50 protein-coding genes and 4 tRNA genes (1 of these 54 running past the window's edge) are annotated in these 57671 nt (G+C 52.5%); 13 read left to right on the top strand and 41 right to left on the bottom strand.

Going from position 1 to position 57671, the window contains the following annotated elements; genetic code table 11:
* The 4 genes in view from hemC to hemY are tightly spaced (at most 23 nt apart) and all read left to right on the top strand, a layout consistent with a single transcriptional unit that may run on beyond the window.
* Nucleotides 1–199, top strand: the 3' end of a protein-coding gene (gene hemC, locus H0248_RS19025) for a hydroxymethylbilane synthase (RefSeq protein ID WP_180787093.1). The gene continues 743 nt to the left of window position 1, outside the view; only the last 199 of its 942 coding nucleotides appear in the window; its start codon lies off the left edge, out of view; the stop codon is at nt 197–199.
* On the top strand, nt 196–936 hold the full coding sequence (gene hemD, locus H0248_RS19020; protein ID WP_180787091.1) for a uroporphyrinogen-III synthase: 741 nt from the start codon (nt 196–198) through the stop codon (nt 934–936). Before hemC ends, hemD begins: the two co-directional genes overlap by 4 nt.
* 23 nt (nt 937–959) lie before the next feature.
* Complete coding sequence (gene hemX, locus H0248_RS19015) at nt 960–2084, top strand: uroporphyrinogen-III C-methyltransferase (protein ID WP_180787089.1); 1125 nt, start codon at nt 960–962, stop codon at nt 2082–2084.
* A 2-nt stretch (nt 2085–2086) separates the two neighbouring features.
* Entirely contained in the window at nt 2087–3280 is a 1194-nt protein-coding gene (hemY, locus tag H0248_RS19010) for a protoheme IX biogenesis protein HemY (protein WP_180787087.1), read from the top strand.
* Nucleotides 3281–3962: 682 nt separating this feature from the next.
* Here the strand turns inward: hemY and H0248_RS19005 are convergent.
* From H0248_RS19005 to purB, 6 genes are all read right to left on the bottom strand, one after another.
* Complete coding sequence (locus H0248_RS19005) at nt 3963–5120, bottom strand: M20 peptidase aminoacylase family protein (protein ID WP_180787085.1); 1158 nt, start codon at nt 5118–5120, stop codon at nt 3963–3965.
* A gap of 77 nt (nt 5121–5197) precedes the next feature.
* Nucleotides 5198–5959, bottom strand: a complete 762-nt coding sequence (locus tag H0248_RS19000; RefSeq protein WP_010284939.1) for an amino acid ABC transporter ATP-binding protein — start codon at nt 5957–5959, stop codon at nt 5198–5200.
* A 9-nt stretch (nt 5960–5968) separates the two neighbouring features.
* Nucleotides 5969–6640: an amino acid ABC transporter permease gene (locus H0248_RS18995; RefSeq protein WP_011095665.1), complete on the bottom strand. Its 672-nt coding sequence runs from the start codon at nt 6638–6640 to the stop codon at nt 5969–5971.
* A gap of 158 nt (nt 6641–6798) precedes the next feature.
* Nucleotides 6799–7590: an amino acid ABC transporter substrate-binding protein gene (locus H0248_RS18990; protein ID WP_180787084.1), complete on the bottom strand. Its 792-nt coding sequence runs from the start codon at nt 7588–7590 to the stop codon at nt 6799–6801.
* A complete protein-coding gene (locus tag H0248_RS18985; RefSeq protein ID WP_180787082.1) occupies nt 7587–8129 on the bottom strand; it encodes a GNAT family N-acetyltransferase in 543 nt (180 codons plus the stop codon). The genes H0248_RS18990 and H0248_RS18985 overlap by 4 nt, the downstream gene beginning before the upstream one ends.
* 9 nt (nt 8130–8138) lie before the next feature.
* A complete protein-coding gene (gene purB / locus H0248_RS18980) occupies nt 8139–9503 on the bottom strand; it encodes an adenylosuccinate lyase (protein ID WP_180787081.1) in 1365 nt (454 codons plus the stop codon).
* Nucleotides 9504–9750: 247 nt separating this feature from the next.
* On the opposite strand from purB, the gene H0248_RS18975 reads away from it, so the two are divergent.
* On the top strand, nt 9751–11058 hold the full coding sequence (locus tag H0248_RS18975) for a histidine-type phosphatase (RefSeq protein WP_180787079.1): 1308 nt from the start codon (nt 9751–9753) through the stop codon (nt 11056–11058).
* Between the two features lie 120 nt (nt 11059–11178).
* On the opposite strand, the gene H0248_RS18970 is transcribed toward H0248_RS18975, so the two are convergent.
* The 17 genes from H0248_RS18970 to trxA form a co-directional block, all read right to left on the bottom strand.
* Nucleotides 11179–11255, bottom strand: a tRNA-Pro gene (locus H0248_RS18970).
* Between the two features lie 43 nt (nt 11256–11298).
* Nucleotides 11299–11385, bottom strand: a tRNA-Leu gene (locus H0248_RS18965).
* Between the two features lie 42 nt (nt 11386–11427).
* Nucleotides 11428–11503: transfer RNA gene (locus tag H0248_RS18960), tRNA-His, on the bottom strand.
* A 122-nt stretch (nt 11504–11625) separates the two neighbouring features.
* Nucleotides 11626–11702, bottom strand: a tRNA-Arg gene (locus tag H0248_RS18955).
* 264 nt (nt 11703–11966) lie between these two features.
* Nucleotides 11967–12716 carry a lipopolysaccharide N-acetylmannosaminouronosyltransferase gene (gene wecG, locus H0248_RS18950; RefSeq protein ID WP_180787078.1) on the bottom strand — a complete coding sequence of 250 codons (750 nt, stop codon included), beginning with the start codon at nt 12714–12716 and terminating at the stop codon, nt 11967–11969.
* A complete protein-coding gene (gene wzyE, locus H0248_RS18945; protein ID WP_180787077.1) occupies nt 12713–14101 on the bottom strand; it encodes an ECA oligosaccharide polymerase in 1389 nt (462 codons plus the stop codon). The genes wecG and wzyE overlap by 4 nt, the downstream gene beginning before the upstream one ends.
* Entirely contained in the window at nt 14098–15183 is a 1086-nt protein-coding gene (locus H0248_RS18940) for a TDP-N-acetylfucosamine:lipid II N-acetylfucosaminyltransferase (RefSeq protein ID WP_180787076.1), read from the bottom strand. Before H0248_RS18940 ends, wzyE begins: the two co-directional genes overlap by 4 nt.
* Nucleotides 15180–16430: a lipid III flippase WzxE gene (gene wzxE / locus H0248_RS18935; protein WP_180787075.1), complete on the bottom strand. Its 1251-nt coding sequence runs from the start codon at nt 16428–16430 to the stop codon at nt 15180–15182. The genes H0248_RS18940 and wzxE overlap by 4 nt, the downstream gene beginning before the upstream one ends.
* A 1-nt stretch (nt 16431) precedes the next feature.
* Nucleotides 16432–17562 (bottom strand): dTDP-4-amino-4,6-dideoxygalactose transaminase, encoded by a 1131-nt coding sequence (gene rffA, locus H0248_RS18930; protein WP_110163398.1) that lies wholly within the window; start codon nt 17560–17562, stop codon nt 16432–16434.
* A 4-nt stretch (nt 17563–17566) separates the two neighbouring features.
* Complete coding sequence (gene wecD, locus H0248_RS18925) at nt 17567–18298, bottom strand: dTDP-4-amino-4,6-dideoxy-D-galactose acyltransferase (protein ID WP_110163399.1); 732 nt, start codon at nt 18296–18298, stop codon at nt 17567–17569.
* 37 nt (nt 18299–18335) lie between these two features.
* The gene (gene rffG, locus H0248_RS18920; protein WP_180787073.1) at nt 18336–19409 is read right to left on the bottom strand and encodes a dTDP-glucose 4,6-dehydratase; all 1074 of its coding nucleotides are present in this window, start codon (nt 19407–19409) and stop codon (nt 18336–18338) included.
* The gene (gene wecC / locus H0248_RS18915; protein WP_180787072.1) at nt 19400–20662 is read right to left on the bottom strand and encodes a UDP-N-acetyl-D-mannosamine dehydrogenase; all 1263 of its coding nucleotides are present in this window, start codon (nt 20660–20662) and stop codon (nt 19400–19402) included. The genes rffG and wecC overlap by 10 nt, the downstream gene beginning before the upstream one ends.
* A 48-nt stretch (nt 20663–20710) precedes the next feature.
* Complete coding sequence (wecB, locus tag H0248_RS18910) at nt 20711–21841, bottom strand: non-hydrolyzing UDP-N-acetylglucosamine 2-epimerase (RefSeq protein ID WP_180787071.1); 1131 nt, start codon at nt 21839–21841, stop codon at nt 20711–20713.
* A 67-nt stretch (nt 21842–21908) separates the two neighbouring features.
* A complete protein-coding gene (gene wzzE, locus H0248_RS18905; protein ID WP_180787070.1) occupies nt 21909–22955 on the bottom strand; it encodes an ECA polysaccharide chain length modulation protein in 1047 nt (348 codons plus the stop codon).
* Nucleotides 22956–22976: 21 nt separating this feature from the next.
* Entirely contained in the window at nt 22977–24074 is a 1098-nt protein-coding gene (gene wecA / locus H0248_RS18900; RefSeq protein ID WP_180787126.1) for a UDP-N-acetylglucosamine--undecaprenyl-phosphate N-acetylglucosaminephosphotransferase, read from the bottom strand.
* A 205-nt stretch (nt 24075–24279) separates the two neighbouring features.
* Nucleotides 24280–25539, bottom strand: coding sequence for a transcription termination factor Rho (gene rho, locus H0248_RS18895; protein WP_010283881.1), 1260 nt, complete (start codon nt 25537–25539; stop codon nt 24280–24282).
* A 510-nt stretch (nt 25540–26049) separates the two neighbouring features.
* On the bottom strand, nt 26050–26376 hold the full coding sequence (gene trxA, locus H0248_RS18890; RefSeq protein WP_010283883.1) for a thioredoxin TrxA: 327 nt from the start codon (nt 26374–26376) through the stop codon (nt 26050–26052).
* 118 nt (nt 26377–26494) lie between these two features.
* Here trxA and rhlB point away from each other — a divergent pair, with 118 nt between their 5' ends.
* Both rhlB and ppx read left to right on the top strand, forming a co-directional pair.
* Nucleotides 26495–27790 (top strand): ATP-dependent RNA helicase RhlB, encoded by a 1296-nt coding sequence (gene rhlB / locus H0248_RS18885; protein WP_180787069.1) that lies wholly within the window; start codon nt 26495–26497, stop codon nt 27788–27790.
* A gap of 6 nt (nt 27791–27796) precedes the next feature.
* Nucleotides 27797–29293, top strand: coding sequence for an exopolyphosphatase (gene ppx, locus H0248_RS18880; protein ID WP_180787068.1), 1497 nt, complete (start codon nt 27797–27799; stop codon nt 29291–29293).
* Nucleotides 29294–29314: 21 nt separating this feature from the next.
* Here the strand turns inward: ppx and rep are convergent, their stop codons facing one another.
* Entirely contained in the window at nt 29315–31336 is a 2022-nt protein-coding gene (gene rep / locus H0248_RS18875) for a DNA helicase Rep (RefSeq protein WP_180787067.1), read from the bottom strand.
* 160 nt (nt 31337–31496) lie between these two features.
* Here rep and ppiC point away from each other — a divergent pair, with 160 nt between their 5' ends.
* Nucleotides 31497–31778 carry a peptidylprolyl isomerase PpiC gene (gene ppiC / locus H0248_RS18870; RefSeq protein WP_180787066.1) on the top strand — a complete coding sequence of 94 codons (282 nt, stop codon included), beginning with the start codon at nt 31497–31499 and terminating at the stop codon, nt 31776–31778.
* A 93-nt stretch (nt 31779–31871) separates the two neighbouring features.
* Here ppiC and putA read toward each other — a convergent pair whose 3' ends face one another.
* A complete protein-coding gene (gene putA / locus H0248_RS18865) occupies nt 31872–35816 on the bottom strand; it encodes a trifunctional transcriptional regulator/proline dehydrogenase/L-glutamate gamma-semialdehyde dehydrogenase (protein WP_180787065.1) in 3945 nt (1314 codons plus the stop codon).
* Between the two features lie 196 nt (nt 35817–36012).
* Here putA and putP point away from each other — a divergent pair, with 196 nt between their 5' ends.
* A complete protein-coding gene (gene putP / locus H0248_RS18860) occupies nt 36013–37497 on the top strand; it encodes a sodium/proline symporter PutP (protein ID WP_180787064.1) in 1485 nt (494 codons plus the stop codon).
* A 113-nt stretch (nt 37498–37610) separates the two neighbouring features.
* Here the strand turns inward: putP and ilvC are convergent, their stop codons facing one another.
* On the bottom strand, nt 37611–39089 hold the full coding sequence (gene ilvC, locus H0248_RS18855) for a ketol-acid reductoisomerase (protein WP_180787063.1): 1479 nt from the start codon (nt 39087–39089) through the stop codon (nt 37611–37613).
* Nucleotides 39090–39274: 185 nt separating this feature from the next.
* On the opposite strand from ilvC, the gene ilvY reads away from it, so the two are divergent.
* Both ilvY and H0248_RS18845 read left to right on the top strand, forming a co-directional pair.
* The gene (gene ilvY, locus H0248_RS18850; protein WP_014916961.1) at nt 39275–40165 is read left to right on the top strand and encodes an HTH-type transcriptional activator IlvY; all 891 of its coding nucleotides are present in this window, start codon (nt 39275–39277) and stop codon (nt 40163–40165) included.
* A complete protein-coding gene (locus H0248_RS18845; protein WP_180787062.1) occupies nt 40162–40962 on the top strand; it encodes a lysozyme inhibitor LprI family protein in 801 nt (266 codons plus the stop codon). The genes ilvY and H0248_RS18845 overlap by 4 nt, the downstream gene beginning before the upstream one ends.
* 12 nt (nt 40963–40974) lie before the next feature.
* Here the strand turns inward: H0248_RS18845 and H0248_RS18840 are convergent, their stop codons facing one another.
* The 11 genes from H0248_RS18840 to ilvL form a co-directional block, all read right to left on the bottom strand.
* The gene (locus tag H0248_RS18840) at nt 40975–41718 is read right to left on the bottom strand and encodes a DUF2461 domain-containing protein (protein WP_039550123.1); all 744 of its coding nucleotides are present in this window, start codon (nt 41716–41718) and stop codon (nt 40975–40977) included.
* A 100-nt stretch (nt 41719–41818) separates the two neighbouring features.
* Entirely contained in the window at nt 41819–42259 is a 441-nt protein-coding gene (locus H0248_RS18835; protein ID WP_039286270.1) for a lysozyme inhibitor LprI family protein, read from the bottom strand.
* Nucleotides 42260–42478: 219 nt separating this feature from the next.
* Entirely contained in the window at nt 42479–43030 is a 552-nt protein-coding gene (locus tag H0248_RS18830; RefSeq protein ID WP_240345918.1) for a calcium-binding protein, read from the bottom strand.
* 140 nt (nt 43031–43170) lie between these two features.
* The gene (locus H0248_RS18825; protein WP_110163409.1) at nt 43171–43650 is read right to left on the bottom strand and encodes an Hcp family type VI secretion system effector; all 480 of its coding nucleotides are present in this window, start codon (nt 43648–43650) and stop codon (nt 43171–43173) included.
* Nucleotides 43651–43678: 28 nt separating this feature from the next.
* Nucleotides 43679–43888, bottom strand: coding sequence for a hypothetical protein (locus H0248_RS18820; RefSeq protein WP_180787061.1), 210 nt, complete (start codon nt 43886–43888; stop codon nt 43679–43681).
* 310 nt (nt 43889–44198) lie between these two features.
* A complete protein-coding gene (ilvA, locus tag H0248_RS18815; RefSeq protein WP_010283910.1) occupies nt 44199–45743 on the bottom strand; it encodes a threonine ammonia-lyase, biosynthetic in 1545 nt (514 codons plus the stop codon).
* Nucleotides 45744–45748: 5 nt separating this feature from the next.
* A complete protein-coding gene (ilvD, locus tag H0248_RS18810; protein ID WP_039286277.1) occupies nt 45749–47599 on the bottom strand; it encodes a dihydroxy-acid dehydratase in 1851 nt (616 codons plus the stop codon).
* Between the two features lie 73 nt (nt 47600–47672).
* Nucleotides 47673–48599: a branched-chain amino acid transaminase gene (locus tag H0248_RS18805; RefSeq protein WP_180787060.1), complete on the bottom strand. Its 927-nt coding sequence runs from the start codon at nt 48597–48599 to the stop codon at nt 47673–47675.
* Nucleotides 48600–48624: 25 nt separating this feature from the next.
* On the bottom strand, nt 48625–48885 hold the full coding sequence (gene ilvM / locus H0248_RS18800; protein WP_010294673.1) for an acetolactate synthase 2 small subunit: 261 nt from the start codon (nt 48883–48885) through the stop codon (nt 48625–48627).
* Between the two features lie 57 nt (nt 48886–48942).
* Nucleotides 48943–50589: an acetolactate synthase 2 catalytic subunit gene (gene ilvG, locus H0248_RS18795; RefSeq protein WP_180787059.1), complete on the bottom strand. Its 1647-nt coding sequence runs from the start codon at nt 50587–50589 to the stop codon at nt 48943–48945.
* A 140-nt stretch (nt 50590–50729) separates the two neighbouring features.
* Entirely contained in the window at nt 50730–50828 is a 99-nt protein-coding gene (gene ilvL, locus H0248_RS18790; RefSeq protein ID WP_071531109.1) for an ilv operon leader peptide, read from the bottom strand.
* Between the two features lie 407 nt (nt 50829–51235).
* Here ilvL and H0248_RS18785 point away from each other — a divergent pair, with 407 nt between their 5' ends.
* Nucleotides 51236–52762, top strand: a complete 1527-nt coding sequence (locus H0248_RS18785; protein WP_180787058.1) for a YifB family Mg chelatase-like AAA ATPase — start codon at nt 51236–51238, stop codon at nt 52760–52762.
* Nucleotides 52763–52819: 57 nt separating this feature from the next.
* On the opposite strand, the gene H0248_RS18780 is transcribed toward H0248_RS18785, so the two are convergent.
* On the bottom strand, nt 52820–53158 hold the full coding sequence (locus H0248_RS18780; RefSeq protein WP_010283921.1) for a DUF413 domain-containing protein: 339 nt from the start codon (nt 53156–53158) through the stop codon (nt 52820–52822).
* A 120-nt stretch (nt 53159–53278) separates the two neighbouring features.
* On the opposite strand from H0248_RS18780, the gene hdfR reads away from it, so the two are divergent.
* The gene (gene hdfR / locus H0248_RS18775) at nt 53279–54106 is read left to right on the top strand and encodes an HTH-type transcriptional regulator HdfR (RefSeq protein ID WP_010294681.1); all 828 of its coding nucleotides are present in this window, start codon (nt 53279–53281) and stop codon (nt 54104–54106) included.
* Nucleotides 54107–54127: 21 nt separating this feature from the next.
* Here hdfR and yjfF read toward each other — a convergent pair whose 3' ends face one another.
* From yjfF to ytfR, 3 genes are read right to left on the bottom strand one after another with little or no spacing between them, the layout of a single operon-like run.
* Nucleotides 54128–55090, bottom strand: a complete 963-nt coding sequence (gene yjfF / locus H0248_RS18770) for a galactofuranose ABC transporter, permease protein YjfF (protein WP_180787057.1) — start codon at nt 55088–55090, stop codon at nt 54128–54130.
* On the bottom strand, nt 55090–56100 hold the full coding sequence (ytfT, locus tag H0248_RS18765) for a galactofuranose ABC transporter, ATP-binding protein YtfT (RefSeq protein WP_180787125.1): 1011 nt from the start codon (nt 56098–56100) through the stop codon (nt 55090–55092). Before ytfT ends, yjfF begins: the two co-directional genes overlap by 1 nt.
* A complete protein-coding gene (ytfR, locus tag H0248_RS18760; protein WP_180787056.1) occupies nt 56090–57607 on the bottom strand; it encodes a galactofuranose ABC transporter, ATP-binding protein YtfR in 1518 nt (505 codons plus the stop codon). The genes ytfT and ytfR overlap by 11 nt, the downstream gene beginning before the upstream one ends.
* Between the last annotated feature and the right edge of the window lie 64 nt (nt 57608–57671).

Raw genomic sequence — 57671 nt, 5'->3', positions numbered from 1 at the left:
CTACGCCGAATTGGAAGGCGATACGCTGTGGCTACGCGCGCTGGTTGGTGCACCGGACGGCAGCAAAATGATCGTCGGTGAACGCAAAGGAAACGTCTCCGATGCCGAACAACTCGGAATTGCACTGGCTGAAGAGCTGTTAGCCAAAGGAGCCAGCGCCATCCTTCAAGCCGTTTATCACGGATCAAGCCCATCATGACAATTCTGGTTACCCGTCCGTCACCAACTGGCGAACAACTGGTGACCCGTTTAAGAAAGCTCGGCTATAACGCCTGGCACAGCCCGCTGATCGAGTTTTCACCCGGACGAGAACTCGCCAGTCTGCCTGCCCTATTGCAGGCACTGAGCGCCGACGATTTGGTGTTTGCGCTCTCACAACACGCCATTCATTACGCCGATCCGATACTGGCACGCACGGGCATCAGTTGGCCTGCCCATCTCGCTTATTACGCCATCGGCCGTACCACCGCGCTGGCACTGCATAAAATCAGCGCGCACCCGGTAACCTATCCGCCTGAGCGCGAAACCAGCGAAACGCTCCTGCAACTTCCTGACCTGCAAGATGTTTCCGGTAAACGCGCATTATTGCTGCGCGGCAACGGCGGCAGGGAACTGCTGGGGGAAACGCTAACCGAACGCGGCGCACAGGTGACCTACTGTGAATGTTATCAGCGCAGAGACGTTCACTATGACGGGCTAGAGCAAAGCCGCCACTGGCAACAAATAGGCATCGACAAACTGGTGATCACCAGCGGAGAAATGCTACAACGGATCTATACTTTAGTACCTGATTACTATCGGGCTTCCTGGTTACTCGGCTGCCAGTTGATCGTCGTCAGCGAACGGCTGGCTGAACAAGCTCGTCAGCTTGGCTGGCGTGATATCCGAGTGGCTGATAATGCCGATAACGATGCGCTCGTGCGCGCACTACAATAAACCTGATCATGGGATGTACCATTATGACGGAACACAATACCCCCACAGCTCCATCCGACGAGGTTGCTGAACGGGTTGAACCCGCGCATCAGCAGCAGGATCCCGCACCGCGGCCCAAACGTAGCGGTGCCGTGCTGGGGGCGATCGCGATTGTGATTGCACTGGCCATAGGCGCAGGCTTGTATTACCACGGCCACCAGCAGGCGCAGAAAGAAACGGCCGCGCTTCAACGTCTGGAAGCGCAGTTCAACACATTGCAGCAACAGCATAAGCAAGAGCAGCAGCAGTGGCTGGACGCTCAACAGCAGCAAAGCAAAGCGCAGGAGACTGCCGCACAGCGTCTTGAGGCGCTAACGCGTCAGTCAGACGAGCTGCGCGATAAGCTGGCGGCGCTTTCCAGCCATGACACCAATACCTGGCTGATCGCTCAGGCAAATTTTCTGGTGAAACTGGCAGGACGCAAGCTGTGGAGCGACAAAGACGTCACCACCGCAGGCGCGTTGCTGAAAAGCGCGGACGCCAGCCTGGCGGAAATGAACGATCCCAGCCTGATAGAAATCCGCCGCGCGCTGACCAACGATATCGGAGCGCTGGCAGGCGTAAGTCAGGTCGATTTTGATGGCATCATCCTGAAAGTCAATCAGCTCACCGACCAGTTGGACAACTTGCAACTCGCCGACAACAACACCGATGAAGCGCCGATGGACGCCAACAGCACAGAGTTGTCCGCATCCTTGAGCGAGTGGCGACAAAATCTGAGCAAGAGCTGGCACAATTTCCTGGCTGATTTTATCACCATTCGCCGCCGCGACAGCGCTGCCGAACCGCTACTGGCACCGAATCAGGATGTGTATCTGCGCGAGAATATCCGTTCACGTCTGCTGGTTGCCGCACAGGCTATTCCTCGCCACCAGAATGAAGTGTACAAACAGTCGCTGGAAACGGCAGCAACCTGGGTTCGCGCCTACTTCGATACTACCGACCCCACGACGCAGGCCTTTTTAGATCAGCTCGATGCCTTAAACCAGCAGTCGGTTTCACTGGATGTCCCGATGGAGCTACAAAGTCAGGCGCTGTTGGAAAAACTGATGCAAACGCGCGTTCGTAATCTATTAGCTCAGGCGCCAGCCACACAGCAAGGGGAATGAGCATGCTAAAAGTCTTATTGCTGTTCCTGATCCTGATCGCCGGCGTTGTGATAGGCCCGATCGTCGCGGGTCACCAAGGCTACGTCCTGATCCAAACGGATAACTATGACATTCAAACCAGCGTGACCGGTCTGGTCATCATGCTGGTACTGTTCTTCCTCGCCTTTTTGGCGGTGGAATGGGTGCTCCGCCGGATCTTTCGTACCGGATCCCGCACACGCGGCTGGTTCCTCGGCCGCAAACGCACCCGCGCCAGAAAACAGACCAAAGCCGCGCTGCTCAAGCTGGCCGAGGGGGATTATTTACAGGTAGAGAAGCTACTGACGCGCAATGCCGACCATGCCGAGCAGCCCGTGGTTAACTACCTGCTGGCAGCCGAAGCCGCTCAGCAGCGCGGCGACGAATTCCGCACCAAGCAATATCTGGAGCGTGCCGCCGAGGTTGCAGATACCGATCAGCTTCCGGTGGATATTACGCGCGTGCGTATTCAGCTAGCGCGTAATGAAGATCATGCCGCACGTCACGGCGTCGACAAACTGCTGGAGGTTGCGCCCCGCCATCCTGAGGTACTGCGTTTAGCGGAGCAAGCTTTCCTGCGCACTCACGCCTATAGCGCGCTGCTGGATATTCTGCCTGCGATGCGCAAGATCAATCTGTACCCTGAAGAACGTCTACTGGATCTACAGCAGCAGGCCTATATCGGTCTGATGAATCAGGCAATGGCAGATGGCGGCAGCGAAGGGCTGAAATCATGGTGGAATAATCAGAGTCGCAAAGTACGCCATGAGATCCCGCTTCAGGTCGCGATGGCTGAGCATCTGATCGAGTGTGACGAGCATGATACCGCTCAGAAGATCATTCTCGACGGTCTCAAGCGCCAGTATGACGAACGTTTGATCCTGCTAATGCCACGCCTCAAAGCCGGAAACCCAGAACAACTGGAAAAATTACTGCGCCAGTACATCAAGCAGCAAGCCTCTACTGCGCTGCTGAGCAGCACGTTAGGCCAATTACTGATGAAACACGGCGAATGGCAGAAGGCCAGCGATGCTTTCCGCACCGCACTGGAATTACGACCGGACGCGTATGATTATGCTTGGCGCGCCGACGCACTCGACCGGTTGCGTCTGCCGGATGAAGCGGCGCAAATGCGGCGCGAAGGGCTACTGCTCACGCTACAGCAACCTGCCGACTAATCGCTACGCCACTCTTTCATAAGGCTCCTTTTGGAGCCTTTCTCTTTTTATGGGCGGTTTCATCTAGTCCGACAGAAGGCGGCTACCGAGCATTTTACTCAGACGAAAAAAAACGCTTACCGATAAACGGTAAGCGTTGAAAATATCAGGTCTGTCAGACAACAGAATGGTGCCTCACTCAACGTTATGTCCGGAAGGCCCGATGGAGATTTGCATCTTCATCTGGAGTTGGACGATAGGCACCTCAAATTGGCTCTGCGTCATTCCCAGGATTATGAAGCCGAAGCAAGCATAGAAGGTGGAATGAGCATCTACCCGCTTATTTAAGCATAAATTATGCCAATATGCATAACTTTATTATCACAGCCTCACAAAATAGAGTTAAGCATCTAATAATAAATACTATTTTTATTTATCCACAATGAGAGAAGCTAAGACACGATGGGCGGCAAAAACGAGATCGCGCTCACAAAACCTGTCGCCATTCAGAGACGATTTTGTCACGTAAAATATTAACCATTAATAATCAATTAATTAAATGTCTCTTTTTTGCGACAACATAACCCCCAGAGTGTCGTGTTTTTCCGACAGTCCTATCAAAGCTGCTGATTCAATTTAAAAAAAGGGGAAAATATCCGCGCCGGGAAACCGACGCGGACAGCGTTGACTTAATGAGAGGAGATTAGCGGGAGGACAACTGCTCTAAGCTCTGCTTCGCCACCTGATAAAGATAGTGCGCAGTCGGGAACAGCGCGCTGTCATCAACGCGGAATTTCGGGTGGTGCAGCGCATACGGTCCGCCGGAACCGACCATCATGAACGTACCCGGTAGTTTTTGTTGATAGAACGCGAAATCTTCACCAATCGGGCTGGCTTCCACGCGGCGCGCTTCAAACCCTTCGTCACTCGCCACATTCAGCGCAAACTCAACCCACTCTGGCGTGTTGATTACCGATGGCGGCCCTGCGTGCCACAGGAACTCAATTTCTGCGCCAAAGGTGCTAGCGATACCTGCAACAATCTGACGGAAACGCTGTTCAATCAAATCACGCGCGTCCTGATTGAACGTTCTGACCGTGCCTTCAACGTAGGCCGTGTCTGGGATAACGTTCCAGGTGCTGCCACTATGCACCTGCGTAATCGACACCACCGCGTTGTTGTCAGAAGACACCGTGCGGCTGATAATGGTCTGTACGGCAGAAATCAGCTGACCCAGAATGATAATCGGATCGTTACCTTCATGCGGCTTCGCGGCGTGACAGCCTTTCGCTGCGATCTTGATCTCAAAGCGGTCAACGCCCGCCGTCAATGCGCCGTCTTTCCCGCCGATAACGCCAACGGGCAGCGTCGGATCGTTGTGAATGCCGAAAATCGCTACCGCATTGTCCAACGCGCCAACGGCGATGACTTCCGGTGCGCCCAGCCCAGTCTCTTCAGCGGCCTGGAACAAAATTCGCACAGTGCCTTTCAGCTCCGGCTCGATTTTCTTCAGCAGAATCGCCGCGCCAAGTGCAGCGGAAGAGTGAAAATCATGACCGCAGGCGTGCATCACCCCTTTGTTGAGCGACGTAAATTCTACGCCAGACTCTTCTTCAATCGGCAGGGCGTCGATGTCCGAACGCACCACGACCAGCGGGCCATCCTGTAAGCCGCCAACTTCAGCAACCAGACCGGTTTTCAGCGGTAGGTCGAGGATACGAATCCCCTCTTTTTCCAATACTGCACGAATCTTCTTCGTGGTCTCAAACTCCTGATTCGACAACTCAGGATTGCGATGTAAATCGTGGCGAAATGCCTGAATAAACTGAGCCAGAGGCTCGTGCTGGGGTGCGGTTTGCATCAATTCTTACTCCACATTATCGTGCCCTATCTGGCAGGGCAGGCTTGTTCAGGCGTGCAGGTGTGTCTACGTATGCGTTAAATATCGTACTCAAGCGGCTCAGGCAGCTTGGTCAACTGACGCAGGAAACGCTGGGTTTGCGGGTTATCCGAGAAGCTAATAACCTGCTCCGCCGGACCTTCCTCAACGATATGACCATCCGCCATGAAGATCACTCGGTCAGCCACTTCTTTCGCAAACTGCATTTCGTGGGTGACGATCACCATCGTGGTGTCGTTTTTCGCCAGCTTCTGAATCACCTGAAGCACTTCGTGTACCCTTTCCGGGTCAAGTGCCGAGGTCGGTTCATCAAACAAAATCGCCTTCGGATCAACCGCCAGCGCACGTGCAATACTCACGCGCTGCTGCTGCCCGCCGGATAGCGTCACCGGATACTGTGCCGCCTGCGGCAGCAGACCAACCTGCTCCAGCAGTGCCAGACCGATTTCGTCCGCCTGCTTCTTCGGCATTTTTTTCACGACAATCAGCGCTTCCGTCACATTTTCCAGCGCCGTCTTGTTCTTAAACAGGTTGTAACTCTGGAATACCATCGCCGTCTGACGACGCAGCGCATAGGCCTCTTTAGAGGAATAACGACGCGTATCCAGCGTTTGGTCGCCAATTTCAATCGTGCCCGACTCTGGCGTTTCCAACAGGTTCAGACAGCGCAACAGCGTGGATTTACCCGAACCGGAGGGGCCGATAATCGCCACGACTTCGCCTTTGGCGATATCCAGACTAATGTTGTCCAACACCACCTGATCGCCAAAGCGTTTAGAAAGATTCTTTACACTGATCATGTCAGCCCCTTATCGCTGTAGCGAGTGATTCAGTTTCTTCTCAAGCTGTTTTTGCAGCCAGGCGTAAACCACAATCACCATCCAGTAAATCAGCCCCACAACTAGGAAGGTCTCGAAGAAACGCAGAGATTCAGCGGCAATCATCTTGCCTTCCGCGAACAGTTCGGAGACGCCCAGCGCAAAGGCCACCGAGGTATCTTTAATCAGGGAAATGAAGGTGTTACCCGTCGCGGGCAGCGCATTCAGCATGGCCTGAGGCAACACGATGCGGCGGTAGACCTGCGCTTTGCTCATACCAATGGATAAGCCTGCTTCCGTCTGGCCGAAATCCACCGAGGCCAAGCCCGCACGGAAAATCTCAGCCATGTAGGCGGACGTTTTCAGGCTAAAGCCAATAATCGCGGCCGTCATCGCATCCAGATTGGATAAGCCGGGGAATAGCTGCGGCAAGCCGAAGTAGATGATAAACAGCTGAACCAGCGACGGAATACCGCGAAACAGCGAGATATACAGCTCGACGATTTTTACTACCACGACAATCTTGCTTTCACGGACTAACGCCAGGATAAGGCCGAGAACCATAGCAAAAAACATCGAAACCACGGCGAGGAACAGCGTGGTTGGCAAATACATTAATACCTGGGGAAAGACCTTTAGCAGGTAGGCAAGATCGATATTCATGAGTAATACCATTAATGCTTCCACCGGCCATATTGCACCGGTGGAACAGGGTTATGACTATTTGCTATATAACGAACATCTGGCTACATAACAAGCCATCTGGCGACATAACGAATCATCAGGTTACGTAATGACTCGGCCGAGATAACAGTGTGAGGTTACTTAGCCGGTGATACCGTGATGTCTTCACCAAAATATTTTTCGGAGATCGCTTTCAAGCGCCCATCTGCACGCATTTTCGTTAACTCTGCATCGAACTGCTTACGCAGCGCATCACCTTTCTCGTCCTTATGGAACGGGAAGCTGACTTCTTCAATCACCAGCGGCTCGCCGACCAGTTTGAACGGCAGGTTACGCTTATTAATTTCTGCCAACAGAATCGGACGTGAATTCACGTAGCCTTCAACGCGCTTAGACAGCGCATCGTTCATCGCGCCATCACGTGTTTCATAGGTGCGAATATTCACGCTGCCGTCGGCAAACGCTTTTTTCAGGTTGTTAACATGGTTGGAACCCAGAACCCCAGCAACCGTCTTCCCTTTTAGGTCAGCCAGTGTATTAATGTCCGCGTTGTCTTTGTGCGTCACAATCTGGCTGCCATAGAAGCTATACGGTTGAGCGAAATTATATTTTTCCTGACGCGCTGGAGTAATGGCTACCACATTCGCCACGGTATCCAGCTTTTTCGCTTCCAACTGGCCCATCAGGCCACTGAAATCAGCGGTGACCCACTCAACTTTGTAGTTTAGATCTTTCGCGATGGCTTCCGTGACTTCAACGTCAAACCCGACCAGCTTGTTATCCTGCTTGAAGCCACTTGGATAACTTTGGCCTGTTGAACCCACTTTCAATACTTTTTCCTGCTCAGCGCCGCTCTTCCCAGAATCACAGCCAGCAACAAGAAAGGCGGTCGTCAGCGCCAGAACAGACAACGTTACTTTTTTCATCATTTTACTGCCTCTCTTTTTGATTTTTTATCTTTCCACTGGTCATACAATTGGCTATCAAGGATTTTTTCCATCCAGATTGTCAGGTGTCCTTTTCCCAGATTCGTCTGCCCGACTTCCTTGAAACCATAATTTCTGTACATCTCAATCAGCCACGGGTGGTTTTGCGCGGTGCCAAGCGACACGGCAGGCGCTTTGAGCTGCTTAATCAGAATTTCTTCCTCCAGCCAGCTCATCATTTGCTTACCCAGTCCCTGTTTTTTATAGCCAGGGTGCGTTGCAAACCAGCCCAGATGAGGTAGACCGAACGGGCCCGGCTCAGGCCCCCACGGATAGCGGATGGTAAATGACGACACCATCTCACCGTCTTTTTCCATCACATAAACGCCGTGTGAGGCAATATGCGTACGCACCATGTCGATATCCGCATGGGCGGCGGAAAAATTGATGCCTAACTGGCGAATCGGCTCAAATGCGGCCAGCGCCAGCGCCAGAAAAGTTTCATCGTCCGCAAGCGTGGCCTGACGAAATACGATACTCATGGTGTCACCTTATGCTGGCAGCAGGCCGGAGTTATCTGCATAGCGAATCACGTCATCAACCTTCTGCGGCGCACTGCCAACGTAGTTAGCCGGATTCAGCCATTCGTCCAGATCGGCAGCGGTTACCTGTTCAGACAGCACTGGATGAGCCAGCAGCACCGATTTAAAGGACTGATTCTGCTCGAATGCCTGCATTGAGCATTCGTAAACCAGATGGTGAGCAGTCTGCTTGCCGAGACGTTTACCAATCTCAAACATGACTTTTTCGGACAGCAGCAGGCCATTTTGCAGATCGAGGTTCGCCAGCATCTGCTTCTCGTTGACGGACATACCACGCAGGATGCCAAGCGCATTCTGAAGCTGAGCGGAGAGATAGATATTGATTTCCGGCAGCGCAATCCACTCCGCACGCCAGCTCATCGCATCACGCTCATGCTCAACTTTCATCGATTCATGAATCAGTGCAGCGCTCTTAAACAGCGGAGCCGTCAGGCTCGCCAGCCCTTCCAGCGCAGCTGGATTGCGTTTGTGCGGCATCGTGGTTGAACCGATTTTCCCTTCGGAGAACGGTTCTTCGATTTCGTTAATCTCGGTGCGCATCAGGTTGTACAGCTCATTACCGATTTTGCCCAGCGTACCGCTGATCAGAACCGTAACAGAAGCATATTCGGAGAAGCGATCGCGGGCAGACTGCCAGCCGATATTCGGCGTATTCAGCCCCAGCTTATCCAGCGTCAAACGCTCGATTTCCGGCCCTTGTTCGCCAAAAGAAGCATAGGTACAGATGGCACCGTTGATGTTGCCGACGAGAACACGTTCCTTGATTTCAGTCAGACGTTCGAGGTGACGGATAAACTCATCCAGCCAAACAGCCAGTTTGAAGCCAAACGTGGTGGGAAGCGCCTGCATACCATGGGTACGACCGGCCATCAGCGTGTGTTGGTATTTCTTCGCAAGACGTTTCAGTTCAACGGCCAGCAGTTGTGTATCTCTGACAACAATATCAAAAGATTGTTTCAGCTGTAACACTGTCGCGGTATCAACGATATCCTGCGTGGTCACGCCGTAATGAATAAACTCACCCGCCGCACCGCACTGTTTCTGAATCGCGGCAATCGTCGGCATCAGAGAATGCTTCATGCGCGCGGCATCTTTAGCAATCTCTTCAACGTTAAGCGCGCTTGCATCAGCGTTTTCTGCAATGGTTTTTGCCGCATCCAGCGGAATGACACCCAGTTCACCCTCAGCAAGCGCCAGGGCAACTTCAACTTCGACCTGTTTAGTCAGGCGGTTATGCTCGGACCAGACGTCGCGCATTTCAGGCGTGCCAAAATTATTCCCTATAAGAAGAAAATCAATAAGATGTGATGCCATAGTTAACTCGTTAGTGTTGGATTTATCAGGCGGGATTTATGTCGTCTTTTTAATTTTTAAAAATATAACATGTGGAAATTATGCGCTTTATACCTTTGGGATCTATCTTAGATCAAAAAGTTTGATTGCAAACTATGCATGTAGAAATGTTCGCTAACACTCTCTCCACTGCTGAAAAACCAGCTTGTCACTTTTTTCCACCTACAATGAAACTCCTTATCCGTATGACCGCTGACGAAGGATTATCATGCTTTACCACACGACATTGCGTATACCCCGTAGCTTATTGATTACCATGATCATTATTTCAGCCTTTTCTACTCAGGCCCAAGCGCAGGATCGCTACCAGTTGGAAAAGGTCGTTGAAGTCAGCCGCCATGGCGTACGTCCTCCAACAGCATCCAATACGACGGCGCTGGAGTCTGGTACGGCACGAGAGTGGCCACAGTGGGTCACACGCGAGGGGGAATTAACCGGACACGGCTATGCTGCCACTGTGCTAAAAGGCCGCTATGAGGGCGAGTATTATCGTCAACAGCATCTGTTCACGTTAGGTTGTCCAACGGAGCAGCAGATTTATGTGCTCGCTAGCCCGCTACAACGTACCCGCGCAACGGCACAAGCCTATATGGACGGCATGTTTCCCGGCTGCGGCGTTGCGACGCATGCCGTTGAGGATGAAAAACAGGATCCGCTGTTCCACGGGGATAAAATGGGGATTGGCACGCTTGATCCCGAACGGGCAAAAGCGGCGGTGCTGGAAGCCATGGGAGGTGATTTGAATATCGCCTATGAGCGTCTTAAGCCCAGTATCGAGCTATTGAAGCAGGTCGTATGCGAAGCGGATAAGCCGTGTCCAGTGTTTGATAAACCGTGGGCGATAAAACAGGATAAAGACGGTTCGACTTCTATCAGCGGCCTGAATACGCTGGCGAATATGAGCGAGGTTTTCCTTCTGGAATACAGCGAGAATCTGCCGCAGGCGCAGGTCGCTTTTGGTCACGTCAGCAACACACAGGATCTCATCCCATTGATGGCGCCGATGACCGCTAAATACGACTTCACCAACGATGTTCCCTATATCGCACAGCGCGGCGGCTCGCTATTCATGCAGCAAATCGCACAGGCTCTGGCACAGGGGACGCAGGAAGCGCAGGACATGTCACAAGGCGAGCCACCAGCCGTGCCTTACTTGCTGTATGTCGCTCACGACACCAACATCGCCTATCTGCGCACGCTGTTGCAATTTCATTGGCAGCTACCCGGCGATACTGCCGATAACATTCCGCCCGCAGGCAGTTTGGTATTCGAACGCTGGCGCGATACCACCACTCAGCAGCGTTTTTTGCGTATCTATTTCCAGACACAATCGCTGGATCAGATCCGTTCTCTAACGTCGCTTGACGATCGGCAACCGTTACTGAAAGAAGAATTGACCTCTCAGGGCTGCCAGCAGACGGAAAAAGGCACGCTGTGTTCTTTTGATACCGCACTAAAATCAATGCGAGAAAGTATCGATAGCAGCGCGCTAGCACCTGTGCATTACGCGCCGTAATGCACGATATCGCAGAGAACAAACGCCTTGTCGGGTGAATGAATTCGGCAAGGCTTTCGCCAGAGAAGGCAAATTACAGACGAAAAAAAGCACATCTTTCGATGTGCTTTTCTTTGTAATTGGTCGGCGAGAGAGGATTCGAACCTCCGACCCACTGGTCCCAAACCAGTTGCGCTACCAAGCTGCGCTACTCGCCGAATGTACTGCTTTTTTTGAACATCACTGATGTTCTCGTTTGTGTGGTGCGAAGAGAGGGACTTGAACCCTCACGTCCGTAAGAACACTAACACCTGAAGCTAGCGCGTCTACCAATTCCGCCACCTTCGCATAACTCACAAACTGTCAATCAACTGCTATATCTGCAAAATCTGGGGTGGCTAATGGGACTCGAACCCACGACAACTGGAATCACAATCCAGGGCTCTACCAACTGAGCTATAGCCACCATCACCACACTTTACATCAACTACTTATTACGCGGTACTTCCTTTTTACGGGATACTTTCTTTACGAAGAAAAGTGTACCACCGCAGCTCTTGCACACAATATACGCGTTAACACAATAAATGGTGCGCCCGACAGGATTCGAACCTGAGACCTCTGCCTCCGGAGGGCAGCGCTCTATCCAGCTGAGCTACGGGCGCTTAGCGCCGTTGCGGGGCGGGATATTACGGGCTTAGCGACTGGCTGTCTAGTGCTTTTTTATCGAAATGATGCGTTTGATTAGGATTTGCTCACTCCAAGCTAAATAACACACAGTTCCGCCCTTCCCGCCCCCAAATACTACGACTTACTCCCTGTCAGCGACGTTTTTTTTGCCCAGTCCCAGCACGAAATAACACAGGCTGACCACGGCTAAAAAGGCGATACCGACCCGTAAAGACATCCGCGTATCGATATTAAAGAACCTACAGGCGGCCGCTGTAGTGGTAGGCGACATATTTCAACAGCTTAAACTGCCGAAAAATACGGCTTGGCTGGGACAGCAAACGATACAGCCATTCCAGTCCTAAGTTTTGCCACACAAGCGGGGCACGCTTCACATGCCCAGTAAAGACGTCATACGTTCCCCCCACGCCCATATACAGCGCATCGGGATAGTGGTGACGACAGTCGCGCATCAGGATTTCCTGTCGTGGCGACCCCATTGCGACGGTAACAATTTGCGCACCGCTGGCGCGGATACGTTCGAACAAGTCATCGCGCTGCTCTGGCGTAAAATAGCCATCCTGACTGCCGACAATATTCACGTTCCACTGCTCCCGCAGTTTCGCTTCCGTTTGTGCCAACACATCAGGTTTGCCGCCCACCAGAAAAACTGGCGTTCCCTCCTTGCCCGCCCGTGCCATTAGCGCTTCCCACAGATCAGCGCCTGCAATCCGCGTGACGTCAGCCTGCGGGTATTTGCGCCGAATGGAACGCACGATACTGATGCCGTCCGCATACTTGTACTCTGCGCGATCGAGCAACACACGCAGCGCCACGTCTTTTTCCGCCGTCAGCACTTTCTCAGCATTAATCGCGACGAGCGTGCCCGTTTGAACCCGCTCGCCCCTAAACAGGTAATCAACAAACTGCGCCATATTTTGAAAGCCGTGAATGGGCAAACCACGAATGGTATACAGAGGAATGGTCTCTGTGGTTTTTAACGCTGTCATACCTGCTCCTTTATCACAGGATCCACCGTGTTGTGTGTCGACGCGCTCGGCGTGGCTCGCATACGCATCAGACGCTGCCGGATGAGTCCGGCGCTTTCCAGCAGCCAATAGAGCAGTTTGGCAACCAGCAGACACAGACCAAATACCAGACAGAAAAACACCACACGTGAAACAAAAGAATCGATGCCTTCACGCGTCAGCACAATAATATTGAACACCGCCCCGAAGCAGAACGCCTGTAAAATAGCGGCCTTATAGCGATTGCTGTCGTTCTTCCCTAGCTTGTACACCCAGTCGAACCACTTGATCACCAGCCCTACCGCAATCGCGCCGAGCGGGATAAACAGCACCCCGCCCATCACCACCAGCGAACCCAACAGCGTGGGGGAAATTGCCAGCCCAGAGCGGTTATTCAGCACTTCCCAGGTGAAATAATTCGCACTGTTTAACACCAAATTAGGACGGTCCGGCCATAGCCAGGAGGGAATAAAGACGTAGAAATCGCGGGCAATCGGTGCCAGCCCCTGGAATTCAATCTTGTCGTAGTTCTGCCATAGCAGCGCCAGATTTTCCCAGGGCGAGAAGGTGTCACGGGTTAAATAGAGGAACGTATAAAAGGCGTAATCACCGCTGACGTCCAGCCCATAGCGCTTCAGCGCCAGCCAGAACATCCCGACAATCCCGAACGCACCGGCAGCAACCAGCATCCAGAGCGTAATCCAGCCGCGCACAATGCCAATAAACAGAAATAGGGCGAAGGCGATAATCACATTCGCACGCGTCCCGCCAACAATAACATACGTCAGCATCCCAAATGCGACCGTTCCGATGAGGAACAGTAGCCACGCACGCTGCGTCTGGCGCAGGAAATACACCACCAGCATCGCCGGAATGAAGAAGTAGAAAAAGCGTTTCAACGCCACGCCGGATACATCGCTGGAGAATATCTGGCTATAAGAACGCAGCTTAAACAACAGGAAACCATTGTTGAGGAAGAAAATACCGACGGTGGCAACGGCAATCAGCGCCAACAGCAGCCAGGTCAGATTGGCTTCAACCCGGTTCACCGTCAGAAGTGGCGCACGTGGCGCGGAGGTTTTCTGACGTAGCCGCGTCTTATAGCTGACGTAATAGATCGCATAGAACGCCGTCGCAGACAGCATCGCCTGAAGCAGGAACTGCACAGGAACCACTTCAACGCCAAACCGGAACACCAGCACACAGGTAAACGGAAAACCAAAATAGAACGTCAACAAATAGAGCAGGGAAAACAGCACGTTAAAATTAAAACGCACCCGTCGGAACTCCATCCAGGTCAGGCTCAGGATAAAGATGACTGAAATCAGATAGACGACAAACAGCCCACCAAATTGCCCCAGCGTCATGTTGTTTCTCCCGTCGCCAATGCCAGCGCATCGCGCCAGCCTTGCAGATAATTGGGATTAAAGAACGCAATCTGTTGCTTATCGACTGATGCTAGCTGGCGCTGCGCTTCACGCACCAGCGCTTCATCCAACTCGTCACCGTAAAACAACACGGGCAGCCCTTGTTCCGTCAGGTCCTGCCAGAACGGATTTTGTCGGCTGATCACGAACGGTACGCCAAACTGAATCAGCAAACACAATGTCCCGATTCCCTGCTGGCGATCGAAAATAAAATAGCCCAAATCGCAAGTACGCAGCATGTTGAGATAATCATCAAACGCCAGTTGGTCTTTCAGCAGTTGGAAATTTTTCACGCCGAACAGCGCCAAACCGTCCTTTTCCACCTGCGCGATGTAGGACTCGTTATTCGCGGGATAGCCCATCGGCACAACGACCCGCACATTTTTCCCGAACTGCTTGTGAATCTCCCGCAGCGCTTCCTGATGGCGATTCGTGCGATCGCCAGAATTGCCGACCAGAATCGTCATCGGCCCTGCCAGCGGTTTATCCACCTGCATGCCCGTGAGCGCGGGATCCATTCGCGTTGGGAAGTACAGCAATGACGTCGGTACGCGAGGTGAACGCTGCTGATACCACGCCAAATCGCCACGCGTGGCAAACACGTGTCCGACACGCTTTTGCGCCATACGCCGCAGCAGATAAAACAGGCGATATTTCAGGCTGCTCGCCTCTTCATACAAATCCGCGCCCCAGACGTGCCAGTAAACCTGCTCGGATTTGATTTTTCCGCTCAGCAACGCCAGCCACAGCGTGGGATTAAACTGCCCATGCAGGAAAAAGCGCATCTTGCGGTTCGCTTTGGCTCTGGCAATAACGGCCTCAGCCAGCGTTTTCTTATCCACGCAGGTTTCGATACGCAGCGCGGGGAAATCGGCCGATGAAATGCCGTCGCGGGACGCCACGATAAAATACCGAATCTGCTGTTCGGGGAGTTCCGTCGCCAGTACGTCGTTAAAAAAACGTAAAACGGTCTGGTTATGATGCGGGATGTCAGATCCCAATACATGAATCAGTGTCGTCATGCTCGCCTACGGTAAATAATGAATACGCAACAACAGAGCAAAAAATAGACCAGGTAGGTTGCCATATAGGCCTGTGCCGCACCTTGTGCGCCATAAAGCGGAATCAGCCAGTGGGAAAACCCGGTCAGCAGGAGAAACTGGCTCACTTCCGTGAGCAGATAAAAGCGCAATGCCGCTTTCGCAATGACCAGATAGCCAAAGACGTAAGCGCCCACTTTCATTACATCGCCGACCAATTGCCAAACGAAGAGATCTCGCATGGCCGTGAACTCGCTGGAGAACAACAGCCAGATGGCAAAATCTCGCAGCAGCCACACGCAAAAGCTAACGCCAGCCACAACGGGCAGCACAAATTTCAGCGAGCGGATAATCTCCTGCGACAACGCGACTTTATCCGTCAGGCGCGAGAGTGTCGGCAGCAAATACACGGTAAAGGAGGCGGTAATGAATTGCAGGTAAGCATCGGAAATACTGCTGACGCCCTGCCAAATACCCACGTCGTCCCAGCTGTAGTGTGCCGCCAACAGGTTACGCATCATGATGTACGCAACGGGTAGCGTCACCGCGGTCATCAACGCCATCAGCGTAAATTTGCCCAACTGCCCGGCAATCGCGCGATCCCACGCGGGTTTTAGCGATGTCAGCGACAGCGGAGTGCGCCGATATAGCATGATGCCTGCTGGAATCACCAGCAGCGCGGGCACCAGCGCCAGCCCTGCCAGTGCGCCAACATAGCCGCCCAGTTGCAGGCAGAGCCAAAAGGCTGCCAGCCCGATCAGGCTGCCGCCGATCACAGCTAGCGCATTGCCTATCGCATCCCGATAGCCCTTGAGAATTGCCAGAAACAGGTTGGCGTAGGCGATACCCATCTGGATGAACGCCAGCGCACGCACCACATCGCGATAGTCATCATGCCCAAACAGCAGATTGGCGATAGGCGTTGCAACGGCTAGAAAGAGAATCGCCAGTAGCGTGGAGAACCCCAGCACCAGCGTGACTGACGTGCCGAGCAGCGGCCTGAGCCGTTCCGGCTGTTGCTGGTACTCCGCCACGTATTTGGTGACGCCGTTGAAGATCCCTGCGCCAGCTAATACGCCCAACACCGTAATCAACTGGCGGAAATTCCCTGCCATCCCCACACCGCTAGGGCCAAAAGCGACCGCCAGCAGTTTGACGACAACCAGCCCCGCGCCGATTTTTATCAGCGTGGAGCCTGCCGTCCATATCGATGCTTTCGCCAGCGACATATCAGGAGAAGAAGCTCAGAATGGTATTGATTACCGTCCGCTGATTGACGTCTGACAGGTTGTAGAACAGCGGTAAACGCACCAGCCGCTCGCTTTCCTGCGTGGTGTAGCGGTCTTCACCGGAGAAACAACCGAAGTTCAGACCCGCCGGGCAACTGTGCAGCGGGATATAATGAAAGACCGTCATGATTTCGGCTTCTTTCATGTAATTGATAAACGCACTGCGGTCGTCCTGGGAGCTGAGTTTGATATAAAACATGTGCGCGTTGTGAATCCCATTGGCAGGCACGGTCGGCAGGGTAATACGCCCGGCATCAGCCAGCGATTTGAATGCCGCGTAGTAGTTCTGCCACAGTTTCAGACGACGTTCGTTGATCGGTCGCGCCGCTTCCAACTGTGCCCAGAGATAGGCAGCCTGAATATCCGCCATCAGGTAGCTTGAACCGATATCCCGCCAGGTGTATTTGTCCACCTGCCCACGGAAGAACTGGCTGCGGTTGGTGCCTTTTTCACGGATGATTTCCGCACGCTCCACCAGCCTTGCGTCATTAATCAACGTGGCTCCGCCCTCGCCGCCCGAGGTGTAGTTCTTGGTTTCGTGAAAGCTAAAGCAGCCGATGTGGCCGATAGCGCCCAGAACACGGCCTTTGTAGCTCGACATCACACCCTGCGCGGCATCTTCCACGACATATAAATCGTATTTCTTCGCCAGTGCCATAATCGCGTCCATCTCGCAGGCTACACCTGCGTAGTGAACTGGCACGATAATGCGCGTCTTTTCCGTAATGGCCGCTTCGATCTTCGTTTCGTCAATGTTCATGGTGTCCGGGCGAATATCGACAAACACGATCTTCGCACCGCGCAGTACAAAAGCATTGGCGGTAGACACAAAGGTATAGCTCGGCATGATCACTTCATCGCCGGGCTTCACGTCCAGCAGGATAGCGGCCATCTCCAACGAAGCGGTGCAGGACGGCGTGAGCAGGACTTTTTTGCTGCCGGAATAATGTTCCAGCCACTGCTGACAGCGACGGGTAAATCCGCCATCGCCGCACAATTTACCGCTGCTCATGGCAGCCTGCATATAATCTAGTTCTGTACCAACAACTGGGGGCTCATTAAATGGAATCATGTGATCACCTGTATAACCAATACGCCGTGCTCTCAATCATGGCACCACGGCGAAGATAAAGACGAAGCGCCGCCACGTTGCTAACCTGTGTCGCGACCCGAAGACGTATCAACTCTTGTTGTCGGCACCACGCTTCCGCCAGCGCCATCAGCTGTGAACCGATGCCACGTACCGTAACGCCCGGCCACACGCCCAGTAGACCGATACGGGCATCCGAGTCATTCACTCTGCGTAGCGTGACCCATCCTTGTGGATTGCCCGCGGCATCTTCCACCAGCAAACAACCGTGGTCGAACGTACCGCGCACGGCATTCTCAATCCACTGCGCATAGAAACGCCCGCTATCCTCCGGTTGATACCACGGAGAACGAAAACGGCTCAGTGCAAAAACACGTGACGCCGCGCCCCTTAGTGCAGGGATATCGTCGGGTGTAGCTTCACGCCAGCGCGGTAGCGGCGTAACAACCGTCGTTCGTTGGAGCGGCAGACTGAGATCGACCTCGCCTTCAACCAATCGAAACCCAAGATCGGCAAGCGCATCTGCCAACACCAGGTTGTCCGCTGCGATTTTAGCCTGCGTCAGCGTAAATGCGTTCAACGCATCGAGCGTCAACGCAGGCGCAGAAGGCGAAAAATTCAGCTTACCGCTGTCAATCTGGAAGAATTCGTTCTCCCAGCCCAGCGGTTCAACCGTAGCGCGAATCTCTCCCTTTCCCATTGATATCGGATGGGGCATCGTTTCGCTCCTCTCTTTTCCACCATCAGACGCAGGTTTAATCATTCAGTCCTAAACGTTCACCGGTATAAGAACCATCCTGCACGCTGCGCCACCATTTTTCGTTATTCAGATACCAACTGACGGTTTTTCTCATGCCCGTCTCAAACGTTTCTTCTGGACACCAGCCCAGTTCACGTTCAATTTTCCCGGCATCGATCGCGTAGCGCATGTCGTGGCCAGGGCGGTCTTTCACGTAGGTGATGAGATCGCGGTAATGCGCTACGCCAGCAGGCTTATTCGGTGCCAGCTCTTCCAGCAGTGCGCAAATGGTCTGCACGACTTCAATGTTTTTGCGCTCGTTGTGACCACCGATGTTATACGTCTCGCCGATTTCGCCTTCCGTCACCACTTTGTACAGTGCGCGAGCGTGGTCTTCGACAAACAGCCAGTCACGGATTTGCGCGCCGTCTCCGTAAACCGGTAACGGTTTGCCCGCGACCGCATTCAGGATTACCAGCGGAATCAGCTTCTCTGGGAAATGGTAAGGACCGTAGTTATTCGAGCAGTTGGTGATCACCGTCGGGAACCCGTAGGTGCGCAGCCAGGCACGAACAAGGTGGTCGCTGGAGGCTTTCGATGCGGAATAAGGGCTGCTTGGCGCATAAGGCGTAGTTTCTGTAAACAGATCGTCCGTCCCATGCAGGTCACCAAACACTTCGTCGGTAGAGATATGGTGAAAACGGAATGCGCGCTTGTCCGCATCAGCCAGGTTCTGCCAGTAATGACGTGCTGCTTCCAGCATCGTATAGGTACCGACAATATTGGTTTCGATAAACGCCGCCGGGCCATCGATAGAGCGATCGACGTGGCTTTCTGCCGCCAAATGCATCACCAGTGCAGGCTGGTAAGCGGTAAAGACACGGTCCAATTCCGCACGATCGCAGATATCAACCTGCTCAAACGCGAAGCGTGAGCTATCAGCGACGGGGGCCAGGGAAGACAGGTTCCCCGCATAGGTCAGCTTATCGACAACGACGACGCTGTCCTGCGTTTCAGTCAGAATGTATCTGACCAACGCCGAACCAATAAACCCCGCACCACCGGTAATTAAAATACGTTTCAACGCCATACTCCTTTGGTATCAATAACCCACTGCTGTTTCACATCTTCTGGGTTAATCGCTTTAAACTGACGGTGGTCGACCAGCATTACCAGTACATCGGCTTCTTTTAATGCACTGCTGGTATCGACCAGTTTTACCTGTCCGGCCAACACGGACGGCAGGTGTTTGACATTCGGTTCGACGGCTAACGTCACACCGGTATTCCACTGTGCGATCATGGACGTAATCCCTACTGCGGGGCTTTCGCGCAGATCGTCAATGTCAGGCTTGAACGCCAACCCAAAGCAGGCCACCGTGACCTCGCTGGCGCGTTTATCCGTTTGTGCCAGATAATCCGCCACGGCCGCTTTAACACGATCTACCACCCAGAGTGGCTTGCCATCGTTCACCAGTCTGGCGGTATGAATCAACCGGGCTTGCTGCGGATTCTGCGCCACGATAAACCAAGGGTCGACCGCAATACAGTGCCCGCCGACGCCAGAGCCGGGTTGCAGGATATTGACGCGAGGATGGCGGTTTGCCAATCGGATAAGCTCCCATACGTTAATGTTTTGTTCGGCACAAATCAGCGAGAGCTCATTGGCGAAAGCAATATTGACGTCACGGAAACTGTTTTCCGTCAGCTTGCACATTTCGGCGGTGCGGGAGTTAGTCACCACACACTCACCTTCAAGGAAGATTTTGTACAGTTCGCTCGCGCGAGCAGAGCATACTGGGGTCATGCCGCCAATGACGCGATCGTTTTTAATCAGTTCGACCACGACCTGCCCCGGCAGAACGCGTTCAGGACAATAGGCTATATTGATATCCGCCGTTTCCCCAACCTGCTGCGGAAACGTCAAGTCCGCTCGCGCCTCGGCCAGCCACTCGGCCATTTGCTCGGTTGCACCTACAGGGGATGTCGACTCCAGAATCACCAGATCGCCTTTCTTCAGAACAGGCGCGATGGATGCCGCAGCCGCCTGAACGTAGGCCAGATCAGGTTCGTGATCGCCTTTGAATGGAGTAGGAACGGCGATCAGGAAAGCATCGGCTGGCACAGGCTTTGTCAGCGCCTGAAGGTAACCCTTTTCCACTGCCACTTTGACCAACGCATCCAGATCGGGCTCGACGATATGGATTTCGCCGCGATTAATGGTTTCGACCGCCAGTTTGTTCACATCGATACCGATGACTTTTTTCTGGCGCGACGCAAACGCCGCAGCGGTGGGTAAACCGATGTAGCCCAAACCGATTACGGAAATGGTAGTAAAGCTCATAGTGTCACCTGATAATTTTTATGTCGGGCCGTCGTCGTATAACGATGTTTAAAATCGCTCCTGGCGATTTTTTAAAGCATCAACGATGCGTTGACAGGCTTGTCCATCACCATAAGGATTATGGGCGCGACTCATTGCCTGATACGCTTCTTCATCCGTCAACAGCGTAGATACCGCATCGACAATACTGGTTACTTCTGTCCCTACCAGCTTGACCGTACCGGCTTCCACCGCCTCCGGCCGTTCTGTCGTATCACGCATCACCAATACGGGCTTGCCTAACGACGGCGCCTCTTCCTGAATGCCGCCAGAGTCGGTCAAAATCATGTAAGAACGATTCATCAAATACACGAAAGGCAGATAGTCCTGCGGCGCAATCAGCATCACATTATCAATGCCGCTCAGGATGCGATTCACCGGTTCGCTGACGTTAGGATTCAAGTGAACCGGATACACAATGTGTACTTCAGGGTGTCGACGGGCAATATCTGCCAGCGCGCTGCAAATGCGCTCGAAGCCGCCGCCAAAACTTTCGCGGCGATGTCCAGTAACCAGAATCAGCTTCTTGTTATCGTCTAAAAAGGCATATTTTTCGTCAAGGCTACGGCGTAGCGCGGCATCCCCGAGAATACGATCGCGCACCCAGAACAGCGCATCAATCACCGTATTACCCGTCACAAAAATATGCCGATCGGACAGATGCTCACGCAGTAAATTTTGGCGGGAATTTTCCGTTGGGGCGAAATGGTACATCGCCAAATGTCCGGTCAGTTTGCGATTAGCCTCTTCCGGCCAGGGCGAGTACAGATTACCAGTACGCAATCCCGCTTCTACATGCCCGACGGGGATACGCTGATAAAAAGCCGCCAGACTGGTTGCCAACGTTGTGGTGGTATCGCCGTGTACCAACACCAAATCCGGTTTGAACTCCGCCATAACGGGCTCAAGTCCTGATAAAATCCGGCAGGATATCTCACTGAGTCCCTGCCCCGGTCGCATAATATCCAGATCGTAATCTGGCGTAATATCGAACAAACGCAGCACCTGATCCAGCATCTCCCGGTGCTGGGCTGTTACGCAAACTCTCGATTCAAAAGCTCCATCCTGAGCCAGGGCATGAACCAGCGGTGCCATTTTTATGGCTTCCGGCCGGGTGCCGAAAACAGTCAATACTTTCACATTGAATCTCTTTAATCAGGTTAGACGCAGACGCTCGCTGAGCGTCAGACGCAAATCAGCAAGCTGGTTAGCGCGGACGGCGAGCCAAGGCAACACCCGCGCCGACGAGCACACCAATCGCACCCCACATCACCATCAGGAATGCCCGGCGTGGGCTGTCACGCTTCACCGGCTCTTCCGGCGTGCGCAAATAGCGATACGTCTGGAAACTGGCCTCAAGCATTGGGCCAACGTTCAGCGTCGCCAACATCGCGCGATTTTGATCGTAATCCAGTTCGTAGTGCGGGCCGCTGGTCTGCAATGTTTCCAGTCGGGCTTGAAGCATCGGCCTGCCAAGCAGGAACATTTCCGATGCAGGGATTTCGTCTGCCGGCGTATCCGTCTGGCTGCGGCTAATACCTTGCTGCTGGGCGATTTTCAACGCCAGCTCGACGCTGCGGACTTCACGATCGTAAATCGCTTTTGCTACCGCTTCCTGACGCTTGATCTGCGACGTCATGAAGATAGTTCTGGCCGCCCAGGCACCCTTAATTTCTTCATTCAGGTGACTGGCTGCACGCTGGCTGGCAAAAGCCACATACTGACGAAGCAACGTGTTGGAATCTTTAGAGTTTTCTGCCACCAGCTTCACGGAATCATTGGTCTTTTTCCCGTCGTCGCGCGGCGTAAACTGAATGTTGTTAACCAATTCATCGAGCAGAGCTGCATCGGCTTTTTCATCGCCTTCCAGACGCTGCTTATAATAGTCAGTCTGCAACCAGAAATCGCGGCGGGTATCGTAAGCCGCTAATTGCATGATGAACTCGTCATAAGCATCGGCCGAAATAGACGGTTGTTCTGGCTGAGGCGCGGAAAAAGAGCGGGCATCGAGGTTACGCAGGAATTGCTGCTGCGAATAATACCCACCCAGCATATTGACTGTCGGCTTGTCGGTAATCGCTGTCGCGCTCCACTCCTGTTTAACAAGATAGGAATAGCCCAGTGCCACAACGGCAAACATCAGGCCGACTGCTATCGGCCACACCTTTCCACGGCACAGCAGGCGAAATAAACCACGGATATCCAGTTCGTTATCAATCAACGCATTCCCAGTAGACAAGTTCTCTGATTTCATTACTTCCCCAAAATTATTTGGTCAGGATGACTGCTTTTGCTCATCAGAATGCCGCATACGGCGTTTGATGCGCTTGATAAAACGGGCGACCCGCCATGCTCGTTTCAGGCAGTAGCCATACAGCAGAAATGCAAGCAAGAATAATGCCAACATAAACCATTCGGGTATAAAAAAGAAATATTCTCCCAACACACCGACCGCGGCCAACAAGGCGGCAGCAAGCGTAATCAGTACAAAAGCCTGACGGGAAGAGAAGCCAGCCCGCATCATTAAATGATGGATATGCTGTCGGTCAGGTGAGAACGGGCTCATCCCTTTGCGCAAGCGTCGATACATGATGGCGATCATATCGATCAATGGGATAGCGATGATCCACAGTGCCGTAACCGGATTTATCGGATGCTGCGGGCCTTGTGTTGTTTGAATCAAGAGCCATATGGCTGTGAAGCCAATCATCGTGCTACCCGCATCGCCCATGAACACCTTGTAGCGTGGTCCAAACATGCCGAGGTTGAGCAGAATATAAGGCAATGTCGCCGCAATCATGGCGAAACACCACAATGCTAGGTTCGCGTGACCGTTCAGGTACAGCAAAATGCCCATTGCCCCAAATGAGACGCTGGACAACCCGCCGAGCAATCCATCGATCCCGTCCACCATATTGAACGCATTAATCGCCGCCCAAACCGCAAACAGCGTGACCAGATAGCCAAACGGCCCCAGCCCCATCTGCCACGGACCGAAAATGAACCCTAGGTTGTGTATCGTCAAGCCAGCGAAAGCCATCATCACCACAGCAACAAATGCCTGCACAACGGCACGAATTTTTACGCTGATATCAAAACGATCGTCCAGCACACCGATAAACACCAGCACACCCGCGCATAGCAGGTAAAGACGGAAGTTGAGAATATATTGATCGGTAATGAAGTAGGTAAAGCAGATACCCGCATACACGGAGATACCACCAACCAGAGGTACCAGACCCCGATGGCGTTTACGGTAGTTGGGACGATCGACAAGCCCTATTTTACCCGCAATGCTGCGAGCAAAAAAAAGAAAGCCCAGAGAAAACAAGAAAATAAATAGTAATTCGGTACTCATAGTGAGTAAGTTCACCATTAACAGCTGCGCTGTAGCTGTTCAGTATAGACTCGGTTTACGCCTTATATCTTATCGCCCACGTTGATCGCCAGTACAAATTGAGTGATAACCGAGACTTCCTGGTAGAAAACCCCTTCACATCCGATCAATTAGGGAATAAAAAACGCCACGGCCCAGCGTGGCGTTCCCCGAGTTATCCGTAATGGATGAACGCCCGGATTTATGAACGTTTCATCATATCGAAGAATTCATCGTTGGTTTTCGTCATCGCCAACTTGTTAATGAGGAATTCCATCGCATCGATCTCACCCATTGGGTGGATGATCTTGCGTAGAATCCACATCTTCTGCAATTCTTCAGAGGTGGTAAGCAGTTCTTCTTTACGCGTACCGGAACGATTGTAGTCAATCGCTGGGAACACGCGTTTTTCTGCGATTTTACGCGCCAGGTGCAGTTCCATATTGCCTGTACCTTTAAATTCTTCGTAAATCACTTCGTCCATCTTAGAACCAGTATCAACCAATGCGGTCGCGATGATGGTCAGGCTACCGCCTTCCTCAACGTTACGCGCCGCACCGAAGAAACGCTTCGGACGATGCAGGGCGTTAGCATCCACACCACCGGTCAACACTTTGCCCGAAGCCGGAACCACGGTGTTGTAAGCACGTGCCAGACGGGTAATGGAGTCCAGCAGGATGATAACGTCTTTCTTATGCTCAACCAGACGCTTCGCTTTTTCGATCACCATTTCGGCAACCTGAACGTGACGGGAAGCGGGCTCGTCAAACGTTGACGCCACCACTTCACCTTTCACCAGACGCTGCATCTCGGTAACTTCTTCCGGACGTTCGTCAATCAGCAGCACCATCAGCACGCAGTCAGGATGGTTGTAAGCGATGCTCTGTGCGATGTTCTGCAGCAGCATGGTTTTACCCGCTTTTGGCGGTGCAACGATCAGACCACGTTGACCACGGCCGATCGGCGAAGCCAGATCCAGCACACGCGCCGTCAGATCTTCTGTCGAACCGTTACCCCGTTCCATACGCAGACGAGAGTTTGCGTGCAGCGGCGTTAAGTTTTCGAACAAGATCTTGTTGCGGGCGTTTTCAGGTTTGTCGTAGTTAACTTCGTTAACTTTCAGCAGCGCAAAGTAGCGTTCACCTTCTTTCGGCGGACGAATCTTGCCAGAAATGGTGTCACCAGTGCGGAGGTTAAAACGGCGGATTTGGCTGGGAGAAACGTAGATATCATCGGGGCCTGCGAGGTAGGAGCTGTCTGCGGAGCGGAGAAAGCCGAAGCCATCCTGCAATATCTCCAGCACACCATCGCCGAAAATATCCTCGCCGCTTTTGGCATGCTGTTTCAGAATAGCGAAGATAATATCCTGTTTGCGCATGCGTGCCTGGTTTTCCAGTCCCATATTTTCGCCAAGAGTAATTAACTCAGAAACTGGCGTATTCTTTAATTCGGTAAGATTCATAGTGGTGGGTTCTTTAACTCGGGGTAAATCTCGAACGATAACGTGAATGGTATGGCAGGATCATCCGTGCCTCTATAACAGCCTTCAACCACCGGATTCCTGTCTGGTTTCACACCTGAAGCGCATTACATCCGCGCAAAACAACATCCGCATAAACGATATCCGCATAAATCAACGGCAGGAGATCGAAGACACATAAAACCAATTATTGTAAAACTAGCAGACTGCCAAAATCGGATCACAAACGTGTTGTAAAACAATCGTGTTGCAAAACAATCGTCTTGTATAACAATTACCTTGTAAAACAACGATTTTTTCGATTTCGACACAGAATAATGCTTTAGACTCTAACTTTCAGGCTTAAGCCTAAGGGCTTAAACATAGGCAAGTACGATATGCAGTGATGAAGAATCTAACACGCTTCCCGACGAGCGGCAAGCAGTCAATATGAGAATTACATATTGCCCAATTGCGCCCGCCGGCGACACCCTTTTTAGGGTATCAAGCTAATTACAGATTCGCCGTCAGGAACTCTTTCAGTTGCCCCTTCGACAGTGCGCCGACTTTCGTCGCAGCGACCTCGCCGTTTTTAAACAACAGCAGAGTAGGAATGCCACGGATACCATATTTCGGCGCAGTAGCCGGATTTTCATCAATGTTCAGCTTGGTAACTGTCAGTTTACCTTCAAACTCTTCAGCAATTTCATCCAGAATAGGAGCGATCATTTTGCAAGGACCACACCACTCAGCCCAGAAATCAACCAAGATAGCGCCCTCAGCTTGCAATACTTTCGTGCCGAAGCTGTCATCAGTCAGGTGAATTATTTTATCGCTCATATTTTACTCCGCAGGATTATTTCTACCTTGTTGGTGTAGCATTAACCAACAACGGCTTGACTTTATTTCACCGGATACGCTTTCGTAAAGCAATAGTTAGCTGATATTCTACCACACTATGAGCAAAACACACTTAACTGAACTGAAGTTTTCCGACTTCGCCCTGCACCCGCAGGTTATTGAAGCTCTTGAAAGTAAAGGGTTTCATAACTGTACGCCTATTCAGGCGTTAGCTCTGCCATTGGCTCTGTCAGGGCGTGATGTTGCGGGTCAGGCGCAAACCGGTACCGGCAAGACGCTGGCTTTTCTCGCGTCTACTTTCCATTATCTGCTTTCACACCCTGCAAACGCAGAGCGTCAGACCAATCAGCCACGTGCTTTAATTATGGCACCAACCCGTGAACTGGCTGTCCAGATTCACTCTGATGCAGAAGCGCTGTCTCATGCAACTGGGCTAAAATTAGGTTTAGCCTACGGTGGCGACGGCTACGACAAACAGCTTAAAGTGCTGGAAAGCGGCGTTGATATTCTGATCGGCACCACCGGTCGCCTGATCGATTACGCCAAGCAGAACCACATCAATCTGGGCGCGATTCAGGTCGTCGTGCTGGACGAAGCAGATCGCATGTACGATCTCGGCTTCATCAAAGACATTCGCTGGCTATTCCGCCGCATGCCCGCAACGGCACAGCGCCTGAACATGCTCTTCTCCGCTACGCTCTCCTACCGGGTGCGTGAACTCGCGTTTGAACAGATGAATAACGCCGAGTATGTGGAAGTGGAACCGGAACAGAAAACCGGCCACCGCATTAAAGAAGAACTGTTTTATCCATCAAACGAAGAAAAAATGCGCCTGCTCCAGACACTGCTGGAAGAAGAGTGGCCGGACCGCTGCATTATTTTTGCGAATACCAAGCATCGCTGCGAAGACATCTGGGGCCATCTGGCTGCCGATGGCCATCGCGTTGGGCTGCTGACGGGCGACGTCGCACAGAAAAAACGTCTGCGTATTCTGGAAGAGTTTACCCAGGGTAGTCTGGATATTCTGGTGGCAACGGACGTTGCAGCACGCGGTTTGCATATTCCTTCTGTGACCCACGTTTTTAACTACGATCTGCCGGATGACTGCGAAGACTACGTTCACCGTATTGGCCGTACGGGCCGTGCGGGACAAAGCGGATTCTCTATCAGTCTGGCCTGTGAAGAGTACGCGCTGAATCTCCCAGCTATCGAAACCTATATTGGTCACGGTATCCCAGTCAGCAAATACAACAGTGACGCGCTGATGAATGATTTACCTGCGCCGAAGCGTTTAACACGTCCACCGCGTTCCAACAGTGGCCCGCGCCGACATAATGCGCCACGCCGCAGCGGCAGCGGAGCGCCCCGTAATAACCGTAAACGAGCGGACTAACCGTCGATGCTGAGCTCTTCTTCACTTTACGCTGCCATCGATCTCGGCTCGAACAGCTTCCATATGCTGGTCACCCGGGAAACCGCAGGCAGCATTCAGACGCTGGCGAAAATAAAGCGTAAAGTCCGCCTTGCGGCAGGGCTGGATAAACAGAATAGGCTCTCGCAGGAAGCGATGCAGCGTGGCTGGCAGTGTCTACAACTGTTCTCCGAACGGTTGCAGGACATTCCGCAGGATCAGGTGCGCGTTGTCGCGACAGCCACCCTGCGACTGGCAACGAACGCTGACGAGTTTCTGCAACAGGCTCAAGAAATTCTGGGCTTGCCGATTCAGGTTATCAGCGGTGAAGAAGAAGCACGCTTGATTTATCAAGGTGTGGCACATACGACAGGCGGCCCAGATGCGCGTCTGGTCGTGGATATTGGCGGTGGCAGTACTGAACTGGCAACGGGAATCGGCGCAAAAGCGACTCAGTTGATCAGCCTCCCGATGGGATGCGTAACGTGGCTGGATCGCTATTTCAGTGACCGCAATCTGGAAGCCGGTAATTTTGAACGTGCTGAACAGGCGGCGCGTGAAATGTTGCGCCCTGTCGCGGCCTCTCTGCGTGAGCAGGGTTGGCAAATCTGCGTCGGCGCTTCCGGCACCGTCCAGGCGCTACAGGAAATTATGGTCGCGCAGGGAATGGATGAATACATTACGCTGCCGAAGCTCAGACAGCTTAAAGAGCATGCGATTCAGTGCGATAAGCTGGAAGAATTGGAAATTGATGGCCTGACGCTGGAACGTGCGCTGGTTTTCCCCAGCGGATTAGCCATTCTGCTGGCGATCTTCCAGGAGCTAGACATCAAAACGATGACGCTGGCCGGAGGCGCGCTGCGTGAAGGACTGGTCTATGGCATGCTGGATCTGCCTGTCGATCAGGATATTCGTCACCGTACCTTAGCAACGCTGCAACGCCGTTATCTGCTGGATACCGAACAGGCTAAACGCGTCAGTGCATTGGCGGACAACTTTCTGCAACAGGTTGCCCGTGACTGGCAGTTAGATAATCGGGCTCGTGAGTTACTGCGCAGCGCCTGTCTGGTTCACGAAATCGGTTTGAGCATCGATTTTCGCCAGTCGCCCCAACATGCAGCCTATTTGATTCGCCACAGCGATCTCCCCGGCTTTACGCCCGCCCAGAAAAAGCTGTTAGCGACACTCCTGCAAAACCAGATTAACCCAGTCGATTTAATGCCGCTCAGTCAGCAAAATGCGCTGCCGGTCAATCAGGCACAGCGCCTGTGCCGACTGCTTCGTCTGGCAATTATTTTTGCCAGCCGCCGCCGCGATGACACGCTGCCAGCCGTACGATTACGCGTAGAAGGCGAAGCGTTACGTTTGATTTTGCCTGCCGGCTGGCTGGCTCAGCACCCGTTACGGGCAGAAATGCTGGAACAGGAAAGCCGCTGGCAGAGCTACGTACACTGGCCGCTGATGCTGGAAGAAACCCCAGCTTAACGGATATAAAAGGGGGGATAATCATTCCCCTTTTGCTTTTGCCAACATCGCCCGAATATTAGCGACGTTCGTCTGACCTTTCTGCATACGCTCTTGTGCGCTCACCACTTTTCTTTCCGTTTCCCACACCACATCATCCTGCGGCAGTTCAAGCAGGAAACGACTCGGCTCAGGGCGCACCAACTCGCCATACTGGCGGCGTTCTTTGCACAATGTGAAGAACAGTTCGCGCTGAGCACGCGTAATCCCCACGTATGCCAGACGACGCTCTTCGTCGACGTTATCTTCATCAATGCTGCTCTGGTGCGGCAACAGACCTTCTTCCATCCCAACTAAAAAGACATACGGGAATTCCAAGCCTTTGGACGCATGTAGCGTCATTAGCTGAACCTGATCCAATTCCTCTTCACTCTCTCCCCGTTCCATCATGTCCCGCAGCGTGAAGCGCGTTACGACCTGCGTTAACGTCATCGGCTCATCGAGATCGGACCCTTCCAGCATTTCCGTCATCCAGCTGAATAGCTGATTGACGTTCTTCATCCGCATTTCTGCGGCTTTTGGGCTCGGCGAGGTTTCATACAGCCAGCTTTCGTAGTCCAATCCATGAATCAGATCTCGCACAGCGGCGACCGGTTCACGCTCTGCCAGACGGGCGATTTCCGCCAGCCACTGGGTAAACCGTTGCAGGGACTCCAGCCCACGACCGGTCAGAGTCTGGCTCAGCCCAAGATCAAAACTCGCGCTGAACAGACCTTTATTGCGCTGCCCTGCCCACTCGCCCAGCTTCTTCATCGTCGCTGGGCCAATTTCACGCTTGGGCGTGTTCACAATACGTAAGAACGCGCTGTCATCGTCCGGGTTGGTCAGTACGCGCAGATAAGCCAGTAAATCTTTGATTTCAGGTCGGGAGAAAAACGACGTGCCGCCGGAGATACGATACGGAATACGGTTCTGCATCAGCATCTTTTCAAACAGACGCGCTTGATGGTTGCCACGATACAAAATGGCATAGTCGCCGTACTGGGTCTTTTTAATAAAGTGATGAGCAATCAGCTCACCAACGACCCGCTCCGCTTCGTGATCTTCGTTGTTGGCGGTAATCACTTTGAGTTCATCGCCGTAACCCAGCTCCGAGAACAGACGCTTTTCAAAAACGTGCGGGTTATTGGCGATAAGAATATTGGCGGCTTTCAGAATGCGCCCGGATGAGCGGTAGTTTTGTTCCAGCTTGATCACGTCAAGCGCGGGGAAATCCTGCTGTAGCAACACCAGATTTTGCGGTCGCGCACCACGCCAGGAGTAAATTGACTGATCGTCATCCCCTACGACGGTAAAACGCGCTCGGGTGCCAACCAGCAGCTTAATAAGCTCATACTGGCTGGTGTTGGTGTCCTGATATTCATCCACCAGCAGGTAGCGTAAGCGGTTCTGCCAGCGTTCACGTACCTCCGCGTTCTGCTTCAGCAACAGCGTGGGCAGCAAAATCAGATCGTCGAAGTCCAGTACGTTACAGGCACGTAGGTGATCGTGATAGAGCGAGTAGCAATGCACAAACAGCTTGTCGCGTTCGGAGCGAGCGGTTGCTGCCGCGCCGGCAGGATCGATCAGATCGTTTTTCCAATTTGAGATCGTCGAGATCAGCTGTTGCAGCAGAACCTTATCGTTTTCCAGCCATTGTTCCGTCAGCTCTTTCAGCAGCGCCATCTGGTCTTGATCGTCAAACAGGGAGAAATTAGATTTCATGCCCAACGCGACGTATTCACGTTTGATGATCTCCAACCCCAGTGTATGGAAGGTCGCGATCATCAACCCACGCGTTTCTTTACGCCCCAGCGTTTGCGCCACGCGCTCCTTCATCTCTCGCGCCGCTTTGTTGGTAAACGTCACAGCGGCAATGTGCTTAGCCTGATAGCCACACTGGCGGATAAGGTGCGCGATTTTGTTGGTGATAACGCGGGTCTTGCCTGAACCTGCGCCCGCCAGCACCAGACAAGGTCCGGTGACGAATTCGACGGCGTGTTGTTGGCTGGGGTTTAAGCGCATAACGATCTTGCTCACTCATAAAACGGAAGGCGATTGTAGCAGAAAGCCGTATCGATCTTGACCAGGGATTTGTTATTAAGGAAAGCACATCGCAGTCCACATCTTGCGTTGCAAATGTTACATTGCGCGCCGGAATCTCTTTTGCAAAAAAGGTAATAACATGGCAAATACCGCAGCAGCCTTACACATCCTGGTAGACACTGAGCAGGAAGCTAATGACATTCTTGCGCAACTGGAAAAAGGTACAGACTTCCAGAAACTGGCACAGAAGCACTCAACCTGCCCGTCAAAACGCAACGGCGGCGATTTAGGGGAGTTTCGTAAAGGCGACATGGTGCCAGCGTTCGATAAGGCGGTGTTTTCCTGCGAATTGCTGAAGCCGTTTGGTCCGGTGAAAACCCAGTTTGGTTACCATGTGATCAAGGTGCTTTACCGCCATTAAGTTGTATAGCAATGAAGCCGCCACGCCGATGCCCCGAACATGAAAAACGCGCCGACCTTCTGGTTTAGCGCGCTTTTTCTATTTAATGCCTGACTACCCTATCGTCATCAGGCTGGCATTGCCGCCCGCAGCGGCGGTATTGATACTCAGAGAACGTTCGATCAACAGATGTTCCAACTGAATGTGGGTATCGCCCTGCGCATACCCTAACGGCTGGATAATCGGGCCATCGCGCTCTGCAAGCGCCTCACTCAACTGCCGTAACCGATCGGCGTCCCCATGATAAATGACGCCATGAAAAGACACGTCTTGCCGCTGCCAGTCAGGCGTGAACTGAATATGCGACTGCACGCTGGCGGGTAAACGGCCGTAAAGCGTTTTCTCCCGCTCGCCTTCCAGCCACAGCAACTCCCCGCCCGTTGCCAGCACCGCCGCCGTCTGAATCAAGCGATCGTCCTCATTATCCGCCAGACACAGAATCCGCTCACGCGGCAGCAGCGTATAGGAATTACTTTCCCCTGTCGGGCCAGGCAACAGCCGCGTTGTCCCGCTGACGCTATATTCTCTATAGCGCTGGCATAACGTCGCTAGCCTGTGACGCTCCACAGCAATCGCCCAGTCTTCCAGCGCCTGTAGCCCTGCCAGCAACGCCTGCTCAGGGTTCTGCTGTGCAAATTCTGCCGCAAGCGCGTCGTCCGGCCGATGTGCCAGCAAACGGTACAGATAAAGCGGCCCGCCCGCCTTTGGTCCGGTTCCTGACAAGCCTTCCCCGCCAAACGGTTGAACACCGACAACGGCACCGACCATATTGCGATTCACATATTGATTACCCACTTTCGCCTTGCCCGTCACTCGCAGGATAGTTTCATCAAGACGGGTATGCACACCCAGCGTCAGACCGTATCCCGCCGCGTTGATCTGCGCAATCACTGCATCCAACTGCTGGCTTTGATAGCGAACTACATGTAAAACTGGACCAAAAACTTCTCTTTTCAGCTCGTCTATCTTGTCCAGTTCGATCAGGGTCGGTTTCACAAACGCCCCGTGCCGCCACGTCTCCTCATCCTGCGGATACACTGCCTGAAATACCGTATGGCCTTTCGCCCGCATCGTCTGGATATGCAGTTCCACGTTCTCTTTCGCTTCCGCGTCAATCAGCGGACCGATGTCGGTCGATAACCGCTCAGGATTGCCCATTCGACACTCCGCCATCGCGCCACGCAGCATAGCCAGAGTGCGATCCGCAATATCCTCTTGCAGGCACAGCAGGCGCAGCGCCGAGCAACGCTGTCCGGCGCTGTCGAACGCAGAAGCGATAACGTCATTCACCACCTGCTCCGTCAGCGCAGACGAATCGACAATCATCGCATTCAGGCCACCCGTTTCGGCAATCAGCGGCGTCAAACGCCCCTGTGGATCGAGCCTGCCCGCGATGCTACGTTGCAGAGTTTTAGCTACGGCCGTCGATCCGGTAAACACCACGCCGCGTACCCGTTCATCGCTGACCAACGCGGCACCAATCGTTTCTCCCTGTCCGGGCAGCAGTTGCAGCACACCCAGAGGAATGCCCGCCTCATGCAAAATACGCACCGCCTGTGCCGCAACCAGCGGCGTCTGTTCAGCCGGTTTTGCCAGCACGCTGTTTCCTGCCGCCAGTGCGGCAGAAATTTGACCGGTGAAAATCGCCAGCGGGAAATTCCACGGGCTGATGCAAACCACTGGCCCCAACGGACGATGGGTATCATTGGTGAATGAATCCCGAATCTGCCCCGCGTAATAGCGCAAGAAGTCCACCGCTTCGCGCACTTCCGCAATCGCGTTACTGAAGGATTTACCCGCTTCCCGCACCAGCAGCCCCAGCAGACTTTGCAACTGCCCTTCCATCAGCGAGGCGGCCTGATTCAATATCGCAGCACGCTCTGCGGGTGGCGTCGCAAACCAAATGGTGCCAGCATGTACCGCCGCGTCTACCGCCTGCTCAACATCCGCCACCGAGGCATCGAGAACGTAGCCCACCACATCGTGCACATCCGCGGGGTTCACGACAGGCCTTTCTTCACTCGCCTCGCTTTCCCCTTCAATCATTGGCGCGGCATACCACGGCTGTGACGCATAATTCAGCAACGCGCTGGAGAGAGAAGCCAACCGGTGCTCGTTCGAGAGATCCAGTCCGCTCGAATTTTGCCGTTCCCGCCCATATAGCTGACGTGGCAGAGGAATCTTGGGATGCGGCACACCCATGCTCCATTCCACTTTTGCCAGCGCCTCTACGCCACGAATCGGATCGGCAATCAGCGTTTCCAGCGCCATTGAGGTATCTGCAATACGGTTAACAAACGAGGTATTGGCGCCGTTTTCCAGCAGGCGTCGCACCAGATAAGCCAACAGCGTTTCATGGGTTCCGACCGGAGCATAAATACGGCACGGACGGTTCAATTTTCCATCAGCAACCGCGCCCACCACCTGATCGTAGAGCGGTTCCCCCATGCCGTGCAGGCACTGAAACTCATACTGACCGGGATAATAATTGTTGCCCGCCATGTGGTAGATCGCGCTTACCGTCTGCGCGTTGTGCGTGGCAAACTGCGGGTAAATCCAATTCGGTACGGCCAGTAGCTTCCGAGCGCACGCCAGATACGACACATCGGTATAAACCTTACGCGTGTAGACTGGATAACCTTCCAGCCCGTCAACCTGCGCGCGCTTGATTTCACTGTCCCAGTACGCCCCTTTCACCAGACGAATCATCAGCCGCCGACGGCTGCGCTGTGCCAGCTCAATCAGTGCATCAATCACATACAGGCAACGTTTCTGATAAGCCTGAATGACAAACCCAACGCCGTTCCACCCCGCCAACTGCGGCTCCATGCAGAGTTTTTCCAGCAGATCGAGTGAGATTTCCAGTCGTTCGGCTTCCTCCGCATCAATATTGATCCCAATATCGTACTGACGCGCCAACAGCGTCAGCATCAACAAACGCGGATAAAGTTCCTCCATCACACGATCATACTGCGACCGGCTATAGCGGGGATGCAGCGCCGACAGCTTGATGGAGATGCCCGGCCCTTCGTAAATCCCGCGCCCGTTCGAGGCTTTGCCAATAGCATGAATCGCCTGCTGATAGGCCATCAGATACGCGACAGCATCATGTTCCGTCAGCGCGGCTTCACCTAACATGTCGTAAGAGTAACGGAAGCCTTGGCCCTCCCGTTCACGGGCATTCGCCAGCGCTTCGCCGATAGTTTCTCCGGTGACAAACTGTTCCCCCATCAGCCGCATAGCCATATCGACACCTTTGCGGACAAGCGGCTCACCGCTTTTCCCAATGATGCGGTTCAGCGAATTCGAGAGGTTCACTTCGTTGTGCGTCGCCACCAGCTTTCCGGTAAACAGCAGCCCCCAGGTTGCAGCATTCACAAAGAGCGACGGGCTATGACCAAGATGCGCCTGCCAATTTCCCCGACTGATCTTGTCGCGGATCAGCGCATCACGCGTGGATTTATCGGGAATACGTAGCAGCGCTTCGGCTAAGCACATCAGCGCCACCCCTTCCTGAGAAGAAAGTGAGAATTCCTGTAGCAGTCCTTGCACAATGCCCGCACGCCCATTTCCGGCTTTCTGACCGCGTAATTTCTCTGCCAGCTGATAAGCCAGTTTTTGCGTTAACTGCGACATTTCATCGGTAAGTTTCGCTTGTTCGAGCAAGATAGGAACCAGTTCACTTTCGGGGCGGCGGTAAACAGAAGTGATGGCGGCGCGGATAACGGACTGCGGAAGAATGTGCTCGGCGAAATCAAGAAAGGGTAGGTGGGTTTCTTCTTCCTGAGATTGCGGCATAATCTCTTCCGCTTCAATGTGGCTGACATTCGCCCATTGCGGTGTTTCAGGAGTGTCGAGGCCGCTTTCGAGGCGTTCGAGGTAATGGAAAATAGCCTGTTTAATCAGCCAGTGCGGTGTACGATCAATACGCTGTGCCGCCGCCTTGATACGTTCGCGCGTTTCCTCATCGAGTTTCACACCCATCGTGGTAGAGCCCATAGAGTCCACTCCTATAATGAGAAGATGCACATCGGGATAACGTCAATATCGACCATGTTGCAACTTTGTGCAACCTTGTTAACAAATGGATCGGTTGCAGCCCATCATCACTGTCAGACCTCGTTCCGGCCTGAGTGATTACTATAAAACACAGCGTCGCCGCGACAGCGGCACGAAAAATAATGTGGAGAGTTGAATGACAATAAGCACACCTATGCTGGTGACGTTTCTGTTGTATATTTTCGGGATGGTTCTCATCGGCCTGTTCGCTTATCGCGCGACGAATAACTTTGGCGATTACATTCTGGGCGGACGTCGGATGGGAAGCGTGGTGACCGCACTGTCGGCTGGCGCTTCCGATATGAGCGGCTGGCTGCTGATGGGGTTACCGGGTGCTATTTTCATTGCCGGGATTTCTAAAAGCTGGATCGCTATCGGCCTGACGTTAGGCGCTTACCTGAACTGGAAATGGGTCGCCGGACGCCTGCGCGTACACACCGAAATCAACCACAACGCACTTACGCTGCCTGACTATTTCACCCACCGTTTTGAAGATAACAGTAAATTACTGCGCGTGATCTCCGCGTTAGTCATCCTGATTTTCTTCACCATCTATTGTGCATCGGGCGTGGTCGCAGGGGCACGTCTGTTTGAAAGCACCTTTGGCATGAGCTACAGCACCGCATTATGGGCAGGCGCAGCGGCCACCATCGCCTATACCTTTATTGGCTGCTTTCTGGCAGTAAGCTGGACGGACACCGTTCAGGCCAGCCTGATGATTTTCGCCCTGATCCTGACCCCAGTGATTGTCATCCTGTCTCTTGGAGGAATTGATAGCTCACTAATGGTGATTGAAGCGAAAAATCCGGCCAACCTGGACATGTTCCGAGGGCTGAATTTTGTCGCTATCCTCTCGCTGATGGGATGGGGACTGGGCTATTTCGGTCAGCCGCATATTTTGGCGCGCTTTATGGCTGCAGATTCACATCACACGATCCACAACGCACGCCGCATCAGTATGACCTGGATGATTCTCTGTCTGTCCGGTGCCGTGGCAGTGGGCTTCTTCGGCATCGCCTACTTCAACAATAACCCGGATCAGGCGGGCAATGTGGCGCAAAACAGCGAGCGTGTCTTTATCGAGCTATCCATGCTGCTGTTCAATCCGTGGATTGCTGGGGTGCTGCTGTCTGCGATTCTGGCTGCCGTGATGAGTACGCTAAGCTGCCAGCTACTGGTGTGCTCCAGCGCCATCACCGAAGATTTATACAAGCCGTTCCTGCGTAAAAATGCCAGTGAGAAAGAGCTGGTCTGGGTGGGGCGCGGCATGGTGCTGTTAGTGGCTATCATCGCTATCGCGCTGGCGCTTAATCCTGAAAATCGCGTACTGGGTCTGGTGAGCTATGCCTGGGCTGGGTTCGGTGCCGCATTCGGACCGGTGATTTTGATTTCCCTGCTGTGGCCGCGCATGACGCGCAACGGCGCCCTGTTCGGCATGATCGTGGGCGCAACAACCGTGCTGATCTGGGAACACTACGCCTGGCTGAACCTGTATGAAATTATCCCCGGTTTCATCTTCAACAGCCTGACCATTTTTATCGTCAGCCTGCTGGGTAAAGCGCCATCAAAAGCGATTACCGATCGTTTCAATCAGGCGGAAGAAAAATATAAGTCGGTTTGATAAAAAACATACGTTTGCTATTGCTACAAAAGCTCGGCGATAAAAGCGTTCGTTGGTAAAAAGAGGGCACAGCCAATCGCTGTGCCCTCTTCTATTTCGATCACTGACGGAAATTAACCCGCAACAGCGATACGCTTCATGTCTTTCATGTAACCGCGCAGCGTGTGGCCTACGGTTTCGATTGGGTGGTTACGGATAGCTTCATTAACATCACGCAGTTGCGCATTGTCCACTTCGGTGCCCGCGACCGCTTTGCCCAGATCGCCCGGCTGCAGGGATGCCATGAACGCCTCTTTCAGCAATGGAACGGCGGCGTTAGCAAACAGGTAGTTACCGTATTCTGCGGTATCAGAGATAACCACGTTCATTTCATACAGACGCTTACGCGCAATGGTGTTAGCGATCAGCGGCAGCTCATGCAGTGATTCGTAGTAAGCCGACTCTTCGATGATGCCGGAGCTCACCATGGTTTCAAACGCCAGCTCAACGCCCGCTTTTACCATCGCAACCATCAGCACGCCGTTATCAAAGTATTCTTGCTCAGCGATTTTACCGTCGAACTGCGGCGCATTTTCGAACGCCGTTTTACCGGTCTCTTCACGCCAGGTCAGCAGTTTCACGTCATCGTTCGCCCAGTCAGCCATCATGCCGCTGGAGAATTCGCCGGAGATGATGTCATCCATGTGTTTCTGGAACAGCGGTGCCATGATGCCTTTCAACTGCTCAGACAGCGCGTAAGCACGCAGTTTCGCTGGGTTAGACAGGCGATCCATCATCAGCGTAATCCCGCCCTGCTTCAGCGCTTCGGTGATGGTTTCCCAGCCGAACTGAATCAGTTTTTCTGCATAAGCCGGATCGGTGCCTTCAGCAACCAGTTTGTCGAAGCTCAGCAGAGAACCTGCCTGCAACATACCGCACAGAATGGTCTGCTCACCCATCAGGTCAGATTTCACTTCCGCAACGAAAGAGGATTGCAGAACGCCGGCACGGTGACCACCGGTGGCCGCAGCCCACGCTTTAGCGATGGCCATGCCTTCGCCTTTCGGATCGTTTTCTGGGTGAACCGCGATCAGCGTTGGTACGCCGAAACCACGTTTGTATTCTTCACGCACTTCCGTACCTGGGCACTTCGGCGCCACCATCACAACGGTGATGTCTTTACGGATTTGCTCGCCCACTTCAACGATGTTGAAGCCGTGAGAATAGCCCAGCGCAGCGCCCTGTTTCATTAGCGGTTGTACTGCCTGAACCACGGCGGAGTGCTGTTTGTCCGGCGTCAGGTTAACCACCAGGTCAGCCTGCGGGATCAGATCTTCGTAGGTACCAACGGTGAAGCCGTTTTCGGTCGCTTTGCGCCATGATGCACGCTTTTCGGCAATTGCTTCAGCACGCAGGGCGTAAGCGATGTCCAGACCAGAATCGCGCATGTTCAGACCCTGGTTCAGACCCTGAGCACCACAGCCGACGATCACCACTTTTTTCCCTTTCAGGTAGCTCGCCTCATCGGCAAATTCATCACGCCCCATGAAGCGGCACTTGCCCAATTGATCCAGCTGCTGACGCAGGTTTAATGTGTTGAAATAGTTAGCCATGTCGTGCTCCGTATACGGTTTTGTTTGTCTGTTATTCGAGAAAGGATTCCCGCCAGAGGGGAATTCACTATGACCCCATCATATGACAGGAATTGCGTTGCTTAAATTGATATATTAACAACGTCACATTGCACTATTTGCAAGATCAAAAGCGGCTGCAAGATAAAAAACGGGGCCTGTATCGCATGGATTTACGTGATCTCAAATTATTCCTGCATCTGGCAGAAAGTCGGCACTTTGGCCGTACCGCCAAGGCGATGCACATCAGCCCGTCCACGCTGTCACGGCAAATTCAGCGGCTGGAAGAGGATTTAGGACAGACGCTGTTTCTGCGCGATAACCGTACCGTGCAGCTTACCGATGCCGGAGATCACCTGAAGCAGTTCGCCCAGCAAACGTTGTTGCAATACCAGCAGCTACGCCACACGATAGACCAGCATGGGCCATCATTAAGCGGTGAACTACGGATCTTCTGTTCCGTCACCGCCGCCTACAGCCACCTGCCACCCATTCTGGATCGCTTTCGGGCGCTACACCCGCTAGTGGAAATTAAACTGACGACGGGCGATGCCGCCGATGCCGTGGAGAAAATTCAGTCGAACGATGGGGATTTGGGGATTGCGGGACGCCCCGAAGCGCTGCCTGTCAGCGTTGACTTCATGCCGCTCGATAAACTGCCACTGGCGTTGATTATCCCGGCACTTCCCTGCCCCGTGCAGTCGCTGGTGCGGCAGGCAGACCCAGACTGGTCGCAGATTCCGTTTATCCTGCCGGAACACGGCCCGGTGCGTAAGCGCATCGATCTGTGGTTTCGACGCAACCACATCACGAACCCGCAAATTTACGCCACCATCTCCGGGCATGAAGCGATGGTATCGATGGTCGCGCTGGGCTGTGGTATCGCGCTGATTCCAAATGTCGTACTGGAAAACAGCCCGGAACCGGTACGCAACCGCGTTTCCGTCTTCGTCGAACAGGTGATGGAACCACTTGAACTCGGCGTTTGCGTACAGAAAAAACGGCTTAGCGAACCGCTGATTGCCGCCTTTTGGGACATATTACAGGACACCCCATGAAGATAGCCTTCACTGCCCTGATCGCCGCAGGGGTGACGTTAGCCTCTCTCAGCCACCATGCGCAAGCCGCCAGTTTCTCCTGCAACAACGCCGCCTCAGCACAGGAAAAGCTGATTTGCGCCAGCCCGCTGCTCGGGCAGCTCGATGAAGAACTGGCGCAAACGTGGAAGACTTCCCGCGCATTTCTGACAGCCTACGACAACAGCGCGCCGTGGGAAAAAACGCTCAACCAGTTTCAACGCAGCTGGCTGACCACACGCGATCAATGCAAAGACGAAGACTGCTTGCGCCAGCGTTATCAACAGCAGCTAAATCGGCTGCGCTATCTGAATGACATCGCGCAACACGCACTCCCTTCCCCGATTACGCCCGTGAAAAGCACTGCTTGTTTCCACGGTTCATTCAGCTATGAATATGTGATGTCAGGGCTTTCCGCCGAGGAATATCGCGATCTGGGGGATTATTTTCGGGAAATGTATGACCAGAAAGCGCCCTACCACGCCGTCAGCCTGACCATGGCCAACCAGCGTGGCAAGATTGAAGGCGGCGCATCCATTGCATTTCGCTACGGTAACAAGCTGGATGATTCAGACTTCACCGCCCGTCAGATGAGCGATACGCAAGCCGTTGGCAAAGGTGAAAGCAGCTTCGGTCAGCAGGTGAAAATACTGCTCACCTGCATTGACGATGATCATCTGCAAATCGCCACCTTCGGCAGCAATCGGGAAGAAGGTTACCTGTTTAACACTTTGCTGGAGCGCGATAAAACGCCACTGGAGCAGCAGAAAACGCCGTAGCGTTGGCTAGCTCTAGCGTTCGAACCACTTATCCGCCGAAAAGGCCCGCGTATCGGACTCCGTTTCCTGCGCGGCCTTCTTCATCGTTTCGACGTTCATCAGGTAATGATAGAGCGGTTCAAGCTGGGTAAAACCCTGTGACAGAACCGTCACCAGATCGCCGGAAAATAGCGCGTCCATATCCTGTCGGGTAGATATCGCGGCAAACGACTTACGGTTATACCAGTCAGCCAGTTCCAGCTCCTGATCTTTAATCAGCGGGCGTTTGTAGCTTTCGCCTTCCAGCGTGAAGGTCTTTCCCAGACAGCTTGCTACTTCAAGAAACTGCGACGGATTACCGCGCAGCGTCTGACGGAACAGGTCCATCGTATTCCGCGTCGCGCTGTAATAGCCCAGCCCGTAACGCCAGGTATCCGGCGTGATTTCAAAGAAATACACCGGTGCATCCGTCCAGTCTTTGCGAGTACGTTTGAAAGTGAGCCACATATGGCTGCGATAGCGTGATTTATCGTGAGAAAAGCGCGTGTCGCGATGAATACGGGAGAGAGTCTTACCGATAGCGGGACGTGTTTCAAAGTGATCATCAATCTGCAACATGGTCAGACTGAGTTCATCCACCAGCGTGCGGAACGGTGCAACCAGTTGCTCATCGTAAACCGCACGATGCTCGTCAAACCACGCTTTATCGTTGTACTGACGCACCTGCTGAAGAAACGTTAAACCCGCTTGAGAAAAACCCGTGAACTGCGTTGCCATAAAGAAATGCCATCCCTGTTGCTGTCAGATGACATAAAGATAACGCCGCCGACGGTGAAACACCATCGGCGGCGTGACACACTTATCCAAAGGATGAGTATTAAGGGATATTGAGCTCACCGTCTAGCGACTCGATCCGTCTGTAGTTTTCTACCGCCTCGCAAAGATCTTTATTTGATAAATAAACGGGGCTATCTTTAATATATGGGTGCCCTCTATACGCACAACGATGGACAACATAATTTTTCCACGCGGCTTGATCTGCTTTGAAAAGCTTAACGGCATCGTCCTCACCCTCTATAGTTATGAGTGTTGAGAGAAAGTCTATTGCTTCTTTATTTTTTTTCTCTAGTTTTTCCGTCGAATCAGCAAGCATTCGGTCAGTACAAATATAAATTTCATGATAGTTTTCCCCTCTCATTATATCTTTACATAACGTTTTCTCCATTAATTCCAGTTTACTCCAATAAATCTCACCAAATGCAGGGGATATACCGTTTACAGCAAATAACATCAACAGATAGAAGTAGATATTTTTCATTTCCTCATCCTTAAATAACCCGCTCGATTTCTTCCAGCCTCATATTTTAGCAACTCAGGCTCACTCTCTATTAAATTTATTAACAGATCGATATCATTCTTTGCCGCCACAGGGATAGTTTTCTTCCCCTCCATCCCTTGATCAGGGCGGGATTCCACTTTGCTTAAAACGCATACAATTCAAGAAATTTGATAATACCCATATATTAATAACCTTTTATCAATCGGTAATTATGTATCTGACGTGCATTCTTTGAACTGAAATCGTATCTATTTTGAGCATAATAACCACACAAAGTGAGTTAGATCTCGCCCTGATCCCTTGATAGGCCAGATCCACCAGAATATCTCTGATAGCGGGGTGAAGCTCATTCCAATTCGCCCTATCAGGTATATTAGCGGAACGATCTGCGTAGCGATTTTTCGCTATTGTTATATACCCACCATAAATAATATTAAACAAATCCACCTGCTGTTGATGTGTAATCACGCCAATTTTTTCTTTGTACTCTTTAACGAAAGTGGCGGCGGCACCGCCCTTTAACCCAGCCCCTGTCGCGATTAAACTCGCTTTTTCACTCCCAATACCTACTCTGAGCATATCCGAATAAATTTCGCCCTTGGTTCTCTTCCCCATATCATAGCCTCGCCCCAACGTCACACCAGATTTATCATTTCCTGGCCAGTGAATGACTCGGCTAAAATCACGACTATTAGGTATATCATTCCCTTCACCATCAAAGGTTATTTGTCCTTGAGGTACTCTTAGCATTGAGTAAATTCCTTTTCATTAATACGAAGCATCAATATGCGAAGTTAATTAGCATCTCTTTGGTTAGTGATTAATTAGTTAATAAAACAGCCATGAATAACATAATTATCAATGGCTGTATGTTTTATTGCCAAATAAAACTAAATACCACTATCATTCCAGATACTATAACCTGATGTTCCCGCAACTTTGTGCTCCCATGATATGGAATTATATTTTAATAAAACCTTCTCGTATGGCATGACGTCATTGTCATTAATCGAATGCGGATAACTACAAGAAATATCAACAATGCGTGCATCTGTTAATTTAATGACATAAAACAGCTCTAATTGCCCAGCGGCATTTATCCTATACAAAAAGAAATTTGCACTTAGCTTTTCATTGGAAGAGGTAGAAACACCAAGCAACGGTGACGATTTATCAATAAGTTTAATTATTTCAACGGGGTGACAGGATAGATTATCAGCATGAGTCATTGAGTGATTTAAACTTAACACCTGAATCTGATCTTCATGACCAATTTGGCTTCTATTACCAATTGACTGCAATGTTGAACAACCAGAAGAAATTAATCCTTGCTTATCACCCGTCAACTCTAAATAGATAATACTCGACATTTTTAGCAGCCTCTAAGAATAAATCTAATCAATGCACCGATGGTGTATCAAGCTTGAGTGAAAGTTTTCGCCCATCCGACGTCTTCATTTCCACAAGATTACTTTGAGTCACCTGCATCAGAGAAAGGCATAACTTCATCATCAATGCGAGTATTTCTTCAGGAGGTAACGAACTATTAATAAGGCTACTCTTTAATTTTTCATTTAACTGAATGGCAAGTTTTTCTTTATTTTTCATACTCGGTCTCCATGTGTTATTCCACTTTTCATCAAATTAACCGAGAAAATAATTATTAGCAAGATTTAAAGAAATTAGAAAAATAAACAATTAATTTGAAAGTAATAATAACACACTACGATTATATTTATTCAACGACGCCTTGAGACACCTGCTGAAGAAACGTTAAACCCGCTTGAGAAAAACCCGTGAACTGCGTTGCCATAAAGAAATGCCATCCCTGTTGCTATAAGATGACATAAAGATAACGCCGCCGACGGTGAAACACCATCGGCGGCGTGAAGGGAACTCTCAGCGATTAACCGCTAACTTAACCCGCTAAAAAGAAACGGAACGCGGGGTTATTGGTTTCATCGTGACATTCATAGCCGAGCGCCTGTAGGTGCTGCTCGAATTCCCGATCGCCTGCATCCAACTCGAACGCGGCCAGCACGCGACCAAAATCCGTGCCGTGGCTGCGGTAATGGAACAGTGAAATATTCCAGTGCGCCCCCAGCGTATGCAGGAATTTCAGTAATGCACCCGGCGACTCTGGGAACTCAAAGCTGTACAGCCGTTCCTGGAGCGGTTTGGAAGGGCGTCCGCCGACCATATAACGAACGTGCAGCTTCGCCATTTCATCATCGGACAAATCCACCACTTCATAACCGTCTGCGGACAGCTCAGCGATAATCTCCTGCCGCTCCGCATAGCCACGCGTCAGACGCACACCGACAAAAATGCAGGCATCTTTGGCATCCGCATAGCGGTAGTTAAATTCGGTAACGGAACGACCGCCCAGCAGTTGGCAAAACTTCAGGAAGCTGCCCTGTTTCTCGGGGATCGTCACAGCCAGCAAGGCTTCGCGCTGTTCACCCAGCTCGCAGCGCTCGGAAACGTAGCGTAACCCGTGGAAATTGACGTTCGCGCCGGACAGAATATGCGCCAGACGTTCACCCTGAATCTGATGCTGTTGGATGTATTTCTTCATCCCCGCCAACGCCAGCGCGCCGGACGGTTCAGCAATTGCGCGAACATCCTCAAACAGATCTTTCACTGCCGCACAGATGGCATCACTGTCGACGGTAATCACGTCATCCAGATATTCCCGACACAGGCGGAACGTTTCATCGCCAATGCGCTTCACCGCCACACCTTCGGCAAACAGCCCGACACGCGGCAGATCGACCGGTTGCCCAGCATCCAGCGCCGCACGCAGACAGGCGGAATCTTCCGCTTCTACGCCGATCACCTGAATCTGCGGCATCAGCTGTTTGATCAGTACGGCAACACCTGCCGCCAAACCACCACCGCCGACCGGCACAAACACGCGATCCAGATGCGCATCCTGCTGTAGTAATTCCATCGCCAGCGTGCCCTGTCCCGCAATCACCGCAGGGTGATCGAACGGCGGCAGAAAGGTCATATGTTGCTGTTGTGACAGCTCAATCGCCTTCGCCTTGGCCTCATCAAAGTTGGCCCCGTGTAGCAGCACTTCGCCGCCAAAGCCGCGCACAGCATCGACTTTGATATCAGCCGTAGCCACCGGCATCACAATCAGCGATTTAATCCCCAACTTGCTGGAAGAGAGCGCCACACCTTGCGCATGGTTACCGGCGGACGCCGTCACCACGCCGTGCGATTTCTGCTCATCGCTCAGACCGGCCATCATCGCGTACGCGCCACGCAGCTTGAAGCTGTGCACCGCGTGCCTGTCTTCACGTTTTACCAGAATGACATTACCCAGCCGCGAAGAGATCTTTTCCATCTTCTCCAGCGGCGTGACCTGCGTGACTTCATACACTGGCGAGCGCAAGATCGCCCGCAGGTACTCCGCGCCTCCCGGCGCGGCAGGAAGAGGTTGTGACACAGCCATCAGCATTAGCCTCCCAGCTTGCTTTTATCCCGCACCGCGCCCTTATCTGCGCTGGTTGCCAGGCTAGCGTACGCACGCAGCGCAAAAGACACCTGACGTTCACGATTATGTGGCGTCCAGGCCTGCTCGCCTCTCGCCTCTTCCGCTGCGCGGCGGCTTGCTAACGCATTGTCATCCAGAACCAGCGCAATGCTGCGGTTCGGAATATCAATCGCAATGATGTCACCGTCCTGTACCAGTGCAATCGTGCCGCCGCTAGCTGCTTCAGGAGACGCATGGCCGATAGACAGACCAGAAGTACCGCCGGAGAAGCGTCCGTCCGTGATCAGTGCACAGCTTTTACCCAAGCCCATCGATTTCAGGTAGGTAGTCGGATACAGCATTTCCTGCATACCCGGCCCGCCTTTCGGCCCTTCATAACGGATCACAACGACGTCACCCGCCACGACTTTACCGCCCAGAATGGCGTCTACCGCATCATCCTGGCTTTCATAAACTTTTGCCGGACCGCGGAAGACCAGACTCCCTTCATCCACGCCTGCGGTTTTCACGATACAGCCATTCTCTGCCAGATTGCCGTACAGCACGGCCAACCCACCATCCTGACTGTAGGCAAATTCGCGGGAACGAATACACCCTTCCTGACGATCGGTATCCAGTGAATCCCAGCGACAATCCTGAGAAAACGCTTTGGTGGTACGGATACCCGCCGGGCCAGCGGAATACATGCTTTTTACACTCTCATCCTGCGTCAGCATCACGTCGTAGGCTTCCAGCGTTTCCGGCAGTGTTTTGCCCAGCACGTTGTTCACTTCACGGTTCAGCAGGCCAGCTCTGTCCAACTCGCCCAGAATACCGATCACGCCGCCCGCGCGGTGTACGTCTTCCATGTGGTATTTCTGCGTGCTCGGCGCCACTTTACACAGGTGTGGCACCTGACGTGACAGTCTGTCGATATCGGTCATGGTGAAGTCCACCTCACCTTCCTGCGCCGCGGCTAACAGATGCAGAACGGTATTAGTGGAACCGCCCATCGCGATATCCAGAACCATAGCGTTTTCAAATGCGGCTTTATTAGCGATATTGCGTGGCAGCACGCTCTCGTCATCCTGCTCGTAATAGCGCTTAGCCAGACCGACAATGCGTTTGCCTGCGTTCAGGAACAACTGCTTACGGTCAGCATGCGTCGCCAGCAGAGAACCGTTACCCGGCTGAGACAGCCCCAGCGCTTCGGTCAAACAGTTCATGGAGTTAGCGGTAAACATACCGGAACAGGAGCCACAGGTCGGACAGGCTGAACGCTCCACCTGCTCGCTCTGCTCATCCGAGACTTTCGGATCTGCGCCCTGAATCATGGCATCCACCAGATCCAACTTGATGATCTGATCGGATAATTTGGTTTTCCCTGCTTCCATCGGGCCACCCGAAACAAAAATCACCGGAATATTCAGGCGCAGCGACGCCATTAACATCCCTGGGGTGATTTTGTCGCAGTTGGAAATACACACCATGGCATCCGCACAGTGGGCATTGACCATGTATTCCACGGAGTCGGCGATCAGTTCACGGGAAGGCAGGGAATAGAGCATGCCGCCGTGTCCCATCGCGATACCGTCATCAACTGCAATGGTGTTAAATTCTTTCGCGACGCCGCCGGAGGCTTCGATCTGCTCGGCAACCAGTTTACCCAGATCGCGCAAGTGCACATGGCCCGGCACGAATTGGGTGAAGGAGTTGACCACTGCGATAATCGGTTTACCAAAATCGTCGTCGGTCATCCCGGTGGCGCGCCACAAGGCTCGGGCACCGGCCATATTACGGCCGTGAGTGGTTGTGGCTGAACGGTACTTAGGCATGCTCTGTTACTCCAAAAATTACGAATTTGGCGATGACGGAACGTGTCACCGCCTGACTGTCTGTCTTGACTGCTTACTGATTTATCGGATCCAACCAGCCCCATTTATCTTCGGTTTCACCCGTAAAGAGGCCAAAGAACGCCTGCTGCAAGGCTTTGGTGACCGGTCCGCGTTTGCCAGCACCGACCTGAATGCCGTCGACGCTGCGCACAGGGGTAATTTCTGCCGCCGTGCCGGACATGAAGACTTCGTCCGCCAGATACAGTGACTCGCGGGACAGCACCTGTTCACGCACTTCATATCCCGCATCTTTCGCCAGCTTGATGATAGCGTCACGCGTAATGCCCGGCAGCGCCGAAGAGGTAAACGGCGGCGTGAAGATAATACCGTCCTTCACTTCAAACAGGTTCTCACCCGCGCCTTCAGAAACATAGCCGTGGACATCCAACGCGATCCCTTCCTGATAGCCGTGGCGGCGTGCTTCGCTACCCACCAGCAGGGAGGATAGATAGTTACCGCCCGCTTTCGCGGCGGTTGGAATAGTATTTGCCGCCACACGATTCCAGGATGACACCATCGCATCAATACCGGCTTCCAGCGCTTCTTCACCCAAATACGCGCCCCACGGGAAAGCCGCGATAATGACGTCGGTTTGATAACCGTCTGGCGGGTTAACGCCCATACCCACATCACCAATAAACACCAGTGGACGAATATACGCGCTGGTCAGGTTATTTTTACGCAGCGTTTCACGACAGGCTTCCATCAGCTCATCTACGCTTTGTGCGACGGGCATACGGTAAATTTTTGCCGAATCACGCAGGCGCTGCATGTGCTCACGGTGACGGAAAACCACCGGACCCTTATGTGAATTGTAGCAACGAACGCCTTCAAAGACGGAGGTGCCATAATGCAGGGCATGCGACATGACGTGTATTTTTGCTTCAGCCCATGGAACCATCTCGCCATTGAACCAAATGTAGTCCGCTTTTTTTGTCATTCTTCTTTTTCCTTACTCTTTTGCGTTAGGCGCTGATCTGCTGTGATGTCGTCATCGGTTGAATGTCAACGCAGGCAATATCCAACAGTTTGCTCAATTGCGTTGACAATAAATCCACCGAACGATGACTGGCAACGGTCAGTTCAATATTAATGTGATCGGCATTGGTGGTTTGCACCATATTCATCGCGCAAACTTTGAAACCGCGATGGCGGGTAACACGCAATACACGCTCCAGAACCTCGGGACGAAAGCGCGCCTGAATCGAAAGTTGATGGTGTGTCATTCTGTTGTCTCCAGCACTTATTCTGTGTAAGTCGGCCATTATTCGGTTTTGTCGAGCCTATTCGGTTTTATCGAGCATCGTTTCGTTACCTGCACCCGGCGGAACCAGCGGCCAGACGTTTTCATATTCATCGATCGATACGTGCAGTAAATAGGGTCCTTCGCTGTTAAACAGGGCATCCAGCGCGACATCAATTTGATCTTTGCGGGTGATGCGCTGGCCGGGGATATCAAACGCGCTTGCCAGCGTCAGGAAATCAGGGTTATCGGAGAGGTCAGTTTCACTATAACGTTCATCAAAGAATAACTGCTGCCACTGACGTACCATGCCTAACCGTTGGTTATCCAGCAGCACGATCTTTAACGGCAGCCGTTTTCGCTTGATGGTGCCCAACTCCTGAACGTTCATCATGAAAGAGCCATCGCCGGAAATGCAGATAACCATATCATCCGGGCGCGCAACCTGTGCGCCTACCGCCGCGGGTACGCCGAAGCCCATCGTGCCGAGGCCGCTGGAGGTGATGAAATTCTCAGGGCGGCTGAACGTCATATGCTGTGCAGCCCACATCTGGTGCTGACCCACATCGGTCGTCACCACCGTATCCGCATCCATTCGTTCGGAGATCGTTTTCAGCAACGCAGGCGCATAAATCGCCTGACCGGGATGATCATAACGCCACGGGTATTCCGCCTTCATCATGGCCGCCTGCTGGCGCCACGCGCTGACGTTCAGCGGCTGTTGCAGCGCCGGTAATATCGTTTTCAGATCGCCTTGCAACGCGACATTAGCATGACGCAATTTGCTCAATTCTGCTGGGTCGATATCCATGTGAATCACGCTAGCATGAGGCGCGAAGGCGTTCAGTTTGCCGGTCACGCGGTCATCAAAACGCGCCCCGACCGCGATTAACAAATCGCACTTCTGCACAATCAGGTTCGCCGCCTTCGTGCCGTGCATACCAATCATACCGAGGTAATAGGGATGATTGGCATCCACGGCTCCCAGCCCTTTCAGCGTCGAAACGGAAGGGATATCCGTTACGCTCAGGAATTCACGCAGTGCCGGAACCGCATTCGCCATGCCGACCCCACCGCCAACGTACAGCACCGGTTTTTGCGCTTTCGCCAGCAGAGCGTACGCCTGCGCAATATCTTGATCGGGGAAATCGACATCGTTAACAACAGGCGCAAAGTTTGGAGTGAAATCTCCCATCGCCAGCTGAATATCTTTAGGAATATCGACCAGAACAGGGCCTGGGCGACCGCTGTTAGCAATCGCGAATGCTTCTGCCATCACTTCCGGTAGTGATTCGAGAGACTCAACCAGAAAACTGTGTTTCGTACAGGCCAGCGACAGCCCCAGCACGTCAATTTCCTGGAAAGCATCGGTGCCAATCAGCGCTGACCCAACCTGCCCAGTGATCGCCACCACAGGCACGGAATCCAGCAGCGCATCGGCCAAACCGGTGATCAGGTTCGTTGCCCCCGGGCCTGACGTCGCAATGCAGACGCCCACGTTACCCGTGGAGCGGGCATAGCCAATCGCCGCCATCACCGCGCCTTGCTCGTGGCGACACAGCAGGTGTTTCACGCCGCCGTCATAAAGTGCATCGTAGACTGGCATTATCGCGCCCCCCGGATAACCAAAAACGGTTTCCACTCCCTGCGCTCGCAACGCTTGAACCACCCACTGTGCTCCATTCATAGTTATTTCCCCGATATCTTATGGGAATAACAGAATTTTATGCTGATGTTCATTTTCTGTTCCTTTCCGTTATAGATTACGCCCAACAAAAAACCCCCGACCTTTCGGTGCGGGGGTTTTCTTGAATTAGGCCTTGATTTCTAAGCCATTCTTCGTCCAAGTGCAGCCCCGCACGGTGGGATAATAATCACCACCACGCTAATCACGACTAGGCTAATCACTAGGGATAGGGCTTTCATAATAGGTTGTTCATTAATCTTCTGTCGAACGAATGCCTACAGAGTTATCACAGTAAGACATGGACTGACAACCATTTTTTTTCATTGCCACCCGTAAGGATTACCTATGATACGAGAAAAAATACAACGTAATCATAAGGTAGACGCGCATCAAATTATTTTCGCCCGTTGGCGTAAAAATGAGCGTTGTACGAAAAACGTGACAGATGAAAACGAGAGTCGTCAATCGGCGGATAGCATTAAGCCATCGGTTCACCCTACATAATTGTGGAGCCTCACGCACAAATTTTACTCATTACTGAAACAGAGGATTATTTCATGACATCGCCGCGCAAAGTGGCGAAGACGGTCTCTACTTCTTCTCCCTTGCCAAGCATGATGCAAACCATCAGCAAAGGGGAAATAGCATGTCATTGGCAGTTACCTATACTCGGGCAATGATTGGTGTACAAGCACCGGACGTTTATATCGAAGTTCATATCAGCAGCGGGCTACCAGCCCTAACGCTGGTGGGCTTACCAGAAACCACCGTCAAGGAAGCGCGCGATCGCGTGCGCAGCGCTCTCATCAATTGCGGATTTACGTTTCCGGCAAAGCGCATCACGGTCAACCTCGCCCCCGCAGACCTGCCAAAAGAAGGAGGACGCTACGATCTGCCGATTGCTCTGGCGATTCTGGCTGCCTCAGAACAAATCGATGGTGAAAAGCTAAGCCGCTACGAGTTTCTTGGCGAACTCGGCCTGTCTGGCACCTTACGTGGCGTCAATGGCGCGATTCCCGCTGCATTGGAGGCCATAAAAGCAGGCCGCCAGCTTATCCTGCCAGATGACAATAAACGGGAGATGACGCTGATACCGCAGGGTGAAGCGCTGATGGCAGGGCACTTGTTGGACGTGTGTGCTTTTCTCAGTGGAGAAGGGGAATTGCTCAGTTGCTCTGACATAATGCACGTTCTACCGATCGAGGAAGATACGCTCGATCTGAAGGATATCATCGGTCAGGAGCAGGCTAAACGCGCATTGGAAATCGCGGCGGCAGGCGGTCACAACTTACTCTTGCTGGGACCCCCAGGAACCGGGAAAACCATGCTGGCGAGTCGATTAGGCAATCTGATGCCACCATTAAGCGATGAAGAAGCGCTGGAAAGCGCCGCCATCAACAGCCTAATCAACATTGATGCCACCATGACGCGCTGGCGAGCCAGACCATTCAGAGCGCCTCACCATAGTTCTTCCATGGCTGCGCTCGTGGGCGGAGGGTCGCTGCCCAAACCCGGAGAAATCTCGCTCGCCCACAACGGTGTACTATTTTTGGACGAATTACCGGAGTTTGAGCGGCGCGTACTGGACTCACTACGAGAGCCTCTGGAGTCCGGTGAAATTATCATTTCCCGCACTCGGGCTAAAGTGTGCTACCCAGCGCGGGTGCAGCTCGTCGCCGCAATGAATCCCAGCCCCTCAGGACACTATCAGGGTGTTCATAACCGGTTGCCGGCACAACAAATACTGCGCTATCTCAGCAAACTTTCCGGTCCCTTTTTGGATCGCTTTGACCTTTCAATCGAAGTCCCTTTACTACCACCAGGGGTTTTATCTCAGCAGCATTATCAAGGCGAAAGCAGCGCGACAATTCGTGAGCGCGTGCTGATCGCACGGCAGATACAGCTGAAGCGGGCAAATAAAATCAACGCGCTACTCACTTCACGTGAAATAGAAAAACACTGCGGATTGGAGATGGCTGATGCGACCTATTTGGAAGAGGTGATGAACAAACTTGGCTTATCCGTACGTGCCTGGCACAGGATCTTGAAAGTTGCGCGCACGATCGCTGACCTCGGCGGTCGGGATAATATTGAAAGAAAACACCTTGCCGAAGCGCTGAGCTATCGCTGTATGGATCGCTTGCTCATCCAGCTCCACAAAAACCTTGAATAGCGAGAGCATCACATTTGTTCGCCACAAAAGGAAATGGGGCGTTAGCCCCATTCTTAATTAATCATCGCTTTCAGTGTATTCTTCCACTGCATCCATCTGCGGCTTACCACCCGACAACGTATGGAAGCGTTTAGGACGACGAATACGATCCAGATATTTGGACCAGATTTTTTCCAGTTCCGTTTCCGCTTTACGTTCGCCGCGACACATTGCAACAAACGATGTCTCTTCTTCCGTCACTGGCTCACGTTTACCCAAATCCAGCTCGTTAAACGCGTAACCGTGGCGTTCCAACAATTGTGCTTCTTTAATCGTAAAGTCGCCATGTCGGGAAAAACCACGCGGGTAGAACTTGTTATCAAAAAAACGATTAGTGGTAGAGAAGCTTTCTGCCATCTTACACGCTCCTAATTCTTCTATGGTCGTGTTGTTTATGGCGCGGAGTATTAGATAGGCTTGACATTGTGTAAAACAAAACATTTAAATCATTACGACAAAATTTTTTTGGAGATGGGCGTGGATACCGAATTACTAAAAACCTTTCTGGAAGTCAGCAGGACAAGACACTTTGGCCGTGCCGCCGAATCCCTGTATCTCACGCAGTCAGCAGTGAGTTTTCGGATTCGCCAGTTAGAGACGCAGCTTGGTGCCAACCTGTTCACGCGCCATCGGAACAACATACGCCTGACACCCGCTGGCGAACGGCTTCTGCCCTATGCGGAAAGCCTTATCGGTACCTGGCAGATCGCCAAAAAAGAAGTCGCACGCTCGCAGCAACACAGCCTGCTTTCGGTAGGAGCAACGGCGTCACTCTGGGAGGCCTATCTGACTCCCTGGCTACAATCGCTGTATCAACAGCGCCCGCTGCTCCAGCTAGAAGCGCGCATTGCCTTACGTCACTCGCTGGTAAAACAACTCCATGAGCGTCAGTTGGATCTGTTGATTACAACCGAACAGCCAAAAATGGAAGAATTGGCGAGCCAGCTACTGGGTAACTTCTCCCTTTCGCTGTTTGCAGCAGAAGCGCACCCACCCGGGCAGGAACTGCCTTATATAAAATTGGAGTGGGGCGCAGACTTTCATCAGCAGGAACATCGACTATTAGCCAGCGATCAGCTTCCCGTGTTGACAACAACATCGGCCCAGTTGACCCGCCAATTGCTTGAAACAACCGGCGGCTGCGCGTTTTTACCCAGCCATTGGTTACAAACCTATTCCAACCTGCGGATAGTTGGCGACAGTCAGCCCGTCGTGCGCCCGTTTTACGCCGTTTGGTTACAAAACAGCGATCAGCAGACGATGATTCGTCAGTTGCTGAAAACGCCTATTGTGATTAATCCATGAGCTATTTTGCTCACAGCTCACTTAAGCACGTCTGGCTAACCAGAATGTGCTTAACGCCTTCTGTAACCCAATGAAAGCAAACAGCAGGAAACCAATGACGATTTTTGTCCACCATGAGCTCAAGGTACCATCAAACGTGATATACGTTTGAATCAGACCTTGAATCAGTACGCCAAACAGGGTGCCCAATACGGTTCCGACACCGCCGGTCAGTAGCGTACCGCCGATAACAACGGCAGCGATGGCGTCCAATTCCACACCGCTTGCTGCCAGAGCATAACCCGCGGAAGTGTAGAGAGAGAAAACAATACCTGACAGCACCGCTAACGAACTGGAAAGCATGTAGATATGAATCGTCGTCCGCCTGACGGGCACCCCCATCAGTTCCGCTGAATAGCTGCTACCACCAATCGCATAAACACGGTTACCGAAACGGGTACGGTGCGCCATCACGATCCCCAGCAGTACCACAATCAACATAACCAGCGCCAGAAAGGTAAACCGTCCTCCATCCGGCATGCGCCATGCTAAACCCGCCAGTTGGCTATAGACCGGATGATCGATTGGAATCGACTCCTGTGAGACGATAAAGCTCATTCCTCGGACAAAGAACATACCCGCCAGCGTGATAATAAAGGCTGGCAATTTGAGCGTGTCGATAATCCATCCCATCAACCCGCCAAACATGGCACCCATCACCAGCGCTATTGCGAACGCAAAGAAAGGATCAATGCCATACGTACCGATCAGTTTGGCCAGTAACACACCCGTAAATGCAATAACTGACCCTACGGAGAGATCGATCCCGCCAGACAGGATGACAAACGTCATCCCAACAGCCACGATCCCCAGAAAGGCGTTATCCGTCAGTAAATCAAAGAAAACTCGCGTCGACGCAAAGCCGGGAAACTGGCTGAGACAGAATAAATAGCCAGCAATAAAGACCAGAATCGTCATCAACAGGGGGAAGTGGCGTTTCAACATTATGTTTTCCTCCTGAACAGGTGATGCAGCGAAATACGCGGAGATTGCATAACCAAAACCAGCAGAACGACGAGTGCCTTCAGAACCAGGTTGAATTCCGGCCGATAGCCAGACAGCAGAATGCCAGTATTCATACTCTGAATAATCAAGGCACCGACGACAGAGAGCAGCAAATTAAAACGCCCCCCAAGTAGCGAACCGCCACCGATCACCACAGCCAGAATCGCGTCTAATTCCAACCAGAGGCCCGCGTTGTTCGCATCCGCCCCACGGATATCTGCCGTCACGATAACGCCCGCTACGGCCGCACACACGCCGCATATGACATAAGCAGCGACCAATACCAGCTTCGTACTCACGCCAGCGTTGCGAGCCGATCGCAAATTAATACCGACAGATTCGATAAAGAGCCCAAGCGCCGTTTTACGCGTCAAAATCCACAGCGCCAACAGCATCACGCAGGCAATAATCACTGGCATGGGTAGATAGAACAGGGTTCCGCTGCCCAACTTAGCCAACCCGGCGTTATCGAACGTGATAATTTGACCTTCGGTAATCATCTGAGCAATGCCTCGCCCGGCAACCATCAGCATCAACGTCGCCACAATCGGCTGAATCTGTAACACCGCAACCAGAAAACCGTTCCATAGCCCACACAGCGCACCAACCAATAGCGCAACCAGCAGTACAGAAGGAAGCGGATGACCAGCAGCAGTAAGCGTTGCGGCCGTCGCGCCTGCAATCGCCATTACCGCACCAACCGATAAATCGATTCCACCAGTGGCAATCACTAACGTCATACCTAATGCCAGCAGCGCAACGGGCGCACCGCGGTTAAGGATGTCGATAAGGCTACCGAACAAGCGCCCATCCTGAATGTGTAGGGAGAAGAAGTTGGGCGCGACCATGCTATCAATCAGCAAGATGGCAACGAGCGCCAGAAGCTGTGGCACCCCTTTGGTGAACGTTAAGCGGACTTTTTTGGCAGGTTTGACGTTATTATCTGTCATCATCTGCTCCCGTTTGTACTGCGATTGCCTGCATCACTGCGGCAACCGAGATCTCATTATGTTCAAGATGCGCAACGTGCCGCCTGTCGCGCAGCACAATGATGCGATCCGCATAACCAGTCAGTTCTTCCAATTCAGAAGAGATCACGAGTAACGCCATCCCCTGCTCACACAGTTTTTCGATCAGGCGAATGATTTCAGCATGCGCACCAACATCGATTCCTCGCGTTGGCTCATCCAGAATCAAGAAGCGTGGTTCTGTTGCCAACCAGCGCGATAGCAGGACTTTTTGCTGATTTCCACCCGATAGATACTGAATTTCCTGCTCTGGACTGGGCGTACGAATCCCTAATAGGCTGATAAATTTTTCAGCGATACGGGTTTGCTCACGTAAGGAAATGGGCTTCAACCAGCCACGTTGCGCCTGAAGCGCCAGAATGATGTTCTCTCGTACCGTTGCCGCACCGACAATGCCGTCAGTTTTGCGATCCTCAGGGCAATAGCCAAAGCCGAGTTTTCCTGCTGCACGCGGCGTGCGAATGCTGACTTGTTTGCCATCAACTCTGGCTTCACCGGCATCAGGCACGTTAATACCAAATATCAGTTGCGCAGTTTCTGTCCGGCCGGAACCCAGTAGACCAGCGAGGCCAACAATTTCTCCCGGGCGCACGGAAAGCTCGAAGTCATTAATCGAGCCACGCCGACCATAGTGTTTAAACTGCACGATGGGCTCACCTGAGACGTCACTATGTTCGCCACGCTTCAATAACGTTTCATCAAAACTGTGGCCCAACATCATTTGGACTAATTCAATACGTGGTAATTCTGCGGCAGGCAATGTCCCGACTACTCTTCCATTACGCAAAACGGTAATTCTGTCACTAATGCGATAAACCTGATCCAGAAAGTGCGTCACAAATATCATACCGATTCCGCGATCGCGCAACGTCCGCAATATATCCAGTAGCATATCGACTTCTTTTGCATCAAGGCTTGCGGTCGGTTCATCAAGAATTAAAACTTTAGCGGAAAGATCGATAGCTCTGGCGATAGCGACAATTTGCTGAACTGCGATGGAGTAATTACCAAGCGGGTGGCTAACATCGATCATCAGTCCATAATTCAATAAGAGGGCTTCAGCCTGACGCAGGATTTTATGTTGATCCACGATGCCCCAGCGTGTGGGCTCACGGCCAATAAATAGATTAGCCGCAACGGACAAATTCGGTAATAGATTGACTTCTTGATAGACTGTACCAATACCCAATGACTGAGCATGAGCCGTATTTACAGGATTAATCGCCATACCATCGAGGATAATTTCACCCGTTGAGCGATGGTAAACGCCAGTCAATGCCTTAATTAACGTTGACTTCCCTGCACCATTCTCTCCTAATAGCGCCACTATTTCGCCGCGATTAAGCGTGAAGTCCACTTGATCTAGTGCTTTTACCCCCGGAAACTCAACGCTCATGCCCCGAATATCTAACAACCGTGTCGTTTCCATCAGCATCACCTATGCGACAACTTAACAAGGCTACATCACACCCAGGGCGGGATTCCACTTTGCT

The sequence above is a fragment of the Pectobacterium brasiliense genome, assembly GCF_013449685.1.
In the GTDB taxonomy this organism is placed as follows: domain Bacteria; phylum Pseudomonadota; class Gammaproteobacteria; order Enterobacterales; family Enterobacteriaceae; genus Pectobacterium; species Pectobacterium brasiliense_A.
The sequence above is the reverse complement of the archived record's forward strand: the minus strand, read 5'-3'. Positions and strand labels throughout refer to the sequence as shown.

Bases quoted from the DNA above. Each gene is read 5' to 3' on its own strand.
- putA (WP_180787065.1), bottom strand. From the start codon at position 35,816: ATGGGCTCTACCACGATGGGTGTGAAACTCGATGAGGAAACGCGCGAA.
- hemD (WP_180787091.1), top strand. From the start codon at position 196: ATGACAATTCTGGTTACCCGTCCGTCACCAACTGGCGAACAACTGGTG.
- ilvD (WP_039286277.1), bottom strand. From the start codon at position 47,599: ATGCCTAAGTACCGTTCAGCCACAACCACTCACGGCCGTAATATGGCC.
- wecG (WP_180787078.1), bottom strand. From the start codon at position 12,716: ATGACAGCGTTAAAAACCACAGAGACCATTCCTCTGTATACCATTCGT.
- H0248_RS18805 (WP_180787060.1), bottom strand. From the start codon at position 48,599: ATGACAAAAAAAGCGGACTACATTTGGTTCAATGGCGAGATGGTTCCA.
- rep (WP_180787067.1), bottom strand. From the start codon at position 31,336: ATGCGCTTAAACCCCAGCCAACAACACGCCGTCGAATTCGTCACCGGA.
- H0248_RS18975 (WP_180787079.1), top strand. From the start codon at position 9,751: ATGCTTTACCACACGACATTGCGTATACCCCGTAGCTTATTGATTACC.
- putP (WP_180787064.1), top strand. From the start codon at position 36,013: ATGACAATAAGCACACCTATGCTGGTGACGTTTCTGTTGTATATTTTC.
- H0248_RS18830 (WP_240345918.1), bottom strand. From the start codon at position 43,030: ATGCTAAGAGTACCTCAAGGACAAATAACCTTTGATGGTGAAGGGAAT.
- wzzE (WP_180787070.1), bottom strand. From the start codon at position 22,955: ATGAAATCAGAGAACTTGTCTACTGGGAATGCGTTGATTGATAACGAA.
- H0248_RS18840 (WP_039550123.1), bottom strand. From the start codon at position 41,718: ATGGCAACGCAGTTCACGGGTTTTTCTCAAGCGGGTTTAACGTTTCTT.
- H0248_RS18825 (WP_110163409.1), bottom strand. From the start codon at position 43,650: ATGTCGAGTATTATCTATTTAGAGTTGACGGGTGATAAGCAAGGATTA.
- ilvM (WP_010294673.1), bottom strand. From the start codon at position 48,885: ATGACACACCATCAACTTTCGATTCAGGCGCGCTTTCGTCCCGAGGTT.
- yjfF (WP_180787057.1), bottom strand. From the start codon at position 55,090: ATGTTGAAACGCCACTTCCCCCTGTTGATGACGATTCTGGTCTTTATT.
- ilvL (WP_071531109.1), bottom strand. From the start codon at position 50,828: ATGAAAGCCCTATCCCTAGTGATTAGCCTAGTCGTGATTAGCGTGGTG.
- H0248_RS18820 (WP_180787061.1), bottom strand. From the start codon at position 43,888: ATGAAAAATAAAGAAAAACTTGCCATTCAGTTAAATGAAAAATTAAAG.
- rffA (WP_110163398.1), bottom strand. From the start codon at position 17,562: ATGATTCCATTTAATGAGCCCCCAGTTGTTGGTACAGAACTAGATTAT.
- ilvG (WP_180787059.1), bottom strand. From the start codon at position 50,589: ATGAATGGAGCACAGTGGGTGGTTCAAGCGTTGCGAGCGCAGGGAGTG.
- ppx (WP_180787068.1), top strand. From the start codon at position 27,797: ATGCTGAGCTCTTCTTCACTTTACGCTGCCATCGATCTCGGCTCGAAC.
- rho (WP_010283881.1), bottom strand. From the start codon at position 25,539: ATGAATCTTACCGAATTAAAGAATACGCCAGTTTCTGAGTTAATTACT.
- H0248_RS19000 (WP_010284939.1), bottom strand. From the start codon at position 5,959: ATGATCAGTGTAAAGAATCTTTCTAAACGCTTTGGCGATCAGGTGGTG.
- ilvA (WP_010283910.1), bottom strand. From the start codon at position 45,743: ATGGCTGTGTCACAACCTCTTCCTGCCGCGCCGGGAGGCGCGGAGTAC.
- ilvY (WP_014916961.1), top strand. From the start codon at position 39,275: ATGGATTTACGTGATCTCAAATTATTCCTGCATCTGGCAGAAAGTCGG.
- wzyE (WP_180787077.1), bottom strand. From the start codon at position 14,101: ATGACGCTGGGGCAATTTGGTGGGCTGTTTGTCGTCTATCTGATTTCA.
- H0248_RS19005 (WP_180787085.1), bottom strand. From the start codon at position 5,120: ATGCAAACCGCACCCCAGCACGAGCCTCTGGCTCAGTTTATTCAGGCA.
- H0248_RS18785 (WP_180787058.1), top strand. From the start codon at position 51,236: ATGTCATTGGCAGTTACCTATACTCGGGCAATGATTGGTGTACAAGCA.
- rhlB (WP_180787069.1), top strand. From the start codon at position 26,495: ATGAGCAAAACACACTTAACTGAACTGAAGTTTTCCGACTTCGCCCTG.
- H0248_RS18990 (WP_180787084.1), bottom strand. From the start codon at position 7,590: ATGATGAAAAAAGTAACGTTGTCTGTTCTGGCGCTGACGACCGCCTTT.
- H0248_RS18835 (WP_039286270.1), bottom strand. From the start codon at position 42,259: ATGAAAAATATCTACTTCTATCTGTTGATGTTATTTGCTGTAAACGGT.
- trxA (WP_010283883.1), bottom strand. From the start codon at position 26,376: ATGAGCGATAAAATAATTCACCTGACTGATGACAGCTTCGGCACGAAA.
- ppiC (WP_180787066.1), top strand. From the start codon at position 31,497: ATGGCAAATACCGCAGCAGCCTTACACATCCTGGTAGACACTGAGCAG.
- hemY (WP_180787087.1), top strand. From the start codon at position 2,087: ATGCTAAAAGTCTTATTGCTGTTCCTGATCCTGATCGCCGGCGTTGTG.
- ytfR (WP_180787056.1), bottom strand. From the start codon at position 57,607: ATGGAAACGACACGGTTGTTAGATATTCGGGGCATGAGCGTTGAGTTT.
- purB (WP_180787081.1), bottom strand. From the start codon at position 9,503: ATGGCATCACATCTTATTGATTTTCTTCTTATAGGGAATAATTTTGGC.
- wzxE (WP_180787075.1), bottom strand. From the start codon at position 16,430: ATGTCGCTGGCGAAAGCATCGATATGGACGGCAGGCTCCACGCTGATA.
- H0248_RS18845 (WP_180787062.1), top strand. From the start codon at position 40,162: ATGAAGATAGCCTTCACTGCCCTGATCGCCGCAGGGGTGACGTTAGCC.
- H0248_RS18780 (WP_010283921.1), bottom strand. From the start codon at position 53,158: ATGGCAGAAAGCTTCTCTACCACTAATCGTTTTTTTGATAACAAGTTC.
- wecD (WP_110163399.1), bottom strand. From the start codon at position 18,298: ATGCCCCATCCGATATCAATGGGAAAGGGAGAGATTCGCGCTACGGTT.
- H0248_RS18995 (WP_011095665.1), bottom strand. From the start codon at position 6,640: ATGAATATCGATCTTGCCTACCTGCTAAAGGTCTTTCCCCAGGTATTA.
- H0248_RS18940 (WP_180787076.1), bottom strand. From the start codon at position 15,183: ATGACGACACTGATTCATGTATTGGGATCTGACATCCCGCATCATAAC.
- rffG (WP_180787073.1), bottom strand. From the start codon at position 19,409: ATGGCGTTGAAACGTATTTTAATTACCGGTGGTGCGGGGTTTATTGGT.
- wecC (WP_180787072.1), bottom strand. From the start codon at position 20,662: ATGAGCTTTACTACCATTTCCGTAATCGGTTTGGGCTACATCGGTTTA.
- ilvC (WP_180787063.1), bottom strand. From the start codon at position 39,089: ATGGCTAACTATTTCAACACATTAAACCTGCGTCAGCAGCTGGATCAA.
- H0248_RS18985 (WP_180787082.1), bottom strand. From the start codon at position 8,129: ATGAGTATCGTATTTCGTCAGGCCACGCTTGCGGACGATGAAACTTTT.
- hemX (WP_180787089.1), top strand. From the start codon at position 960: ATGACGGAACACAATACCCCCACAGCTCCATCCGACGAGGTTGCTGAA.
- ytfT (WP_180787125.1), bottom strand. From the start codon at position 56,100: ATGACAGATAATAACGTCAAACCTGCCAAAAAAGTCCGCTTAACGTTC.